Here is a 56,229-nt window from a genome sequence, read left to right as displayed (position 1 = left end):
AGAGGTGCGGTTTGCTGAAACCACCGCTCTCGAGTCCAAGCGAGGGCGGCGACTCGACGGGTTGGACTACCGGGCACCTCTTGCGAGAACCGGCCGGGCTTGCGCCCGCCCGTCGAGCCGCCAAAAACTGGAGGCACGAATAGCAAAGCCGCAGACCCTGCGGGGGTGACTGCGGCTTGCGTCGCAGAGGTGATTCGGGAGTCCAAGCCCGATCACGCCTTTTTCTGACGTGACCGGTGCAGTATAGCCACGGGTAACGGCATGCCCCTACGCCCTAGGGCTTCAACACAATTCAATGGTCTGCCGCAACAACCCTGTTTGCTCAGCACTCGGCCCGACGAAGATTTCGACTTCGCCCGCCTCGAACAAGGGCTGCAGGTCCGGCCCGAGGTAGCGCAACTCGGCCGCCGGCAGTTCCAGGTTCACCAAGCCGGCTTCGCCCGGCATCAATCGCAGCTTCGCGTAGCCCTTGAGTTCCAGCAACGGCCGGGTGACACGGCCTAGCTTGCCGCGAACGAACAAGAAGACAGTTTCTTCAGCCTCGCGCGCGCCAACGTTGCGCAGCCTGACGCTGATCTTCAGCGCGTCCTGCTCGCGCACGCGTCGCGGCTCTACCTGAAGCTCGTCGTAGACAAACCGGCCGAAGGTCAAGCCGTGGCCGAAGGCATACAGCGGCGAATTTTCGACGTCCTGGTACCTGCTCGTGAAGTAGTCGGCGGGATTCATCGGCCGGCCGGTGGGACGCTGGCCGAAGTAGATCGGCAGCTGCCCGACGGCGCGCGGCCAGCTCATCGGAGTGCGGCCACTTGGCGTTACCTGGCCCGTGACTACGTCGCCGATCGCATGGCCGGCTTCGATGCCGAGGAACCACGCAGCCAGCAGCGCATCGGCATGTTCGGCCAGCCAGGGAACGACGAGCGGACGGCCCGAGAACAAGATTGCGACGACGGGGATGCCGAGCGCGTGTGCACGTGCCGTCACCGCTTCGGCCAGAGCCTGTTGTAGCCCGGGCAGCGCGGGCGTGGCGCGGCTCGCGGCCTCGCCACTCATGGTGGCACGCTCGCCCAGGCACAGCAGGACGGCGTCGGCGCCGTCGCACAGCGCAACAGCAGCTTCGATGCCGCTGTCGTCATCACTCTCGATGGCAACGCCGGGTGCATGGCGTATGTCGGTCTGCGGCAGCGCGGCGCGCAAGCCGGCAAGCACGCTGACGGCCGGCTCGTGTTCGCCGGCCCCCCACCACGGGCCTTTCATCTCGGTGCTTGCGTCGGCCAGCGGGCCGATGACACACAGTGCCTTCGCCGCAGCAGGCAAAGGCAGGGTGTCCCGCTCGTTCTTCAGCATGACGATGGCCTTGCGCGCGGCGTCGCGCGCCACCGCGTGCCGCTCGGCGACAACCGCCGCGAGTTCGGGTGTCGCGCCGCGGCGGTAAGGGTCGTCGAACAGGCCGAGCTGCTCCTTGAGTTGCAGCACGCGGCGCACGCTCGCGTCTATCTCTTCGATCGTCACCCGTCCCTGCGCGAGCGCGATGGGCAGGCCCTTGCGATACGCGTCGGCCATCATGTCGATGTCGACGCCGGCCTTCAGCGCCAGTACTGCGGCATCGACGAGATCGGCCGCGACGCCGTGCTTGATCAATTCCGCGATTGCGTTGTAGTCGCTGACGATGACGCCGCTCCAGCCCATCTCGCCGCGCAGCCAGTCGCGCAGCAAGGGGATGTGCGCAGTCATCGGCACGCCGTTGAGATCGGTGAAGGCGGGCATCAGCGTTGCAACGCCGGCGCGCACCGCTGCTGCGAAGCCCGGCAGATGCACCTCGTGCAAGGTGCGCTCGGAGATGTCCACGGCGGCGTACTCCCGCCCTGCGGTGACTGCGCCGTATGCGACGAAATGCTTCGCGCAGGCGGCCAGCGAATCGGCCGATGACAGGTCTGCCCCCTGGAAGCCGCGCACCTTGGCCTGCGCAATGCGTGCGTTCAGCCAAGGGTCTTCGCCGGGTCCTTCCGCGGTACGGCCCCAGCGGGGATCGCGCGATACATCGAGCATCGGCGCGAAAGTCATCGCCAGGCCGTCGGCAGCGCCTTCGCGCGCGGCCTCCCGCGCCGTGCGCTCCCAAAGGTCTTCGTCGAAGGTGCCGGCCTCCGCAAGCGGGATCGGAAAGAGCGTGCGATGGCCATGAATGATGTCCAGGCCGATCAGCAGCGGAATGCCGAGCCGCGACTTCTCGACGGCCAGTCGCTGCATCTCGTGCGTGTGGCCGGCGCCGACCATGTTCAGCAGATTGCCGACGGTGCCGTCGATGATCGACTGCGTGGAGTCTCCCGCGAGCACCGGCCCGGTGACCGTGTAGCCGGAGGCAGTCATCGTCAGTTGACCCAGCTTTTCGGCTAGCGTCATCCGGGCCATGAGAGTATCGATGCGACTCATCAGGGATTTCGAATAGAACCCAGGGGGCCTAATGATGGCATGCTGCGGGCGAAGAGCCCTCAGCCGCGTGGCGCCGCCGATGATTCGGTGAAACCAAACGTGACACCCGGGACAACAACGAAAGGAACCGTTCGTGTTGATGGATGACAGGAACCCGAGGGCACTGGCAGCCCTGCCCGATGAAGCCTTGATCGACGCCGTGCAGCGGCAGACCTTCCGCTATTTCTGGGACGGTGCGGATGCCGACAGCGGCCTGGCGCTCGACCGCCGTACGCTCGTCGGCGCAACGGGCGAGGACCTGGCCGACGACAGGGTCGCGATCGGCGGCACGGGCTTCGGCATCATGGCCATGATCGTCGCGGTGGAGCGCGGCTGGGTCACACGAGACGCAGCGCTGGAGCGCCTGGGGCGCATGCGGGACGCCCTCTTTCGCGCCAGGCGCTACCACGGCGCCTTCCCGCACTTCATGGACGCAGCGAGCGGCGAGACGATCCCGATGAGCCCCAAGGACGACGCGGGCGATCTGGTCGAGACCTCGTTCCTCTGCATGGGCCTGCTCTGTGCACGCCAGTATTTCAGCGAGAACACGGCCGCGGCACGCCGGTTGCGCAGCGACATCGACACGCTGTGGCACGAGGTCGAATGGAACTGGTTCACCCAGGGCGGACGGGACGTGTTGTATTGGCACTGGAGCCCGAACCACGGCTGGGCGATGAACCACGAAGTGCGCGGCTGGAACGAGTGCCTCATCACCTACCTGCTGGCGGCGGCCGCGCCGCGCCATGCGATCGATCCGCGGGTGTACCACCGCGGCTTTGCGGCGGGGGCCGGTTTCCTCAACGGCCGGTCGTACTACGGCATCGAGATACCGCTGGGCATGCCATACGGCGGCCCGCTGTTCTTCACGCACTACTCGTTCTGCGGCCTCGATCCGCACGGCCTGAAGGATCGCTACGCCGACTACTGGGATCTCAACTGCCGCCACCTGCAGATCAACCGTGCGCACTGCATCGCCAATCCTCATGGCCACCCGGGCTACGGTGAATCGTGCTGGGGCCTGACCGCCAGCGACGACCCCGACGGCTACCTCGCGCACGCCCCGGACATCGACAACGGCACCATTTCGCCGACGGCCGCGCTGGCCAGCCTGCCGTATGCGCCCACCGAGGTGATGCAGGTTCTGCGGCATTTCCTCACCGTGCATGGCACGCGCTTGTGGAAGGACTACGGCTTCATCGATGCGTTCTGCGAACGGCGCGGTTGGTTCGCAGAGACATATCTCGCCATCGACCAGGGCCCGATCGTCGTGATGATGGAGAACCATCGCACGGGCCTTCTGTGGAAACTGTTCATGAGCGTGCCCGAAGTGCAGGCCGGGCTGCGCGCCCTGGACTTCAGCAGCCCGCACCTCGAGTCGCCTGCACCGTGACCTTCAGCGTGGCGAGCCAGCAAGACCCGGCTTTCGAGTCATGGCTCGAAAGACAGCTGTCCCATTCGGCGAGCGCGATGCTGCCCTGCATCTCGCCGGTGTCGATCGTCAAGCATCGCCCCGGCTTCGGTCAGACCATACGGCCGGTCGCCGGCGCCATCATTGCCTCGCCCGTACTCGGCAACTACGACCCGGACCCGGACTACTTCTTTCATTGGTTCCGGGACTCTGCTGTCGTTATCGATGCACTGCGCCTGCTCTACGTCGACGGACGCATCGGCGACGAAGCCCTTCAGCATCTGCGCGATTTCACCCGCTTCAGCCTTGCCGTGAACGGGCTCGACGGTCGCGCGGTTGCCGCGGAGCAAGGCCGCAGAGCGCGCGTGGCCCCCGAACTCCTGCAGTACCTGCGCGAAGACCATGACCTCGCGAGCGTCCACGGCGATGCGGTCGTCGCCGAGACGCGGGTGAACCCCGACGGCACGCTCGATGTCCTCCGCTGGGCGCGCCCCCAGCACGACGGGCCGCCATTGCGCGCGCTGGCGCTGCTGCGCTGGGCGGACGGCGGGCACCTCGACGCGGCCCTGCTGGCGGAGGTCACGCCGCTGATTCGCTTCGACATCGACTTCACGCTGCGTCACTGGCGCGAGCCGTCATACGACATCTGGGAGGAAGAGCTCGGCCACCACTACTACACACTGCGCGTCGCAGGGGCCGCGCTGGCCGAAGGCGCGGCATGGCTGGAGGGCCTGGGCGACGCGGCGCTGGCGCAGCGCTGCCGGGAGGAGTCGCGGGCCGTGCAGCGCCTGCTCGACGACTACTGGGTAGACGAGCGAGACGAACGCGACTCGACGCGCGGCTACTACCGTTCACGCGTGCTGACGGACGGCCGGCCCAGTGCGAAGGCGCTGGACATCGCGGTGATCCTGTCGGCAATCCATAGCCTCGGCACCGAGGCTGCGCATGGACCGGCCGATCCGCGCATGCAGGCCACGCTGGAGCGACTCGATGCGCTGTTCGATGCGGCCTATCCGATCAACCACGGCCGTGCCACAGGCCGTGGCGCGGCGATGGGGCGGTACGCCGGCGACGTGTACTACTCGGGCGGTGCGTACTTTTTCTCGACACTCGGCGCCGCCGAGTTCTGTTTCCGCGCCGCGGCGATGGGCGGCGATGCACGCCATTGGAACCAATGGATGGGGCGCGGCGACGCCTACCTCGCCACCGTACGCGCGTACACGCCGGCCGGTGGTGAACTGTCGGAACAGTTCGACCAGCGCAGCGGCGCGCAGACCTCGGCGAAGCAACTGGCATGGAGCCACGCCGCGTTCATTTCGTGCGTCTCGGCGCGCCGCATCGCGGCCGCCGCTTGTCAGGTGCCGCGGTAGCGATGAGCGCGAGGCCTGAGAACCGTGTCGAGCCGGCTGCAAGAGCCGGTGTCTTCCGTCAGGTCCGCGAGTTGCTCGGCGCCTTGCGAGTGTCCCCGGTCGCGAAAACGCTTGTCGTGCTGATGGGTGCGATCGTCGTGGTCGTCGCGCTCACGGCGTATGGGCAGATCGAGCTCAATAGCTGGAACAAGCCGTTCTACGATGCAATTTCGCGTCGCGACCTGAGCGAATTCGTCGTGCAGGTAGGCGTCTTCGCCATCATTGCGGGCGTGCTGCTGGTCTTGAACGTCGCGCAGAGGTGGCTGGGCGAAACCTTGCAGCTGAAGCTGCGCGAGGCCGTGGTCAATGACCTCGTGGGGCTGTGGCTGCAGCCGCGCCGGGCGTTCTGGCTCCAGGCCAGCGGCCCGATGGGGGCCCACCCGGATCAGCGCATGCACGACGACACGCTGAAGCTGTGCGATCTGTCGGTCACCCTCGGCGTGGGTCTGTTGCAGGCAGCGATGCTGTTCGGCAGCTTTGCGAGCGTGCTGTGGGTCATCTCCAAGGACTTCAGCCTCTTCTTCAACGGCGAGGACCACGTGTTGCCGGGCTTCATGTTGTGGGCGGCAATTGCCTATGCGATCGCCGGCTCGCTGCTCACCTACTGGGTCGGCAACGGCCTGATCTCGCGCAACGCCGAGCGCTACGCGCGTGAAGGCGAATTGCGCTTCTCGCTGACGCGCATCAACGAGCATCTGGACGGCATCTCCCTGGCTGGTGGCGAGGCCGACGAGAAGCGTCGCGTCGCCATGCATTTCGGCGACGTCTTGCGCGCCACGTCGCGCGTGGTGCTCGGGCTGACCAACCTGACCTGGGTCACCGCGGGCTTCGGCTGGGTCACCATCATCGCGCCGACGCTGGTGGCCGCCCCCCTCTACTTCTCGGGGAAGGTTTCGTTCGGTGGCCTGATGATGGCTGCCGCGGCCTTCACCCAGGCACAGTCGTCGCTGCGCTGGTTCGTCGACAACTTCAGCATCATTGCCGACTGGCGCGCCACGCTGCTGCGTGTCACCGACCTGCGCCGGATGCTGGCCTCCGATCTGGAGACACAGGCAGGTGGCAGCCGCATCGCCTACGAAGAGAGCGAAGCCGGGACGCTCGCGATCGAAGCGCTCGAGGTTCGCTCCTGGAGCGGCCACGATCAGCTGGACGACCCCAGTCTCGTCGTGCACCGCGGCCAGTGCGTCCTGATCCTCGGCACACCGGGCACGGAGAAGACCTTGCTGTTCCGGGCGCTCGCGGGCCTCTGGCCCTGGGGCTGCGGCACCGTGCGCCGGCCCGTCGGCGAGACGATCCACTACATGCCGCGCGGCACGCCCTACATTCCCCGCGGCACGCTGGCCGAAGTGCTGTCGTATGCGATGGAGCCATCGACCTACCCGAGAGAAGCCATGGTGGCCGCGCTGGCGAGTGTGGGCCTCCAGCGCCTGGAACAGTTGCTGAACAAGACGGGTCGCTGGGAGAGCGAGCTCAGCATGGACGAGCAGTTGCGGCTGGGCTTCGCCCGCGTCGTGCTGCAGGCGCCGCCCTGGCTGGTGATGGACGAAGCCTTCAGCGCGTTCGACGACGACACGCTCGAACTCATCATCGACGCGCTGGGCAAGCTCACGCACACGGGCATTGTTCATATAGGCTCGGCCGGAGGAGCGCACGATCGGCTGTTCACGCGGGTGGTGCATCTGGTCAAGGCGCCGAACGCCGTGCCCGAGGAGCAGCGACCATGAGACACCCCGGGTCAACCGTCAGTCGTGCGCGTCGCGCCCTCATGCGGCTGATTCTTGCGCTGCCCGCGTGGCCGACCTGGGCCTGGGCGGCCGATTTCGGCTTCCGGCCACCGCGCGATCCTGACGATGCCACCGCGGCGGACCTGATGCGGGATCTGGCCGAGCGCATCTTGCCGGTGTACCAGGAGGCGGACACCGATGTCTTCCTGGCCAACCTGACCGCCCTGCAGATCGTCAGCGGCGCCTACCGTGCAGCCTACGACAGCAGCGGCTCGCTGCGCAGCCGCCGCCAGGGCAAGCCGTTCGACGACCTGGTCCAGCGGGCGATCCTCGACGGTATCTATGCGCGTGCGCGCATGCTCGAAGCGGACGGGCGCCTCGGCTTCGCCGAAGCCTACGCGCGCTCGTTCCAGGAACTGGTGTCGCCGCTCGACAACGCGCAAGCCCAGGCCATCATGGCGCGGCTCGAAATCCCGCCGGCGGTGTACAGAGAGCCGCTGCGCCAGGCTTTCGATCTCTGGCGCGCGAAGGGCAGCCTCCCGCAGGCCGATGCGCTGGCGCTCGTGCGAACCTGGCTTTCGTACCAGTCGCGTCGCAGCTTCAATGCGCTGCTGCCCGAATTGTTCGCGGCGGAAAACCGCAACCGCTACGTGGCGGAGGCTGACGTCAGGATTCCCGTGCGCGGGGGTGTCATTCATGCGAACCTGGTTCGGCCCGGCCGCGCGACTGGAACTCTGCCGACGCTGCTGCGCTTCACGCTCGATCCCGCCGAGGACGACGCACAGCACAGCGCCGCCAAAGGCTACGTCGGCGTCACGGCGTACGTGCGCGGACGCACCCCTGACGGCAAGGGCGCCGTGTGGCCGTTCGTTCGCGACGGCGAAGACGCCGCCGCCGTCATCGACTGGATTGCCCGGCAGGCGTGGAGCGACGGCCGCGTCGCCATGCTCGGCGACGGCTACTCCGGCTACGCCGCCTGGGCCGCCGCCCGCAGGAGACCAACGGCACTCAAAGCCATCGCCACGATCGCGCCGATGGCGCCGGGCATCGACTTCCCGATGGCCGGACAGATCTTCCGCAACGCCATGGTCCGCTGGGCGCAGGAGCACGCGACTGCCGAGCCCCTGCGAGCCGGCGTCGACGCCGACGCGGACCCGGACACGATGTGGCAGGCACTCGACGCACGCTGGCACCGTGGCAATCGCCCCTACTGGGACATAGACCGCGTCTTGCTGGGCAAGCGCAACAGGTTGATCCGAACCTGGCTGACGCACCCGAGTCACGATCGCTACTGGCAGAAGTTCTTGCCGTCGGCGGAGCAGTTTGCGCGAATCGACATTCCGGTGCTCAGCTTTGCCGGCTACTACGGTGCCGATGCCGGCGCGCTCTACTACCACCACGAGCATCGTCGCAACCGGCCGCAGGCCGACACGACGCTGCTGCTCGGCCCCTACGACGCGGCCTCGATCCGGCGCGGCACGGCGCCGACGCTGCGCGGCTACACGCTCGACCCCGTCGCACGCATCGACCTGCCCGATCTGCGCTACCAATGGCTCGACCACATCCTGAAGGGCGCGAACAAGCCTTCCCTGCTGATGGATCGCGTCAACTACCAGGTGATGGGCGCGGACCAGTGGCGCCATGCGCCAACGCTGGACGCGCCGCAGCGCGCCCCGCTGCGCCTTCACCTCGATACCCGCGAGCGCGACGACCCGCACCGCCTGTTGCCGTCGCCATCCGAAGGCGGTGGCAACGTGCGGCTCTCGGTCGATCTCGCCGATCGACGCGACGTGCGCATCCCGTGGCCGGACGCGCTGCGCGTGAAGCAACTGCCGGCGCGCAACAGCATCAGCTTTGTCAGTGATCCGCTCCCGGAGGGCACCGAGCTCATCGGCAGCTTGCGCGGCGTGTTCGACATCACGCCCTCGCGGCAGGACGTGGACTTCAACATCTCGCTGTACGAGCAGACGGCAAGCGGCGAATACCAGCTGCTGTTCGATCCCTACGACTTTCGCGCCAGCTACGCAGGCCATCGCATGCGTCGCCGGCTTCTGCGGGCCGGCGAGCGTCAGCTGCTTGCGTTCACCGCCGAACGCGTGACGGCCTGCAAGCTCGCGGCGGGCAGCCGCATCGTGCTGCTGATCGGCCTCAACAGGCGCCCCGACCGGCAGATCAACTACGGCAGCGGCAAGGACGTGAATTCGGAAACCATTGCCGACGCGAAATGGCCCATTCGAGTGCGCTGGCACGCGCGCAGCTACGTCGAGATCCAGACCGGCAAGTCTTGATCGCTCATCGTGTCGTCGGACCCTTGTCGTCCACGGCGCCGATGACGACGCCTTCGCAAGGCGCCAGCACCAGGGGCCCCTTGATGAACTCGGCGCGCGCAGGATCGGTCGATGCGAGCACGATCGGTTGGTGCGGCATCAACGCCGGCGAAATCGGCGCCGGGGTGGTGCCGAAGTTCAAGAGCACTACCAGCCGCTGCCCTTCGTCGTTGCGCGCATAGGCGAGCACCTCGCCCCCGGTTTCAAGCGCTTCATAGTTGCCCCGGTTCAGCGCGGGCTGCGCGCGGCGCAACGCGATGAGGCGCCGGTAGAGCGCCAGCATCGACCCAGCGTCGTGCGATTGCGCCTCCACATTGTTCGTGGGCCAGTCGGCTGCCAGGCGCAGCCACGGCGTGCCGGTCGTGAAGCCCGCATGCTCTGCGGCGCTCCACTGCATGGGTGTTCGCTCCGGGTCGCGCCCCAGGCCCATGCCGGGCTTGTTCTTCTCGAACGGGTCCTGCACTTCATCGGCGGGAATGGGGACGTCCGTCATGCCGATCTCGTCGCCGTAGTAGAGCGTCGGCGTGCCGCGCAGCGTGAGCAGCAGCATGGCCGCGAGCCGCGCCATCTGTGGCCCGACGCGGCTCGCAATGCGAGGTCTGTCGTGGTTGCCCAGCACCCAGTTCGGCTGGGCGCCGGCGGGCAAGGCGGCTTCGTAGTCGCGCACGAAGCGGTCGACGCGCGCCGCCCGCCACTCGGTTGAGATCAGCTGGAAGTTGAAGGGCAGCTGCACGCCTTCGAGCACACCTTCGGCGTTGAGTCCGTAGTAGGCGACCAGGCGCGGGAGCGGCAGGTAGAGCTCGCCGATCAGCACGCGCGACGAGCGTGCGTCGCTGAACGCGTCGACCACGCGGCGCATCTCGGCCACGATCGGCTGTACCTCCGGCAGGTCGGTGTTGTAGAGCATCAGCCAGCGAAAAAATGGGTCCTGGCCCGGGGCGAAGTCCGGGTTCGGCGGGTTGTCGCGGAACTGCGCGTCCTTGATGATTTGAGAGAGCACGTCGACACGGAATCCGTCGACGCCGCGCCGAAGCCAGAAGCGCAGCACCTCGTACATCGCGGCTCGCACTTCGGGGTTGCGCCAGTTGAGGTCGGGCTGCTCCTTCAGGAACGAATGGCAGTAGTACTGGCCGGTGGTCGCATCGAAGGCCCAGGCCGGGCCGCCGAAATTGCTGATCCAGTTGTTGGGCGGCCCGCCGCCCGGCGCCGGGTCGCGCCAGATGTACCAGTCGCGTCGCGGATCGCTGCGTGCGCTGCGGCTCTGCACGAACCACGGATGACGGTCCGACGTGTGGTTGGGCACGAAGTCCAGGATGAGCTTGAGCTCTCTCGCGTGGGCCTCCTGCACCAGCGCATCGAAGCCGTCCAGCGTGCCGAAGCGCGGATCGACGTCGCAAAAATCGGAGATGTCGTACCCGAAGTCGGCCATCGGCGACGGATAGATCGGCGAGATCCAGATGGCATCGACGCCGAGCGAGACCAGATGATCCAGCCGGGCGCGGATTCCGCCCAGGTCGCCGATGCCATCGCCGTTGCTGTCCTGGAACGAACGCGGGTAGACCTGATAGACGATTCCGCACTTCCACCAGTCGTCGGCTGACATCTTGATCCCCTCATGCTCGGTTTCGGGTGAGTCCATTTTCCCCAGAAAGAAAACAGCTGACCTAGCCGTTCAGTACGAGAGACCCCTGCGGATACTGCGCGCACATGAAATCGACGAACGCCCGAACCTTCGGTGCAGGGAGTCGCCTCGACGTATGCAGGACCCAGAGCGCGACCTCCACGCCTGAAACCATGCCCCACTGAACCAGTTCTCCGCGCGTCAGCTGGTTCCATGCGATCGACTGCGGCATCAGGGCGACGCCAGCGCCGGCGATCGCAGCGTCGCGAATCATCAGGAACGAGGAAAGTCTGAGCCTCGGAATCGGCTCCAGGACAAGGCGTCCGTCGTCGAGCGTCCAGTTCGTGGGTTGAAAGCTTGTCGAGACGATGCCTGGGACCGGGCTGACCTTGCCTGGCGCAGGCACGGGCACGGAGGGCGCCGCCACGACCACCAGCCGGTCTTTGGCAAAACACCGGCCGACGAGGCTGCTGTCCGGGCTTGGATTGATCCGGATCGCGGCGTCGAACTGCTCCTCGACGAGGTCCACCAGGCGATCGTCCGCCACCACCTCGCAGCTGACCTCGGGGTAGGCCGTGCAGAACTCGGCGGAGATGCGGCCCATCGCCAACTGCGAGAACAGCACCGGCGAAGCGATGCGCAGGCGTCCGCGGGGCACCGACAAGCCCTCGCGCGCGGAAGTCATGGCGTCGGCCACCTCGTGCATCGGCCCTTCGGTGCGGTCCATCAGCATCTGCCCGGCTTCTGTGAGCTTGAGCCCGCGGGCGCTGCGCTCGATGAGCCGCACGCCGAGTTGCTCTTCCAGATCGGCGATACGCCGGGACAAGGTCGCCTTCGATCTACCGCTCGCGCGGCTTGCTTTTCCGAGGCCACCGTTCATTGCGACGAGCGCGAAGTCGCTCAGTGCATTCAGATCCATGGTGTTCCGTAATTGAAACAAGGTGTCTTCATTTTCTGGCCTTCGTTTTAACAATGCAACGGCCTATCTTCTCCTTACCGCAACTTCAACAGGAGAAAACTGAAATGACCACCACCATCACTCAACGTGCCGTGCTTATCCGGGCCTATGGCGGTGCTGCCGCCGCCGAGGTCGCCGAGACCGCGAGGCCCACGGCCGGACAGGGCCAGGTCCTGGTGCGCGTCCGGGCGGCCGGCGTGAACGGCATCGACTGGAAGATTCGTGAAGGCTTCGTTCGGGACGCATTCCCGCTTCAACTGCCCGCCGTGCTGGGTATCGAGCTTGCGGGTGTCGTCGAAGCGCTTGGCTCCGGCGCCTCGCGTTTTCGCGTGGGCGATCGCGTCATGGGCCCGCTGGGCGGCCTGGGTGCCTATGCCGAGTTCGTGGCAGTCGACGAGGCGAAGCTCGTGCGCACGCCGCAAGGCCTGGACGACGTTCATGCGGCCGCCGTCCCCGTCGCGGCCGTGGCCGCCTGGCAAAGCCTGCACCACGCAGGTCCGATCGCCGCAGGCCAGCGAATCCTCATCCATGGTGCAGCCGGAGGGCTGGGCGGCTATGCCGTGCAGTACGCCAAGCAGGCAGGCGCCGAAGTCTTCGCGACGGCGTCTACCGCCCACGTCGAGTACGTGCGCAGCCTGGGCGCAGACCACGTCATCGACTACCGCACCGAACGCTTCGAGTCGGTCGCGCGCGACATCGACCTTGTGCTCGACTACGTCGGCGGCGAAGTGCTCGATCGCTCGTGGCAGGTGCTGACAAAGGACGGCGCGATCGTCGGCACGTCCTCGCCCGACATCCTGGCACGCACGCCCCCCGGCCGCCGCGGACTGTGGTTCATGAGCAAGCCTGACGCGGCGCTCCTGGAACGGCTGGCGGCAGAGATCGCCGGAGGCACGCTGATTTCGAAGCTCGACGAAGTCGTGGGCTTCGGCGACATCCCCATGGCCATCGAACGCAATCGCACCGACCCGCGCATCGGCAAGGTCGTTGCGGACTTCTCGCGCTGATCGATCTTTTCATCCCCCCACCAACCTCCCAGGAGATTTCCATGAGCATTCTCGTCACCGGTGCCACCGGCACCATCGGTTCCCTCGTCGTCCAAGGCCTGGCCAGTGCCGGCGCCGAAGTCAGTGCCTTCGTTCGCACACCCGGAAAGCAGAGCTTTCCGACCGGCGTCAAGGAGGTCGTCGGCGACCTGACCGACGTGCCCTCATTGCGCGCGGCACTGTCGTCGGTGCGCACGCTGTTCCTGCTGAACGCCGTCACGCCCGACGAAGTGACCCAGGCCCTCGTCGCGCTGAACCTGGCGCGCGAAGCTGGCATCGAGCGCATCGTCTACCTCTCGGTCATCCATGCGGACAAGTTCACCGATGTGCCGCACTTCACCGGCAAGCACACGGTCGAGCGAATGATCGAGAGCCTCGACATTCCGGCAACCATCCTTCGGCCGGCCTACTTCATGCAGAACGAGCGCATGGTCCAGCAGGTGATCCAGGGCTACGGCGTCTACCCGATGCCGATCGGCTCCACGGGCGTCGCGATGATCGATGCACGAGACATCGCGGACGCCGCCGTCGCCGAACTGCTGCGCCGCGATCGCGCGACCGCGCCGTCACCACGCGTGACGCTGGAGCTGGTCGGGCCCGAGCTGTTGACCGGAGAGTCGGTGGCCAAAATCTGGAGTGCTGCGCTCGGTCGTGAAGTGGCTTACGGCGGAGACGACGTGGCGACCTTCGAAGCGCAGATGGCCACATCGGGGCCGTCCTGGCTTGCCTACGACATGCGCCTGATGATGGCCGGGATCCAGAAGTTCGGCATGCATGGCGCGGACGGCGCCGCGGATCGCCTGCAGGCCATCCTCGGGCGTCCTCTGCGCAAGTACACCGACTTCGTCAAGGAGGCTGTTGCCGCGTCGTAGGCTGCGTGCTTCGCGTATGTCGGCTGGGACTGCATCACACGCTGCGCTCTGGGGATCTGATGTCCGTTCTGTGCGCAGCGGTTGCTGGCATTCGGCGGCAAAGCGCGGGTGAGTACTATCGGCCATAAGCGGCCAATCGCGAATGGCTGCTTCGGCGATGCTCTATCCTCATTAAAAAGGTGTGGGATCGTTAACTCGGAGGAGCAAGCGATTGACGCGCGCAGCCTTCGCTGCTTAACATCAATGCACCTTCCACCGTCGACGTGCCATGAAACGCCGTGAGTTCGTTCTTGTTGGCACTGCGCTCGCCTCACTCGGCGTGTCAGCGTGCACCCATTCGATCGGAGGCTTCGCCGCAAAAACGTCGCGAGAAGATGGCTGGAACATCGCCGCGGGCGACGACGACAAGCTCGTTGACACCACCGCACTCAGCAAGATGGCCGATCGGCTTGCGGCTTCGGGCTCGAACATTCACTCGGTTCTTGTCGTGCATCGCGGCAGGCTCGTTTTCGAGCGCTACCTCCAAGGCAGCGATCAGGTGCCGACCAGCTTTTTCGGCAGCCGTGTGGAGAACGTCGTCTTCAACGCCGGCATGCGCCATGCAATGAAGTCAGCGACGAAGAGCGTCGCGTCGCTCGCCGTCGGCATCGCGATCGACCGGGGGCTGATCCATGGCGTCGACGAGCCGATCCTTGGCTTCTTCCCCGAACTCGCAGACCTGCGAACGCCAGAATCGGATCGCCTGTTGCTGCGGCACGCGCTCGGCATGACGCTCGGCCTCGAATGGATCGAGTCAACGCCCGCGACCGGCGATCTCGCGAACGACGAAACGCGCATGTATTTTTCGGGAGATCCGTGTCGCTACGTGCTCACGCGCCGAACTGTGGCGGCGGCTGGGCAGCAGTTCTTCTACAGTACCGGCGCGCTGGCGCTTATATCGGCGATCCTGCATCGGGCCACCGGCAGACCGCTCGACGAGTTCGCGCGAACGAGCCTGCTGGAGCCCCTGGGCATCTCCGGCGAAGAATGGAGCCGAATGGGCAGAGACAGCGACGCCGGCGGAGGCCTTCGCATGCGTCCACGGGATATGGCGAAGATCGGACAGCTCGTGCTGGCGGGCGGTCGCTGGGATGGACGCCAGATCGTGTCGAAGGGCTGGATCGAAGCTTCCACCGCGTCGCTCATCAAGGCAACGGACGACCAGGACTACGGCTACCTTTGGTGGAGCGGCCATGCCAGAGCGCACCGACGAATAGTCCGCTGGATTGGTGCGCTCGGTCGAGGCGGGCAATCGATCCGAATCGTGCCCGAGCTCGATCTCGTCGTTGCCGTGACGGCAGGCTACTACCAGGACTACAGCCCGCAGGCATTCAAGTTGCAGTACGGCGTGTTCAACGATGTGCTGCAGGCTATCTCACCGTCCCTGTGACTCGGATACCGTGACTGGCGTCCATGCTGTCAGCGCTTAATTGAACCGCGAAACACCGGGCGATCTTCGCGAAACGCCTATTACGGTGACTGGCCGCTTGGCGATGGCCCACGTTGCACTCGCTACATCCGCTTGGGCGACATAGGCCGCGGCACGTGGCTCGCCGGATACCTGACTTTCGTGGCGTCGAGAAGTGGACTTCAGGTTTCGACCCAAGATCGTCTGACGGTATGTCCAACCGGTCGCCGGAAACCCGACTAAGCTGACCACAGTCGCGGCCATTCTTGGTCGAGCCATTTGGTCGGCAGCACTGCAGCGCGACCGGTCGACCTGAACTCGCGAATTCGCGCAACTGATCTGGAGCAGGCGCTCCGCAGGGGCACGGCCGCTCTATATGGCTAGCCGTAGTGCTGGCTGCTCAGTCACGATCTGTGCGATGAAGTCCATCACGGCACGCACAGATGCGCTACGCCGTAGATCCCGATGCACAAGCAGCCAGATGTCGCGGAAGAAGGGCTTGCCGTCCGGCTCCAGCCGCTGTAGACCCGGATCGACATCGCCGAGAAAGCGCGGCAATCCGGCCACGCCAGCGCCGGCCCGCGCAACCGCCAAGTGACTGGAAATGTCGTTCAGTGTGCAGGCTACCCGGCGGCCGTCGGCCAGTCCCAGCAGCCACTGCTGCTGCGGCATCTCGTCGAACTGCGCGTCAAAGGCGACGAACTCCCATTCGGCCGGGCGCTGAAGATGGACATAGTCATTGCTGGCATACAGCCCGAAGTGCATCCGGCCGATCCGCCGCACGACATAGCTGGCGTCCTTGGGCCGCACGAGACGCAGCGCCACATCGGCTTCGCGCCGGATCAACGACACCTGCTGGCCCTGGGCCGAGACCGCAAGCTGGAGCCCCGGATGACGACGCCTGAACTCGGCCATGTGGCTTGCTAGCAGCTGCGTGACCAGGACAGGGGGCGCACTGAGTGAGACCTTGCCATCGAGCGGCGCACGCGCTGCATGCAGCAGCCGCTCGATGGCATAGGCCCCATCTTCCATGGCTTGCACCTGTTCGAACACCCGATGACCCAGCGGCGTCAACCGGCAGGAACGGGGCAGGCGGTCAACCAAGGCGGCTTGCAGCTCGTACTCCAACGAGGCCAATCTGCGGCTGACCGTGGCATGGTCCACCTGCAGGGCGCGGGCAGCGCCGGAGAGTGTGCCAATGCGCGCGATCGCCAGGAAGTGGCGCAAACTTTCCCAGTCCATCATCAGTGCGTTTTCTCCAGGATATGTGCGATTTTAGGGAATTTACGCAAAGCTCCATCAAGCCCAGCATCGAGGCCTTCCAGCTCTCTCGAATGCCTGCCATGTTTTCCATATCCCGTGCGCGTTCACGCGGTACGCTGGCGGCCGCTGCCATCGGCTTTGTGGTCGTCCTACTCGATGTCAGTGTTGTCAACGTGGCGCTGGACGCACTGCGCCAGAGCTTCGACACCGACATTGCCGGGCTGCAATGGGTGGTCAATGCCTACACCCTGGTCTTCGCCGCCTTGCTGCTGTCGGCCGGCGCCTTGGGCGACCGCTTGGGCGCCAAGCGCGTCTTCATGCTGGGCTTCGCGCTCTTTACCCTGGCCTCGGCGGGCTGCGGCCTGGCCCCCAGCCTGGCGGCGTTGATCCTCGCGCGCATCGCGCAGGGGCTTGGCGCGGCGATGCTGGTGCCCAATTCCTTGTCCATGCTGCAGCAGGCCTTTCCAGACCCCGCGCAGCGCAGCCGGGCTGTGGGCTGGTGGGGCGCAGCAGGCGGCATCGCCCTTGCGGCAGGGCCGGTGTTGGGCGGGGTGCTGGTGAGCCATGCCGGCTGGCGCAGCATTTTTTTGGTCAATCTTCCTATCGGCTTGCTCGGCCTGTATCTGAGCTGGTGCCATGCCGAGTCCGGCCAACGCAGCTCAGCAAGCCCCAAACGCGGGCTCGATCTTCCCGGCCAGGCGACCGCCTGCCTTGCCCTGGCGGCCCTGACCTATGCCCTGAGCGCGGCGGGCAGCCTGGGCTGGGAACACCCCTGGGTCTATGGCGGCCTGCTGCTATCCTTGGCATCGGCGGCCAGCTTCATCGCCATCGAGTCCCGCAGCGCCGCACCGATGCTGCCGCTGACGCTGTTCCGGCTGCAACGCTTCACGCTGGCCTCGGTGTGCGGTGCCATCATCAACTTCGCGTACTACGGCCTGATCTTTGTTTTCAGCCTGTTCTTCCAGATCGAACAGCATCTCTCGCCGTTGCAGACCGGCTTGGCCTTTCTGCCCATGACGGCGGTGCTGATGGCGGTGAGCATCTTCGTCGGTCGGCTGAATGGCCGAATGGGTGCAAGGGGGCTGCTTCTCTTCGGCATGTCCTGGGCAGCTCTCGGTTACGCCTTGCTATGGCCCGTCAGCATCGAGGGTGCCTATGGCTGGCTGATCGCGCCCATGCTGATTGCCTCCAGTGGCATCGCGACGATGGTCCCGACCTTGACCAATCTGACCTTGTCATCGGTCGCTCCGGCGCAGACCGGTATTGCCTCGGGTGTGCTCAATGCCGCACGCCAGGTGGGCGGCATGCTCGGTGTGGCTGTCTGCGGCTTTTTGGTCCGGGGCACCGAGCCTGCCGTCTTCATGCAAGGTATGCACCGTGCAATTGCCATGGCAGCAGCCTTGCTGCTGGCTGGTTTCGTACTGTGCTGGTTCGGCATATCAAGCCAAGACAGTGCAATCGATGGAAAACGACAGCCCAATCTGTGAGCACCAGCGTTCACAAGCAAGACCTTCGCAGGGCTATCTCCCAATCGATACGGCGGCAAAGCAGCCATCGAAGAGCGTCCGGTTCTGGCCGCACGGGAAGTCTGCGCAAAGGGCCCAGCGACGTTCTCGAAAGCGGACGCTTAGGATTCCGCCGGGTACGCCTGTTTGACGGGAGCCGACCCTTGAGCCTTACATTCAAGTAGGCCTCGCTGGCAATCCTGCTGCTGCGTTTCGCCGGGAGAGCATGGCGGGCGCATCTCGCATCGAAGGTCGAGCTCGCTCCTGGCTCAACCTATGCCACAAGACATGCAAGGTTTGATCGTTTGACAGTCGCTTGCCAAGCCTCATCTGCCATGAAATATTCACGCCACCTTCCTGTTCTTTTCGCCGCGGTCGCATGCACCCACATTGGCGCTCAAACAACGGGCGCCGCATCGCATGGATCCATTGCTGAATCCAATGCCACCGTGTTCAAAGCTTGCGCCGTCGCCCCGACAGCGAATGGAGCGTGCCCGCTCGATGCGGTCTTTGGGCTCTTCAAGCTCGCGCCCAACAACGACGTGCTGGACTTCAAGGTTTCGAACACCGTGCCACGGGCGATCAACCAAAACTACGGTTGGATCCTGAAACTCAACCGGAAATCTGGCAAGGTCCGCGTTCTCGAACGCGTGACATTGCCGGAAACCCCGAAGACGTGGGGCAGCGGTGGCCAGCCTTACGGTACGTCGGCGGATCGCAAGACCATTTCGCTGGACGTGACCCTGACCATCTACGACGGCACCATTTCGAAGTCTTGGGACGTGGCCGATGGCGATCCTGCCGGCCACTACCTGATCAGCGCCTACGTCGAAGACTCCGCTCCGGTGAAGTTCGAGTTTGATGTCATCGATCCAAAATGACCAACTGCCGTAGACCTGTGGGTTGAACTCGTTGCGGCTGCCTGCCTCAGCTTCGAACGTCGGCCGCGGGGGAACGCTTCTGGCCGAATTCCGCCGCACAGCAGTGGCGCCGAGAGGCCCAAGACGGTCAACAACCCGGTCCATCTCCGTTCGCTACCCGGCGCGGCACGGCAGGCGGGATTCAGTTGATGATCTCTCCCATGCCAACGCGTACGCGCTCCCTGAGCTGCCGGATGTACTCCGGATCGAAGGGTTCCCAGGTCTCCAGTTCGCCGACGATCCGAAGCGGCTCCCGGCTGCGGTACGAGCGTGTGGGATTGCCCGGAAACTTCTTGTCGGTGACGTTGGGGTCGTCCTCGTAGGCGCCCGTGGGCTCGACGATGTAGACGCGGCCACGGCCGTCGCCCCTAGCCATTTCGGCAGCCAGCCCGGCGCCCTTGGGCCAGGCGGTGAAGTAGATGTGGTTCATGACGACGCGGCCGTCGTAGTTTGACCGAAAGCCGGCCGTGAGCAGATCGCCCACCTGAAGGTCCGCCCGCGTACCGTGGAAGTAGGGGCCGGCGTCCAAGATAGCCATGCAGCTCGCTCCTCTGCAGAAAGGAAAAGCCGCGGAGTCTACTCGTGTCGATCGTCACGGAAGCCGTCTCGCGTGAAGTCCGATCCAGGCCTGGGTATGCCCCTACACCCCACGGCCTCATCCTCGATGCTGGAACAATGCCTCCACCATGGACGGCCTCGATCTCATCAAAACATTCCGTGAAGTCGCGTTCCGGCGCAGCTTCTCCCGCGCGGCGATTTCGCTGGGCATGTCGAAAGCCACGGTGAGCCGCTATGTGGCAGAGCTCGAAACCCGCAGCGGCGTGCGCCTGCTGAACCGCTCCACCCGCTCCCTGAGCCTGACCGATGCCGGCCAGGTGCTGCTCGACCGCAGCACGCAACTGGTGACGATGGCCGAGAACACCCTGAACGACCTGCAGGCCCACGGCTCGCATCCGCGCGGTCGGCTACGCATGAGCGCGCCGCACGGGCTTATCGCCGGCTGGCTCTCGGACGTGATCGCCGGGTTCATCAAGCTCTATCCCGATGTGTACGTGAGCCTGGTGTTCACCAACGACAACCTCGACCTGATCGAGGAAGGCATCGACATCCACCTGACGGGCGGGCGCATCGACGACATGAACCTGATCGTGCGCCGGCTGGTGCAGTTCGACATGGTGGTCTGCGCCACGCCGGCCTACTGGGCCCAGCGCGGCATGCCGCAGACGCCCGAAGACCTGGGCCGGCACGATGTGCTGAGCTTCTCGGCGAAGCCGACCACCCACTTGCCCTTCGAGACCGGCGGCAAGCCGTACGACGTGCCGGTGCACAGCCGCATGGAAGCCAACGACGCCGTGGCGCTGATCGAGCTGGCTCTGCGTGGCGTGGGCGTGGCCTATGTGCCCGAGCCGCTGGCGCAGTCGCACCTGGAGCGCGGGGCGCTGGTGCCGGTGCTGCGCGAGCACATGCCGCGCGAGCACTGGCTGTATGCCGCGTATTCGCAGCGCCGCCACAACAGCGCCGCGATGCGCGCGATGCTCGACTTCCTGGAGCAATCGATGGGCGCGCTGGCCGAAGGCCCGGCGCTGCCGCCACAGCAGCCCGTGCACATGGCACCGACTACATGCGCCCTTTCCAGGGCACCAGACGTCGCTCGAGCCACCGCATCAGCAGGTCGAACAGATAAGCAACCACCCCGATGACGATGATGCCCATGATGACGATGTCGGTGCGCAGGAAGTTCGACGCGTTCAGCACCATCTGACCCAGCCCCATGTTGGCCGCCACCATCTCGGCGGCCACCAGCGTTGTCCAGCCGAAGCCGATGGCGATGCGCATGCCCACAAGGATGTCGGGCAGTGCCGACGGCAATATCACGTGACGGATCACCTGCATGTAGCTCGCGCCCATCGAGTACGCGGCGTTGATCTGCTCTTGTGATGCACTGCGCATGCCCGAGCGCGCAGCCAGCGCCAGCGGCGCGAAGCAACTCAAAAAGATCAGCAGCACCTTCGGCAGCTCGTCAATGCCAAACCAGATGATGATGAGTGGCAGGTATGCCAGCGGAGGCAGCGGCCGGTAGAACTCCAGCGGCGGATCGAAGATGCCGCGCCAGAAGCGGCTCATGCCCATCGCGATGCCCACAGGAATGGCGGTGACGCAGGCCAGGAAGAAGGCCGAGAACACGCGGAACATGCTGGCCAGGAAGTGCTGCCACAGCGGCTTGTCGTTGGCCTGGCCGGTGAGGTATTCGTAGAACTGCTGGAACACCGCCTGCGGCGTGGGCAGGAACAGAGGCTTGACCCAGCCCATGTTGGTGACGATGAACCACAGCGCCACCAACGCCACAACGGTGACGATGCTGATGGTCACGCTCGAGCCTTCGCCCGGCACCTTGAAGGCGCTGGTCTTGAGCTTGGCGCCTGCTGCGGGTGCAGGCAGTACTGGCGGGGTGGCGGGCTTGGAAGGCGGTGGCGTCATGGCGACGGGGGATGCGATCGACACCTCAGACATGGGCAACCTCGCGATGATGAATGATCGACAGCACTTCTTCACGCATGCGGATGAATTCGGGCTCCGACTTCACCTTGCGCGAGTCGCCGTGCGACAGGTACTGGCGAGAGAAAGGCACGTCGTCGTAGACGTGCGATATGCGCCCGGGGCTCGGGCTCATCACGATCAGCCGGGTGGCGAGGAACAGCGCCTCTTCCACCGAGTGGGTGATGAAGAACACCATCTTGTTCGACTTGGACCAGGCTTGCAGAAGAATCTCTTGCACCTGTTCGCGCGTGAAAGCATCGAGCGCGCCCATGGGTTCGTCCATGAGCAGCACGGCCGGGTCGCTCGCGAGTGCGCGCGCAATGCCAACGCGCTGCTGCATGCCGCCCGACAGTTCGTACACCGCACGATCGGCGTATTTCTGCAGGCCGACGAGGCCCAGCTTTTCTTCAGCGATGCGGTCGCGCTCGGCCTTGCCCACGCCGGCCAGTCGCAGGCCCAGCGCCACGTTGTCGCGCACGTTGAGCCAGGGCATCAGCGCGTGCTTCTGGAACACCACGCCGCGATCAGCGCCGGGGCCGACTACCGGCTTTCCGTCCAGCAGGATCTCGCCGGTCGATGGCGGCAGGAAGCCGGCGATGCTGTTGAGCAGCGTGGTCTTGCCGCAGCCCGAGGCACCTAGCGCTACGACGAAGTCGCCGTCATGCATCGTCAGGTTGACGGGGGCCAGCGCCTGCAGCGTGCCGCCCTTTACCGCGTAGTTGACCGTCAGGTCTCGGATGTCTAGCGTGGGCATTTCAGATCTCCGCTTTCCGTTCGTTGCTACTTGCCCATTGCCTTCTCGACATAAGTAGTGGTCACGAACGCGCCGTAGTCAGGCTTCACCTCCTGCACCCGCCCCTGCTCTTTCAGGAAAGCCGCCGTGTTAGCCATCGCCTTGGCAGCACCACCGCCCAGCCACGTCGGCGAAACCTGCTCTGCCATGGTCGGGAAGGTGTACAGCGCCATGGCCGCACCAACGTCCTTCGGATCGGCCTTGGTCCACTTGGCCATGGCCTTGGTCTGCGGCGAGTCGGGCGTCCAGCTCTTGCCCGTTGCCTTGTATTCCTCGTTCGCGCGGTTGAGTGCCTTCACAAAGGCGATCATGAAGGGCTCGTTGGCGGCCGCCCACTTGGCGTTGACCACGATGCCCTCGAAGGTGGGAGCGCCGCGCTTGCCGATGCTGCCCGAGGTGGCGATGGTCTTGCCGCTGGCCTTGATCTTCGAGAGCACCGGGTCCCAGATGAAAGTGGCGTCGATGTCGCCGCGCTCCCATGCGGCCGCGATCTCCGGCGGGCGCATGTTCATCACGTTCACGCTCTTGGGGTCGACGCCGTCCATCTTCATGCCGGCCATGAGCTGGTAGTGCGCGGTCGACACGAAGGGCGTGGCCACTTTCTTGCCGGCCAGGTCCTTCATGCTGTTGATGCCCGATGCATTGCGCGCGATGAGCGCTTCCGCATTCGCGATGTCGGCGGAGATCCAGAACAGCTTGATGTCCTGCCCCTGGCTGGCCGCGGCCGTCAGCGGGCTTGAGCCGGTTTCACCCATCTGCACGTCGCCTGAAGCCATCGCGCGGATCACGTCGCCGCCGCCCGCGAACATGCGCCAGTTGATCTTGTAGCCCGTGGCCTTCTCGACCTCACCGGACTCCATGACGAGGCGCAGTGGAACCAGCATGTCCTGGTGGGCGAAGGTGAGTTCCTTGGCCTGCTGTGCGGAAGCGGTGCCGCACAAGGCTGCCAGCGTGGTGGCCAGCACGGCGAGTTGCAGGGGGAGACGGCGGGACATGGTCATCGGGTTTCTCCAGTAGGTGAATCTCGCAGCGACTTTGCACGCATCGCCTCCAGCCAGGAAGTACCAGCACCGGGGCGGGCATGGAGCCAGCCGATGGGTGAATACCCTTGTTCTGGTGCACATGGCACTCAGACGGGGCGTTGTCTCCCCCCGAACTCTCCAGCCGGTCAGTGGGTCCGGCCGCCCGCCGGCCGCTTCTCACCGCGCGCCAAAGCCAGTTCTTCCACCGCTATTCCCAGGGCCCGGATCCCCGCCGGAATCTGCGAAGCCGCAATCGAAGACAGGCGCAGCCGGAAGAAGGGACACGGGTAAGGCGGCTTGGCAAAGAACACATCGCCCGCCTCGATCAGCACCCCATGGTTGCGCGCCATCAGCGACAGCTCCGTGGCATCTACCCACGTCGGCGCCTGCACCCAGATCGAAGCCCCGCCAGAAGGCAGTCGGAACTCGAAATCGGGCAGATGGTCCCGCAGCGCCTGGGCAGCCAGCGCAAGCCGCTCCTGCATCGCGTGGTTCACCCGCCGCGCATGCGACTCGTGGTGCCCCAGCGAGAGAAACAGCGCATACGCATGCTGCAGGAAGGCACTCGGGTGCCGCACCATCGCATGCCGGATCACGCGCAGCTCCTTGATGAGCGCACGCGGCGCCACGATAAAGCCCAGCCGCAAGGCAGGCGACAGGCTCTTCGACACCGACCCCACGTAGATCACCCGCCCCGTCTTGTCCAGGCTCTTGAGCGCGGGCATGGGCGTGCCTTCGTACAGGTTCTCCGCTTCGTAGTCGTCCTCGATGATCACGAAGTCCTGCAGCTCGGCCTTGCGCAGCAGCCACTGGCGCCGTTCGAGGCTCAGCGTTGCGGTCGTGGGGCTCTGGTGCGAGGGCGTAACGAACAGGTAGTCCGCCGCCGGTAGCGCATCGACCACCAGCCCGTCTTCGTCGACATCCACCTCCACCCACTTGGGCTGCCGCAGCGAGAAGCTGTTGCGTGCATGCGGATGCCCCGGCTCCTCCAGCCCCACGCGCGTCTGCTCGTCGAACAGCGCCTCGGCCAGCAGGTAGTAGGCATGCTGCGCGCCCATGGTCACGAGGATTTCTTCCTTGAGCGCGAACACGCCGCGCTTGGGCAAGAGGCGCGTGCGGATCTGCTCGATCAGGTCGGGCACGTCGTCGGTTTCGAAGTCGGGCGTCCAGTGCGGCAGCTGCGAGCGCGCCAGGCTGCGCGCGCAGCACTCGCGGAAGTCTTCAGTGGGAAAGAGCTGCGGGTCGTAGTTGCCGTAGACAAAAGGGTACGGATAGTCGCGCCACCGGTCGGGTTTCGACAGCGTGGGCTTGTCGACCAGCGAACGCAGCACGCGACCCGACCAGTCGGGCGGCTGGCTCGCCTGCCCGCTGCGCCCGACCAGCGGCTCCGCATGAACGGCTGAAAGCGGACGGGCATCGTGCGCCACGAACACCCCGCTGCGCGGACGCGCTTCCAGAAAGCCTTCGTCAATGAGCTGCAGGTACGCCGAGGTAACGGTATTGCGGCTCAGCCCCAGCAGCGCCGCAAGCTCGCGCGACGAGGGCAACGGCGCACCGGGCGCCAGGTGCTCTTCAAGAATGGCCTGCACCACGGCGGCGCGCAAACGAGCCTGCAGCGGCAGCGCCGGTTGATCGGGCAGCGCGAAGAGCTGCGCCCACTGGGTGGCTCGCGGATTCGGGGGCATGGTGCGCCGCAGTTTAGGGCAGCGCACACGGTTCGTGGTGCTCTGGCTCGGTCGAATCCTCCCAACTGGCCCTATCGCGCCGGCAGGCGGCTGCCTACTCTTGCCGCATCAATTTCCGGAGTTCCCGCGTGACCGCAATGCCTTCCACTTCCGTGACCACCGACACCCTTGCCGCCTTCAGCGACGCCTGGAACCGCCACGACATCGACGCCCTCATGAGCTTCATGACGGCCGACTGCATCTTCCAGACCGCCGCCGGCCCCGACGCCTGCGGCACCCGCCACGTTGGCACCGAGGCGGTGCGCAAGGCCTTTGCCGCAGCATGGCAGGCCGTGCCCGACGCGCAATGGATCAACGGCCAGCACTTCGTGCACGGAGACTTCGGCACCTCGCAATGGACCTTCACCGGCACCGCCGCCGACGGCAGCCGCATCGAGACCGACGGCATCGACGTCTTCACCTTCAAGGGCGGAAAGATCCACCTGAAGAACGTGTTCCGCAAGGCACGCCCGAACCTGCCCGCCGCGAAGTAGGCAAGCACGCCTCGGCCCACTTCTTTCCGGCCCTCTTCTCTCCTCTTCTCCTGGAGCCCTTCATGACCATGACAGGCACCGTGCAGTTCGCCTCCGCCACGGCCACCGCCAGCGCGGCCATCGACGCCGCCGCGTTCGAGCAGCAGCCGCCGCAGGCCCCCTTCCGCCCCTACGACCCGCAATACGACCCGCTGCGCGCACCCGACCCCGGCGCCGGCCGCGCCTACGCACCCACCTGGTGGGTGGCCAGCGCCGGCGAGCCGCCGGAAGACGACGGCCCGCTGCTGCGCGACATCGATGTAGACGTGGCCATCATCGGCTCGGGCGCCACCGGCATGTCGACCGCGCTCTACCTCGCGCAGGAGCACGGCATCCGCGCCACCGTGCTCGAAGCCAACCAGGCCGCATGGGGTTGCTCCAGTCGCAGCGGCGGCCAGGGCCAGAACGCGAGCGGCCGGCTCAAGCGTTCGCAGTGGATCGAACGCTGGGGCCTCGACACCGCCAAGCGGCTCGACGCCGAGATCCGCAGCGGCTTCGAGAACTTTCGCCACCTCACCACGCAGATCGACTGCGACGCCTACGACGGCGGCCACCTCTACCTCGCACACCGCCCCGAAAAGCTCGCCGGCCTCGACGCCGAGGCACGGCTCATGCGCGAGAAGTTCGGCTACGCCACCCGCATGATGAGCGCCGAGGAAGTGCGCCACGACTACTGCGACGAGCGCGAGACCGTCGGCGCGATGTACGAGGCCGAGGGCGTGGGCATCCACCCGCTGAAGTTCACCTTCGGCCTGATGCGGCGCGCCCGCGCGCTGGGCGTGACGGTGCACACATCCAGCCCCGTGCAAGGCTGGCAGACCATCGACGGCGTGCACCACCTGCAGACGCCCGCCGGCGTGGTGCGCGCGCGCCGCGTGGCGGTGTGCACCGGCGGCTACACGGGGCAGGCGCTCAACCCGCTGCTGAAGAACCGGATCATGCCGATCCTGTCGAACTCGGTGGTCACGCGCCCGCTCACCGATGCCGAGTTGCAAGCCACCAACTTCAAGTCGCAGACCTTCCTGACCGACACGCGCACGCTGCGCTTCTACTACCGGCTGCTCAAGGGCAACCGGCTGCAGATCGGCAGCCGCAGCGCCGTGAGCGGCGCCGACGCCGAAGGCCCGGTGCACCTGAAGCTGCTCACCGACGCCATCGCGCGCAAGTTCCCGCCGCTGGCGGGCATCCGCATCGACTACTCGTGGTGGGGCTGGGTCGACATGAGCCACGACATGATGCCGCGCATCACGCAGCCCGATGCCGGCAAGAAGATCTGGTACGCGGTGGGCTACGGCGGCAACGGCGTGTCGTTCTCGACCTGGGCGGGCAAGCGGCTGGCCGAGCGCGTGGCGGGCAAGGACTCGGGCAAGGACGTGTTCGAGCTGCCCATCTACCGCTCGCCGCTGCCCTTTCCCAACGTGCTGGGGGTGGTCGAGTCGCGCGCGTTCGCGCCGTTCCGGCGCATCGGCCAGCGCATGCTCTACAAGTGGTACTGGCTGCGCGACGAGAAGTAGGCGCACCGCCTGCGCGCATTCACCGAAGTGGCGCACGCCCTGCTGCACAACGGGGCAAACCCGCCCCTTCTGGCCCTGTGAGTCGTGCCGCGTTGGCTCTTCGCCGGTGTGTACCAAGCGCCTATCTTCGACACAAGGTCTTCGCGTTGGCGTTGGCCGAATCCGATTGCCTGTGTCGAACTCTCCGAGGTCTTGTCATGCAGCTCCCGCTTTCTCTTTTCACGCGCCGTACCACACTGCTTTCCGCCGCGCTCCTGGCCGCGAGCACCCTGCTTCCGCTGCCCGCCTCCGCGGCCGACGAGCCCAAGCGCGGCGGCACGCTGGTCATCGGCAGCACGCAGACGCCCCGGCACCTGAACGGCGCGGTGCAGTCGGGCATTGCCACCGCCCTGCCCTCGACGCAGATCTTCGCGAGCCCGCTGCGCTTCGACGACAAGTGGAATCCGCAGCCCTACCTGGCCGAGTCGTGGAAGCTGGCCGACGACGGTAAGTCGCTCACGCTCAAGCTGCGCAAAGATGCCGTGTTCCATGACGGCAAGCCCGTCACCTCGGCCGACGTGGCCTTCTCCATCATGGCCATCAAGGCCAACCATCCGTTCACCACCATGCTCGGCCCGGTCGAGAAGGTGGAAACGCCCGATGCGTACACGGCCATCATCCGCATGAGCGTGCCGCACCCGGCCATCGTGCTGGCAATGTCGCCGGCGCTGTGCCCCATTCTTCCCAAGCACATCTACGGCGACGGGCAAGACCTGAAGAACCACCCGCGCAACACCACCGACGTGATCGGCTCGGGCCCCTTCCGCGTGACCGAGTTCAAGCCCGCGCAGCGCATCGTGCTGGAGCGCTTCGACAAGTTCTTCCTGCCCGGCAAGCCTTACCTCGACAAGATCATCGTCAACGTCACGCCCGACATGGCGAGCCTGGTGCTCGGGCTGGAGCGCGGCGACATCCAGATGCTGCCCTTCGCCACGCTGCCCACCGACCTGAAGCGCTTCGCGAACGACCCCAGGGTGTCGCTCACGCCCAAGGGCTACGACGGCATCGGCCCGCTCAACTGGCTGGCCTTCAACACTGCGAAGAAGCCGCTGTCGGACGTGCAGGTGCGCAAGGCCATCGCCACGTCCATCGACAAGAACTTCATCACCAAGGCGCTGATGGGCGGCTTTGCCACCGTGTCCGACGGCCCGCTGGTGGCCAGCAGCCCCTTTGCCGTGCCCGACCTCGTGCGCTACCCGCTCGACCTGAAGAAGGCCGGCGAAATGCTCGACGCCGCGGGCTACAAGGCAGGCGCAGGCGGCGAGCGCTTCAAGCTCACCATCGACTACCTGCCCGGCGGCGACGACCAGCAGAAGAACGTGGCCGAGTACATCCGCGGCCAGCTCAAGAAAGTGGGCATCACGGTGGAGGTGCGCGCCTCGGCCGACTTCCCGGCCTGGGCCAAGCGCCTGGCCTCGCACGACTTCGACATGTCGATGGACGCGGTGTTCAACTGGGGCGACCCGATCATCGGCGTGCACCGCACCTACCTGTCGACCAACATCAAGCCCATTGTGTGGACCAACACGCAGTCGTACGCCAACCCGAAGGTCGACGAACTGCTCAACACCGCAGGCGGCCTGATCGACCCGACGCAGCGCAAGGCCTACTACGCAACCTTCCAGAAGATCGTGACCGACGAGCTGCCCATCGAGTTCATCAACCAGGTGCCGTACCACACCATCACCAGCAAGAAGGTGGGCAACGTGCCGACCACCATCTGGGGGCCGCTGTCGCCGCTCGACGAGGTGTACATCAAGTAAGGCGGGCACGACATGGGCACGCTTCGCTACACCGCCTCGCGACTGCTCCAGGCCCTGGGCCTGGTGTTCGCGGTGGTGGTGCTCAATTTCGTGCTGGTGCACGCGGCGCCGGGCGACCCGGTGGAAACCATTGCCGGCGCCAGCGGCGGCATGTCGCCCGAACTGATGGCGCAGCTGCGCACGCAGTACGGGCTCGACAAGTCGCTGCCGGTGCAACTGGGCGTGTACCTGGGCAAGGTGGCGCAGGGCGACCTGGGCTATTCGTACTTCTTCAACCTGCCGGTGACGAGCATGATCGCCGAGCGCGTGCCGGCCACGTTGCTGCTGGTGCTCAGCTCGGTGCTGCTGGCCTTCTTCGTGGGCACTGCGCTGGGCGTGCTGTCTTCGCGCAGGCCGAACGGGTTGCTGTCGCAGTTCATCACCGTGCTGTCGCTGGTGGGCTTCGCGGCGCCGGTGTTCTGGCTGGGGATCATGCTGGTGATCCTGCTGGCATCGGTGTTTCCGATTCTTCCTGTCGCGGGCATGCGCTCCATCGACTCGACGGGCACCGGCGGCTTCGCGGACATGCTCGACGTGGCACAGCACCTGGTGCTGCCCACGCTCACGCTGAGCCTGGTGTATCTCGCGCAGTACAGCCGGCTTGCGCGCTCGTCGATGCTCGACGTGCTGGGCTCCGACTTCATCCGCACCGCACGCGCAAAAGGGCTGGCCGACCGCGTGGTGCTCTACAAGCATGCGCTGCGCAACGCGCTGCTGCCGGTGGTCACGGTACTGGGGCTGCAGTTCGGCAACGTGCTGGCCGGCGCCATTCTGGTGGAGACGGTGTTCAACTGGCCGGGCCTCGGCCGGCTGGCCTTCGAGTCTGTGCTGCGGCGCGACTATCCGACGATTCTCGGCGTGCTGCTGTTCTCTTCCATCGTGGTGGTGGTGATGAACCAGCTCACCGACCTGTGCTACCGCTTCATCGATCCACGGATCAAGGCCTCATGAGCAAGGTGATCACGATGCCTACCGCTGCTGCTGCCGCATCTTCCAAGGCCCAGGCAAAACCCGCCGTGCGCGTCGAACACCCGGGTGTCGAAGCGATGCGCATGTTCCTGCGCAACCCCGCGGCCATCGCCGGCATGGCGATGCTGCTGGTCGTGCTGCTCGTGGCCATTGCCGGGCCATGGGTCTACCCGGCCGATCCGTTCGAGATCAAGGCCGCGCCGCTCACGCCGCCCTTCAGCGAAGACGCCTGGCTCGGCAGCGACTATCTCGGCCGCGACGTGCTCACCGCGCTGATCTACGGCGGGCGCGCCACGCTGCTGGTGGGCGCGGTGGCCGCGTTGCTCTCGGTGCTGATCGGCATTACGCTCGGCGCCTTCGCGGGCTACTACGGCGGCAAAGTCGATGCCGCGCTGATGAAGCTGACCGAGTTCTTCCAGGTGCTGCCCGCGCTGCTGTTCGCGATGGTGGTGGTAACGCTGTTCTCGCCCACGCTGGTAACGGTGACGCTGGCCATCGGCATCGTGAGCTGGACCGGCACCGCGCGGCTCACGCGCGCCGAGTTCATGAAATTTCGCGGGCTGGAGTTCGTGCGGGCCGAGCGTGCCATCGGCGCACGCGACGCTCGCATCATCTGGAAGGTGATCTTGCCCAACGCGCTGCCGCCTCTGGTGGTGTCGGCCACGCTGGCCATCGGCGCTGCGATTCTGTTCGAGGCGGGCCTGTCCTTCCTCGGGCTGGGTGATCCGAACCAGATGAGCTGGGGGCTGATGATCGGCTCCAGCCGGCAGTACGTGCTCTCGTGCTGGTGGGCCGTGGCCTTTCCCGGTGCGGCGATCTTTATCACCGTGCTGGCCGTGAGCCTGATCGGCGACGGCCTGAACGATGCCCTCAACCCGAAACTGAGGGAACGCTGATGACGAACGACGACGCATTGCTGCGCGTGCAGAACCTGCATGTCGAGTTCAAAACCCGCCGAGGCCAGGCGCTGGTGCTCAACGGGGTCGACTTCGAGATCCGCGCCGGCGAAACACTGTGCGTGGTCGGCGAGTCGGGCTGCGGAAAGAGCATGACGGCACTGGCGCTGCTGCGGCTCATACCCTCGCCGCCGGGCCGCATCCGCGACGGCCGGGTGCTGTTCCAGGGTGAAGACCTGGTGCAGGCCACCGATGCACGCATGCGCGAGGTGCGCGGCAACCGCATCTCGATGATCTTCCAGGAGCCGATGACTTCGCTGAATCCGGTGTTCACCGTGGGCGACCAGATCGGCGAATCGCTGCAGCTGCATGCCGGCATGAACGCACGCGCAGCGAGGCAGCGCGCCATCGAGATGCTGCAGCAGGTGGGCATTCCTGCGCCCGAGCGGCGCGTGGACGAGTACCCGCACCAGCTCTCCGGCGGCATGCGCCAGCGCGTGATGATCGCGATGGCGCTGGCCTGTCGCCCCGACATCCTCATTGCCGACGAACCCACCACTGCGCTCGACGTGACAGTGCAGGCGCAGATCTTCGACCTGCTGCGCGAGTTGCAGCGCGAGAAGGGCACGGCCATCATGCTCATCACGCACGACATGGGCGCGGTCGCCGAGATGGCCGACCGCGTGATGGTGATGTACGCAGGCCGCGTCATCGAACAGGGCACAACCGAGCAGGTGCTGTCGGAGCCCGGCCACCCCTACACGCGCGGGCTGATCGATTGCCTGCCCGAGCTCGGCAGCAGCGCAGCGTACGACGACGATGCGCGTGAAGACCTGGCCGAGATCGCAGGCGTGGTGCCTTCGATCTGGGAGCTGGGCACGGGCTGCGCCTTTCGAGAACGCTGCCCGCGCGCGATGGCACGCTGCGCCTCCGAAGTGCCGCCGATGTTCGCGCTGCACGGCAATGTGGCCGCTGGCGTGCCGCACGGCGCGGCCTGCTGGCTGCATGCCGAAGCTCTCGACCAACGCGAAAGAGAGGCCGCATGACATTCATCGGCAAGACCGACACGCTGCTTTCGGTCGATGACCTGAAGGTGCACTTTCCGCGCGGCAAGGCCGGCTGGGGCCGCACGCCCGAGGTGGTGAAGGCGGTGGATGGCGTCTCTTTCGAGGTGCGCCGCGGCAGCACGCTCGCGGTGGTCGGCGAATCGGGCTCGGGCAAGACCACGACCGCGCTCGCAGTGATGCGGCTGTCGCCCGTTACCTCGGGCCGCATGCGGCTTGGCGACACCGACCTGGGCGCGCTGCAGGGCGAAGCATTGCGGCAGGCGCGCACGCGCATGCAGATCATTTTTCAGGACCCGTTCTCCTCGCTCAATCCGCGCGAGAGGGCTGGCGCAGCGGTGCGCGCGCCGCTCGACCTGATGCGGGTGGGCACGCCGGAAGAACGCACGCGCCGCGTGGCAGAGCTGTTCGAGGCGGTGGGCCTGCGGCCTGAGCAGCAGCATCTGTTTCCGCACCAGTTCTCGGGCGGGCAGCGCCAACGCATCAACATCGCGCGGGCGCTGGCCACCAACCCGGAGCTGGTGGTGTGCGACGAACCTGTGTCGGCACTCGACATCGCCATTCGCGCGCAAATACTGAACCTGCTCGCACGACTGCAACGCGAGCTGGGCCTGACCTATCTCTTCATCTCGCACGACATGGCGGTGGTGGAGCACATCTGCGACGACATCGCGGTGATGTACCTCGGCCAGATCGTCGAGCGCGCGCCGCGGCGCAGTTTCTTTGCGCGGCCGCTGCACCCGTACAGCGTGGCGCTGATGTCGGCCGTGCCCACGGTGAGCGGCGGGCGGCGGCGCGCGGCAAACCGCATCAAGCTCAGCGGCGATCCGCCGAGCCCCATCAACCCGCCGCAGGGCTGCCGCTTTGCCGGCCGCTGCCCCGTGGCGGAGCCGGCCTGCGCGGTCGAACTGCCGCCGCTGCGCGAAGTCGCGCCCGATCATTGGGTACGCTGCAGGCGCGTCGATGTCGTCGACGGCTTGCCGCGCCCTCCTCTTTCGATTCCCATATCGCCATGAGCACCAGCAACACCACCGTCTACCCCGCCCGCAAGATCATCACCATGAACCCGATGCAGCCGCACGCCACTCACGTGGCGGTGCGCGACGGCCGTGTGCTGGCCGTCGGCGCGCTGGCGGACATTCAGGGCTGGGGCCCCTTCACGCTCGACGAGCGCTTTGCCGGCAAGGTGCTGATGCCCGGCCTCGTCGAAGGCCACTGCCACCTGAAGGAAGGCAGCATGTGGGACTGGACGTACCTCGGCTGGTTCGACCGCCGTGACCCCGAAGGCAAGGTGTGGAGTGGCCTGCGCTCGATGGGCGAAGTGGTATCGCGCCTGAGCGAAGTGGCCGCGAAGATGACGGCCGACGGCGTACCCGACACCGAGCCGCTCATTGCCTGGGGGTTCGATCCCATCTACTTCGGCGGCGAGCGCATGACGGTGCAACACGTCGACCGCGCGAGCGGCACGCGGCCCATCGTCATCGGCCACGCCAACGGGCACCTGATGAACGTCAACAGCGCGATGTTGAACATCGCCGAGATCACGCGCGACAACGAGGTCGAAGGCGTGGTCAAGTTCGCGGACGGAGCCAGCGAAGGCGAGCCCACCGGCGAGCTGCAGGAGCCGGCTGCCATGTTCCTGGTGCTGCGCAAGATCGGCAACGCCGGCCTGCTCGCGCCGATGACCGAAGCGGGCGTGCGCTCCTTCGCGCGGCTGGCCTGCCTGCAGGGCGTGACCACCGCGACCGACCTCGTCAACAAGCTCACGCCCGAAGACTGCGGCGTGCTGGAGACGGTGACGCAGGACGACGGCTTCGGCGTGCGCATATTGCCCGCGTTCCAGGCCTTCCACGGCACGCATGGCGCCGCGCAGGGCGCGGAGCACGTGAAGGCGCTGGTGCCGCGCAACACCGACCGCCTGCGCTACGGTCTCGTGAAGATGATGCTCGACGGATCGATCCAGGGCTTCTCGGCGCGGCTGCGCTGGCCGGGGCATTTCAACGGCGCACCCAACGGCATCTGGGTGACCGCTCCCGCACAGTACGAGGCCGACTTCGAGACCTATCACCGGGCCGGCCTCACCATCCACACTCACACCAACGGCGACGAGGCCAGCGAGGTGGCCATCGACGCCATCGGCCGCGTGCTCGCGCGCGCCCCGCGCCCCGACCACCGCCACACGCTGCAGCATGGCCAGATGATCGACGCGCCGCTGTTCCGCCGCATGGCATCGCTGGGCCTGTGCGCCAACCTCTTCGCCAACCACATCTGGTACTGGGGTGACCAGCACTACGAAATGACCATGGGCCCCGACCGCGCGAACCGGCTCGACGCCTGCGGCAGCGCGCTGGCGGCGGGCGTGCCGCTGGCCATCCACTCCGATGCGCCCGTCACGCCGCTCGGTCCGCTCTTCACCGCATGGTGCGCCGTGAACCGCATCACGCCCAAGGGCCGGCTGCTGGGCGAGGCCGAGCGCATCAGCGTGCCGCAGGCACTGCGCGCCATCACGCTCGGTGCGGCGTGGACGCTGAAGCTCGACGGCGAGATCGGCAGCATCGAATGCGGCAAGCGCGCCGACTTCTGCGTGCTGGAAGACGATCCGCTGGAGATGGATCCGATGGCGCTGAAGGACGCGCGCGTGTGGGGCACGGTGCTGTCGGGCCGCGTGTTCGAGGCGCAAAGGGCTTGAAGGCCACATGACGCCGAAGAAGAAGCGCCTGCCGCTCACCGTCATCGGCGGCTTCCTGGGCGCGGGCAAGACCACGCTGCTCAACCGCTGGCTGCGCGAGGCGAACGGCCTGCGCATGGCGGTGCTGGTGAACGACTTCGGCGCCCTCAACATCGACGCCGGACTCATCGCAGCCACGCACGGCGACACCACCGCGCTGACCAACGGCTGCGTGTGCTGCCAGATCGGCGACGACCTGGGGCGGGCGCTGGTGGACGTGATCGAGGCGAAGACGCCCTTCGACGCGGTGGTGATCGAGGCTAGCGGCGTGTCGGACCCGTGGCGCATCGCGCAGATCGGCATGGCCGCGCCGGAGCTGAGCCTCGAAGGCGTGATCGTGCTGGTGGATGCGAGTGCGGTGGCGCAGCAGTCGGCAGACCCGCTGCTGGCCGACACGCTGGTGCGGCAGCTGAAGTCGGCCGACCTCGTGGTGGTGAACAAGGCCGACCTTGCGTCCGCCGAGGCGCTCGCTGCGGCCAGAGCGTGGGTCGGTGCGACGGCGCCGGGCACGCCATGCATCGAGACGACTGAATCTGCGGTGCCGCTGGCGCTGCTGTCGGGGCTGTCGCACGTGGATGTGGCTCCGCATGTCTGCGGTCATGACTGTCACGATCACCACGGCCATGACAACCCCGATCACGGATCGTTGTTTCAGACGTGGAGCGCGCAGCCCCAAGCCGCGATTCCCGCCGCCACGCTGCGCGCCTGGCTGCGCGAGGTGCCGCCGGGTGTCTTGCGGCTCAAGGGCTTGCTGCGCACTGGCGACGGTGAATGGTCGGAGGTGCAGTTCGCCGGCCGCCATGGCAGCTTGCGCAAGGCCGCGCCGCCCGCCGATGACACGCGCCCCGGCGTTGTCGCCATCGGCCTGCGCGGGCAGTTGCCTGAAGAAGCGCTGAAGGAGTTCTTCGCGCCCTGAGCCGGGTCATGTTGCAATCGCATGTCTTTCAACGTGCAGACCACCGACGCCATGACCTCCTCCCTCCTGATTCGCCCGCCGACGCCGCAAGACTACGCGGCATGGAAGCCGCTCTGGGACGGCTACAACGCTTTCTACGGACGCGAGGGTGCGACCGCGCTCGCCGATGAAATCACGCAGGCCACCTGGCAGCGCTTCTTCGATGCCTACGAGCCGGTGCACGCGCTGGTCGCCGAGCGAGATGGCCAACTGGTCGGGCTCACGCACTACCTCTTTCACCGCAGCACGACGCGCCTGGAGCCGACCTGCTATCTGCAGGATCTGTTCACGCTGCCGTCGGAGCGTGGGCGTGGCGTTGGCCGCCAGCTCATCCAGGGTGTGTACGAGCGCGCAAAGGATGCAGGCGTGCATCGCGTGTACTGGCAGACGCACGCGACCAACACAGCCGGCCGCACGCTCTACGACAAGGTCGCGACGCACGATGGGTTCATCGTGTACGGCACGCTGGTCTGAGCCCGTGGGGCCTTCGGTACCCGACTCAGTACTTGATGGTGACGCCGGCCTTCACGCCGTTGTTGTTCTTGCCGTCCGACGACAACCCGCCCGAGAGCGACAGATTGCCGCCGGTGCTTCCGCCCAGCGAGTAAGTAGGCCGTGGCATGGAGGTGTCGGTACCGATGTAGGTGCCGCTGCCATCGGGCCGCAGCACGCCGACCGTGCCCCCCTTGACGGTGGCCGATGTCTCGGTCGGGTTGACGTTGGGCGCGACGTAGACGGAGCCCTTCTCGTCGCTGTCGACGGGCACCTTGACGGGCTCGGCCTGCGTGGAAGCGCCGAGCGCGCTCAGCCCCAGGGTCGTTGCAAGGATCAATTGACGCATCGCGGCCATGTTTGGGCAGATGACGGGCAATCCGCGTAGGACTAAAGGAGATTCGGGGTGCGAACCACGGCCGAGAAGGTGTCGCCCCCGGCGAGGGCAGGCGAAGCGACACGAAGTGCGCGAAGCCTTGGGGGCATTTCATTGCAGTATTGAGAACTTGTGTACTCAAGGGTCAAGCTGGTGGAAAGTGCATCGATCACGCTCTACGATTGCCTGTCCGCAATCCAGACAGGAGATCGCCCCATGCCCCCCACCGAAGTCGTCATGCCCGAGCAGCTGCAGAGCGCGCTCGAAGCCCAGAGCCGCACGCCGATCGCACGCATCGGCGAAGCGCTGACATCGCTGGGCATGATCACCGACGAGCAGCTTCGCGCGGGGCTGGCGCAGCAAAAGCTGGAGCCCACCGTGCCGTTGGGCGAGACGCTGGTGCGCATGGGCGTAGTGAGCCGCGGCCAGCTGCAGACCGCGCTGGTGCGCAAGATGGGCTACCCTCTCGTCAACCTGCATCTGTTTCCCGCTGCTGCCGAGGCGTTGCGCAAGCTCCCGTATGCAGTGTCGCGCCGCCTGCAGGTGATGCCGCTGATGCTGCACGAAGGGCGCCTCGTCGTAGCGATCGACGACCCGACCAGCCGGCATTCGGCACTCGACGAAGTGGAGTTCATCGCCCAGATGAAGGTCACGCCGGTCGTGGGGCAATGCCTCGACCTCGACGGCGTGCTGCGAGCGGTGTACGAAAAGATCGGCGAGCACACGGCCTCCGCTCCCGGCGTCTTCTCGTCCAGCCTCGATCCCAGCCAGCCGCTCGATTTCGACATGGCCGGCACCAGCGAACTGCTGCAGACGCTGGAGAAAGAAGGCCCCGCCGCGCCCATTTCCGACGCGCCTATCGAGCAGTCTGACAACTCCCTTGTGCGCATGATCAACAGCATGATCCTCGAGGCGCATCGCGAGGGCGCGTCGGACATCCACATCGAAAGCTACCCCGGCCAGGAAAAAACCCGCATCCGCTTTCGCCGCGACGGCCTGCTCTACACCTACCTGGAGCTTCCGCCGAGCTACCGTAACGCCATCGTCGCTCGCGTGAAGATCATGTGCGACCTGGACATCAGCGAAAAGCGCAACCCGCAGGACGGCAAGATCAACTTCGCGAAGTACTCGCCGCAGCACCGCATCGAACTGCGCGTGGCAACCATTCCCACCAACAACGGGCTCGAAGACGTGGTGATGCGCATCCTGGCATCGGCCAAGCCTATTCCCATGAGCGAGCTGGGCCTGTCGCCGAACAACCTCGCGCAGCTGACCAAGGCCGTCGAGCGTCCCTACGGCATGGTGCTGTGCGTGGGCCCCACGGGCTCGGGCAAGACGACGACGCTGCACTCGGCGCTGATGCACATCAACACGCCGGAGCGAAAGATCTGGACGGCGGAAGACCCCGTCGAAATCACGCAGGCCGGGCTGCGGCAGGTGCAGATCAATCCGCGCATCGACTGGACCTTTGCCAAGGCGCTGCGAGCCTTCGTGCGCGCCGACCCGGACGTGATCATGGTCGGCGAAATCCGCGATGAGGAAACCGCGAAGACCGCCATCGAGGCCTCACTGACCGGCCACCTCGTGCTGTCGACCCTGCACACCAACAGCGCGCCTGAAACCGTGACCCGACTGCTCGACATGGGCATGGACCCCTTCAACTTTGCAGACTCTCTGCTGGCCGTGCTCGCGCAACGGCTGGTACGCCGCCTGTGCAAGCAATGCACCAGCAGCAAGCCCGCAAGCCCCGAGACCGTCGACGAACTGCTCGACGACTACATGCACGCCTTCGGCGCGCACCAGCACGATGCGGCCCAGCGCCAGGCGGTGCGAAGCGACTGGGTGCAGCGATACGGCCGCGACGGGCACCTGCACACCTACACCAGCACCGGCTGCAAGCATTGCGGCGACACCGGCTTCAAGGGGCGCGTGGGTATCCACGAGCTGATGACCATGTCGAAGACGCTGCGCCGCCTCGTGCAGACCGGCGCACGCGCGGAAGAGCTCCAGCAGGCTGCCCTGCAGGAAGGCATGCGCACGCTGCGGCAGGACGGCATCGAGAAGGTGCTGGCCGGGCAGACCACCATCGAGGAAGTGCGCGCCACCAGCAACGTGTAAGAGCGGTAAGGGCGAGCCCGCGAACGCAGAGCCGCTACAGCTGGCTCTGCGGAATGAACGGCGCGATCAACCGCAGCTTGAAGCGCTGCCACGCCGAGGTTTCGGGCGGCACGTCGTAGGCCGTTTCCTTGCCGTCCTCGTCTTCTTCGACCCACTCAACGTTCCGGCCGGTGGCGTCGAGCCGCAAGCGGTAGGAGCTGCCCGCATCCGCGAAGCTCAGCAGCTGTCGCGCCATCTCGGGGCTGTCGATGATCACGCCCAGTTCGGTGTTGAGCCGGGCTGAGCGGGGGTCGAGGTTCATCGAGCCGAGGAACACCTGCTTCTGGTCGACGATGCCGTTCTTCATGTGCAACGCGCCCGTGCGGTGGCCGAAGATGCCGTACTTGCCGCGCTTCACGCTCAGCGTGGGGCTCAGTTCGTAGATGGTCACGCCGGACTTGAGCAGTTCGTGGATGTGCGGCCAGTAGCCCACGTACACCCATGGCTCGTCGGTGGACGCAAGCGAGTTGGTGACCAGCGACACGCTGATACCCTCGGCCTGCGCCCGCGCCAGGTTGGCCACGGCCGCATCGGACGGAACGAAATACGGCGACACCATCTTGATGCTGGAGCGCGAAGTCTCGAACCAGCGGATGACGCCTTCGGTCACCGTGCCCTTGATGGAGTTCTCGCGCTCGTTCAGGCCCTCGGTCTTGGTGAGCGGATCGAACAGCACGCGCGCATTGGCCCACAGCAGCGGGCTCAACTGGTGCTCGGCCAGCTCGAAAGGCAGGTTCAGCATGGGCACCATGTCGAGCGGCACGACGGAAGGCTCGTTTGCGCTGGCGTTGAGGATCTTGCCGTCCAGCGGGATTCGGAACGCCTCGGGCGGCTTTGCCGTGGCGGTGAGCGCTTCGAAGTTCTGCTGCAGTTGCGCGGGTGTGAGCCTGCCGCGGGCGATCTGGCCCACGGGGTAGACGACCTCGCTGTTCCAGTAGTGGTCGAACTCGTTCGACAGTTCGCGCACCACCGGGCCGGCCGCGAAGACGTCCATGTCGACGAAGTTGCTGCCGGCGGCATTCATCACGTATTCGTCTGCCATGTTGCGACCGCCCGCCACTGCCGCGGCGTTGTCGGCCACGAACAGCTTGTTGTGCATGCGCCGGTTGATGCGGTCGAAGTCCAGGCCCGAGCTGATGAAGCGCGTCACGTCGCTGCCGCGCCCGCCCGGAAACGGGTTGAACAGGCGCACCTGCACGTTCGGATAGCTGGCGAGCGCCAGCAGCAGATCGTCTTCGCCAGTGGTGTAGAGGTCGTCGACCAGCAGCCGAACGCGCACTCCGCGCAGCGCGGCGTCGCGTAGCTCGCGCATCAGGGCGCGGCCCGTGTTGTCCGCGGCCAGCAGGTAGTACTGCACGTCGAGGCTGCGCGTGGCGAGCTTCGCCATTGCGATGCGGGTGGCGAAAGATGTGGGGCCGTAGGGCAGGAGCTGGAAGCCCGAGCGGGTATCTGGGGGCAGCACCTTCTGCGTGATCGCGCTCAACGGCGTGGCCGAGAAATCTGCGATGGCACTGACAGGCTGTTCAGGCACCCGGGGCGGCAGGCTGGAGCACGCGCTCATCAGCATCGAGAGGGCAAGCGCCAGTGCGGCAGGCAGCGCACGCCAGCATGCAGTGATCATTTTTTCTACTCCCGGCTCGGTTGGCACATCACATCCCGTGCGAATGATCCGGCTGGGAGTATGACGCGCTCAACCTGACGCCGAGCCTTGCCGGAGCCGGATCTACCAGTTCTCGGGTATGGCTCTTCTGCAAACAAAAAGACACACTCGCCCGCGTTTTGTCTTATTCGTTTTTGCAAGGGAAGAACCATGCTCACTCGACTCCAGCTCTCGCGCCGGTACTTGCCGGCCGTGGCCCTGCTCACCATGGGAAGCGCTCACGCAGCGGGCTACGTGGCCGGTGACGCCGGCAACCCCGGCCCCAACCAGCCGGGCTGGACGAGCAGCAGCGGCGGTGGCGCAGCCACGGTCTCCGGAGATGGCGCCACCGCGATCGGAGCGGGCGGCGACGGCAGCAACGGAACCGCCGGCGGAACCGGCGGCACAGGTGGAGCAGGCGCCAGCGCAAACGCGAACGGCGCGACGGCCATTGGCGGCGGCGGCACCGCCGGGCAGGGGTTCGCGGGCGGCACGGGCGGCAACGGCGGCAGCGGTGCACAAGCTTCTGCCAGCGGCGCCATCGCCGTCGGGTCGGGAGGCCAGGGCACGGACGGCTGCTGCGGCTTCAGCGGCCAGGCGGGCGGCGGCGGCGCGCAGGCATCGGGCGTCTCGGCGGTCGCCATCGGCAGTGCCTCGGGCGCCAGCCAGGGCGCCGTGGCATCGGGCAACGGCAGCACCGCCATTGGCGGCGCCTACAACGGGTCATCCGGTGCGTCGGCGCTGGCCACCGGCAGCGTGGCCGTCGGCACGGGCAGCCAGGTTGCCAGTGGCGCGACCAATAGCGCAGCCATCGGCGCCAACTCGGTCGCCACCGCGGCAAACACCGTTTCATTCGGCTCGGCGGGCCAGACGCGCACCCTCGTCAACGTCAACGCCGGCGCGGTGAACGCCACGAGCACCGATGCCGTCAATGGCAGCCAGCTCTACACCGTGCAGCAGACCGCCTCGACTGCGCAGTCCCTCGCGCAGAACTCGGCGCAGTACGGCGCGGGCGGCACATCGCTGCAACTCAACGCCAACGGCGGCGCCGGCACCACCATCAGCAACGTGAGCGCGGGTCAGGCGACCACCGATGCAGCCAACGTCGGCCAGGTGCAGCAGGCACAACAGACCGCCATCACCACGGCCAACAACTTCACCGTGCAGCAGGTGACGGCGCTGCAGACGCTGATGAACCAGGCCCTGGCCAGCGGCGTCTGCGCTGTGGGCGCTGGCGGTGCCGTGGCCTGCGGCCCCGGCGCCAGTTCCAGCGGCGCGGGCAGCACATCGATGGGCACCAACGCACAGGCCAACGGCGAGAACACCGTGGCCATCGGCAACGGGGCGCAAGCCAGCAATGCGGGCTCGGTCGCCATCGGTGCCGGCGCCAGGGCGCTGGCCGACCCAACCACCGCAGTAGGCAACAACGCCATCGCCACCGGCAACAACGCCGTGGCGCTGGGCGCCAACACATTGGCCTCGGGCAGCAACGCGGTCGCACTGGGCCAGGGCTCCGTGGCGGAGCGCGACAACACCGTGTCGGTGGGCAACGCCGCCACCGGTCAGTTGCGCGGCATCACGAATGTCGCGCCGGGGGTGCTGGGCACTGACGCAGTCAACGTCAATCAGCTGCAGCAGGCGGTGAGCAACGCGACCAGCCAGGCCAATGCATTTGCTGCGCAGGGCGTGGCCGCGGCGTTGGCCATGCCGTCGATGCCAACGCTGCCGGTGGGCAAGAAATGGATGGGCGCTGCGGTTGGCAACTATGCGGGTGCATCGGCTGTCGGCTTCGCGTTTGGGTATCAGGTCAATGACAACCTGAATCTGGGGGTGGGGGTTTCGACTGCTACGAGCAGTGGGAGCAATAACAGGGTTGCGGCTCGGGTGCAGGCGGGGTATGCGTGGTGAGAGGTGTGGAAAGAAGGACCCACAACAATCCGGCTGCGTGAGCCATATCCCTTTCGAATTCACAAAGTGGGCTACGAAGAGCTCGCCATCAATCGCAGATTCTGCACGGCCGCGCCTGCGGCACCTTTGCCCAGATTGTCGAGAACCGCGCTCAAGACGATCTGACCTGTGCGTTCATTGAATGCAACGGCCAGACTCATGTCGTTCGAGCCGTTGTGGACTTGCGGGTCCAGTTCGGTCATCGGCACAGCAGACGACATCGGCAGCACGCGCACATGCGCCGCATCGCGGTATCGTTCCGCAAGGCATTCGTGGATGCGCACGCCCGAAGCATCAGAGGGAAGCATCCGCGCGTGCAATCCGATGGTCAGCACGATGCCCTGCCGGTAGCTGCCATAGGCCGGCACGAAGATGGGCCGCTGCGCCAAGCCGCCATAGGCCTCGATTTCCGCGACGTGCTTGTGCTCGAGTGCAAGGCCATAGACCTTCAGCGAATGCGCCCCTGCGCCGCCAGCTGCGGCCTCGTGCGCTTCCGCCCCCGCCCTGCCCTGACCAGAATAGCCTGAGACGGCATGGATGACCAGCGGATAGTCGGTGGGCAACAGGCCCGCATCCGTCAACGGTCGCAGCAGGGCGACCGCGGCGGTGGGATAGCAGCCCGGATTCGTGACCCGCGGTGCCGAGGCGATACGTTCGCCTTGCTGCGCATCGAGCTCCGGCAGGCCGTAGACCCAACCCGGGCTGGTGCGGTGGGCCGAGCTGGCGTCGATGACACGCACGGCAGGGTTCTCGATCATCGCCACCGCGTCGCGCGCCGCGGCATCGGGCAGGCAAAGGATCGCGATGTCGCACTCGTTGAGAGCGGCCCGGCGGGCAGCCGCATCCTTGCGCAGGCTTGTCGGCAATGTGCGGATGCGAAATTCCCCGCCCCGCAGGCGGTTCTGCAGGTCAAGGCCGGTGGTGCCCTGGTCGCCGTCGATGAAGATATTGAGGTCCATGGAGCGCAATCGTAGGGATACGACCTCAATGGCTCCAGCTAAATATATGGAACCCCAGATTAAGAAAAGTTAAATTAGCCATATGCGGGAACTGAGCCTTGACCATCTGCGCACCCTGGTCGCCATCGCCGACCTCGGGTCCCTGGCCAATGCTGCGCGCGCCCTTCACCTGGCGGCACCCACCGTCACCGTCCAGATCGCGGAACTGGAGTCGCGCCTAGGTGGCCAGTTGCTCGTTCGCGGGCGGGGGCCCGCGCAAGCGACCGCCTTGGGAGAGCGCTTCATCGCGCGTGCCCGCAGGCTGCTGGCAGACGCGGACGACGCAGTGGAGGACGTTCGACGTCAGCTCGCCGGCCAAACGGGCCGCGTGCGGGTGGGAGCCTCGACAGGCGCCATTGCGCACCTGCTGCCGCCCGCGCTCGAACGTCTTGCCCGGAACCATCCCGGCATCGACGTGAACGTGCAGGTGCTGACCTCCAACGACAGCATGGCCCGGCTCGCCGCAGGCAGCCTCGACCTGGCGGTCGTGGCGCTGCCGCAGGCGCCTGTGCGCGGTGTTCATGTCACTCCGCTGCGGCGCGAGTCTGTCGTCGCCTTTCTGCCGGTGGACTGGAAAGCACCCAAGCGGCTTACCCCGCAGTGGCTGGCCCAGCGACCGCTGATCATGAACGACTCTTCCACACGTCTCTACCGGCTGACCGCGGAATGGTTCTCTGCGGCTGGCGTCCATTGCCGGCCGCGCATCGAGCTCAACTACAACGATGCGATCAGGACACTGGTCGCCGCCGGCTACGGAGCGGCCTTGCTGCCGGAGGAATCGCACGAGCCCGCGCGCGATCCTCGCATCGCCGTTCGCCCGCTCAGCCCGGCTCTATGGCGGCAGCTCGGTCTAGCGGTCAGCGACCGGGGTGCCAGCGGACCGACACGTTTCGTCCTGGAGGCGTTGCTGCCAGAGAAGGATTCGGCTGCTTGAGTCGGCACCGGGCCCTGGCCCGCGGTTGCTCAGACTCCTTCGATGATCCGTAGATCCCGTTCGGCGCCGTCGCCCAACGCGGCAAGCGCGGCTTGGTAGTCAGGGCTGTCATGTGCGGATGTAGCTTGCTCGAGGCTGTCGAACTCGATCAACACGGTGCGTTCGGACAGACCGAACTCGTAGACCTTGGCGGGCAGGCCACGCGCCAGAAAGCGCCCACCGCCAGCAGTGATCGCCGGGCCGGCCAGTTTTGCGTAGGCCGCAAGTTTGTCGGCGTCCTTGATGGCACGGTACGCACTGACCCAATAGGCTTTTGCCATGGTGACTTCTCTCTTGTTGCTGAATGAACAATATAGCTTCCGCTGTCCATGACCTTGCCGAGGCACGGCCGAGAAGGCCGTGCTAGGTCGGCTCGATCACCGCTGTCGTTGCATCCACCGACACCGTCGGTCGTGCGTAGCGCCACGCGATCAGCGCGCCGATGCCCAGGAACACCGCGGCAATGAAAAATGGCGCGCCTGGCAAATGCACCGGTGCGTCCGCCCCGATGAAATAACCGAAGCTGCCGGCGAACGTCGCTGGTCCGACGATACCTGCCACTGACACCAGGCTCGTCAACGCGCCCTGAACGCGACCCTGCTCACTAGCGTCGACCTGCCTGGTGAGCAGCGTCTGTGCCGCCGGTCCGGCGACCGTCAACAACGTGCCGAAAGGCAGCGCAGCCACAAGGACCCAGCCGACATCGGCGAAGCCGTAGATGACGAAGCCGAGCACGCCGCAACCCAGTCCGAACAACAGGGTGCGGTGCTCGCCGAAGCGCTTCACGCCCGGCCCGATCAACAGCACGTTGACCAGCACACTGAGCACGCCTACCAGTCCGAGCACCCAACCCACCGCGTCTTCCTTCCAGCGGTATTGGTAGTCGGCGAACAGCACGAACACGCTGGGATAGACATACTGCGCGAGGTTGACAAGGAAGATCACCACCGCCAGCCCGAACACCTGCGGGTAGCGCTTCAGCAGCACCAGCGATCCGATCGGATTGGCGTGCGACCAGTCAAACTTCCGGCTGCGCCGTTCCGAGGGCAGCGACTCCGGCAACACGAACCATCCGTAGCAGAAGTTGAGCATGGTCAGGCCGGCCGCGAACCAGAACGGCAAGCGTGAATCGATGTGGCTCAGTTGCCCGCCGAGCACCGGCCCGAGCACCAGGCCCACACCGAACGCCGCGCCCACTATGCCGTAGCTCTTGGCGCGCTCCTCCGGCGACGTCACATCGGCGATGTAGGCATTGGCTGCAGTAAGGCTGGCCGAGAACACACCGGACACCACCCGGCCGATGAACAGCCACAGCAAGCTGTTGGCCAGGGCCATGAACACAAAGTCCACGGCCAGCCCCAGGCACGACAGCAAGATCACAGGTCGCCGCCCAAAGCGATCGGACAAGGCGCCCTGAATCGGCGAGCAGATGAACTGAATAGCCGCAAACGCCGTGCCGAACACTGCGATCCAGTACGCCGCTGTTGCAGTACTGCCGCCAGCGAGGCGCTCCACCAGATGCGGCAGACCGGGAAGAATCAACCCGAACGCCAGGAAGTCGATCAGCACGGTCACGAATATGAAAGCGAGCGCGGCGCGGCGGGCGCGGGGCGCTTGAAGGGTCGAGCTCATCGCGAGTTCAACCGCTGCGGCTCAGGTACTTGCTCATCCGGGGGCGCGCCTCGCGGATGCCGCCAAGCCGGCCGAGCAGGCCATCGAATAAGCCGACCATCAGTGCAATGCACTTTCTCAAACGATCGCGCTCGAAGATCAGCATGGGCAGGATCTGCTTCAGCGTGTAGACGTTGATGAACAGAATCGCGGGAAAGGCGCGCACATGCGCCAGCGAGAGGTCGAGGGCATTGCGCGCAATGTAATAGCGGCGCACGGCCGAATAGTTGATGACGTAGATCTTCCAGCCGAACAGCGACTTCGCCTGGAGATCGCCGATCTGATGCTGAAGCACGACGTGCGGATTCAGATAGATCGGTACGTCGCAGTGCAGTGCGCGCATGCAGTAGTCGGTGTCGACGTGGTCGATCACGTAGCGCTCGTCGAAGCGACCTATCCTGGCCCAGGCCGCGCGCGAAATCAAAGAACCAGAAGAGATCAGGAAGGCGCAGCGAACCAGCGGTTCGGTGAAAGGCTTTCGCAGGTCGAACTGATAGACACGCTTGCCCTCGAGGCCGAATTGCGGGATCAGCGCGTCCAGGTTCGTGTCGTGGACGAGCGGGCCGATCAGGAAGGCAGCGCCCTCTTCGCTCTCGCCGGCATCGCCTGTGCCGCGATCGTGTTTCCTGTCTCGTGCTGCCACTGCGGCCTGGCACATGGCGTTGAAGTAGCCGGGCGGCAGTTCTGAATCCTGGTCGAGCAGAAAGAAGAGTTCAACGCCCCGCGCTTCGAGTTCGACAATGCCGCAGTTGAAGGCACCCGCGATGCCGCCACGGTTGCCGTTGTGCAGCACGGGGATCTCCGCGTCGATGAGCGCGCGATGCCAGTCGCCCACTTCTGGCGTGTTGTCGACCACACAAAGGCACGGGCACGACTGCGCGAGTGAATGGAGGTTCGTCAGTTGCCCGTCGGTGGGGAAATAGGTGACGACAACGGCACCGAACGAAAAGGACATCGCGATCTATCCAGAGTGACAGGCGTTCGGAGTGTGGGCCCGAACCGATGACAATTTCAAGCGTTGTTACGGGCGCGGATCGATATGCTGCCCCTGCGGTTGGTTTTGCGCAAAAGCGATGCGCGATCGAGCTCACCGAAGTACTAATCTGGCGCGGTGAATAGCGAGGTGAGGCTGCAAGAGTTCTTGCCTGCGTTCATAACAAAGTATGAATTTGGCTTGCCTGAGCATCCTGTCGCTCTAGCGAAGTCACGTCTATTTGAAGAATGGTGGTGCGGACATTAGACGGACACCGATCGGATAGATACGAAGAAAGTTAGTGAAGCAATCGACATCGATACCGGCTTGTAGCCGGTAGTTGCGATGCGCACCCTGGCAGACGCCAATCGAGACATTGCCGTCGGCACAGCCTATGCCGCTTTCATGCTCAGCGTGACACGAAACAGCGCGTCGTCCTGAAACTCGTAGTGCCGTGTGTTGGACCCAAAATCGCCTTTGATCCACCATTTCTCCCCAGGGCTTTCTCTGAAAGAAATTCCCTCCCGCATGAAGCCCTGCTTCGCCTCATCGAAGCTCTCATACAAGGGGATGCCCACTTCGTCACGCGCGATAGGCCTGAAACCCTCGCTGGCCGCGATATAGAGAAACACAACGTCCAGCTTCTGGTCTTGGTCGAAGCGGAACTGAAAACCGGACGCTTGTGCTGCAGCCCAATAAACATCCTCAAGATTCTCGTGTGTCCGGTCGAAGTCGTAGACGACTTGCATGTCCTGCACTTCCAACACCTCGACAACCTCGTCATCCTTCAGCTGCCGCCCCAGCAGCGATTCGAAATCCATAGAAGCTCCCTTGCTCGTTCAGTGGAAAAGAAGCCCGACGCCGCGACTTCGTTGTACTCAAGCCGCCATTGTGGGCTGAAGAAAAGTTATTCCCGCAAATCGAGACTTCCTAGCGCATTTGCTTTTCCGCACCGCGCCGCTCTTCTCTAAAACTACGCCGCAGTCGGGTTCATGGCGGCAAAGGTAGCGTCGTAGCGGCCATCCCGCTCGGCCCAACGCCGTGCCCTGTCGCGCTCGACCAGCACTTCGCCCCGGAGGTGGTCCTGCGACTCCAGCAGCTGCATGACCTCCGCCACGTACGCGGCAAGCGGCATGGCGCGCGGGTCGGATGCCTGGCTGTCGCCCGTGAGTTCCGTCTGCACATAGGGCGGCGCCAGTTCAAGCACTTCGACCGGAACATTGCGCAGCTGATGGCGCAGCGATTGAAGCCAGGAGTGCACGAACGCCTTGCTGGCGCAATAGGTCGGAAAATCGGCCCGGGGCACGAAGGCAAGGTTGGAGCTGGTCGCCATGATTGCCGCGTCTGGCTGCCTTTTCAGCAGCGGCAGGAGCGCCGCCGTCACCCGCAGCACGCCCATGATGTTCGTCTCCACGATAGCCTGGGCAGCAGAAACATCCCAGCCGTCTGCGGCCATGTTCTCCGCCCGCGAGATGCCGGCGTTGGCGACGAGCACATTGAGTTCGGAAAAGCGCGCACGAACGTCTTCGGCGAGACGAGGCAACGAGGCCGGGTCATCGAGATCGAGCGGCATCCCGACCATGCCCGGCCGGCCCGCCGTTATTTCATCGAGCAGGGCCTGCCGTCGCCCCGAGACGATGACGCGATTGCCGCGGTCGTAAAAAGCTTCGGCGAGCGCACGGCCGATGCCGCTGGTTCCGCCGGTGATGAGGATCGTGTTGCCGGTCATTTTCATGATTCGCTACTCCTTGTTGTGTTGAGGTCGTATGCAGGTGACGTGACAGCGCATTCGCCTCGTCCTTGAAAGGATCGGCGATGCGGCTTGTGAAAGGAAAAGATGGACGAGTCCAGCGCCAGTCGACCGAGGATCAGTGCGACAAGCGTGGCAACGGGGTCAGGATGAGGGAAGTGATGTCATGCCAAAGGCTCCTTTACTGCGTCGAGACACTCCCTGCTGGGATCCTCTCGACAAAGGACGCGTTGGATGACGGTAACGCCTACGACAGTGCCGTGGAGGCGACTGCGGGGGCGACTATAAGCGTGGCGCTGCGCTGTCGTCAATGCTTCATCAGTGCCGGCCTTTGACCGCCACTCCGGTAGTTACACCCCGCCGATCACAAAGAACAATTTCGCCATCGTAAATTCGCCGGAGACTGGCCACTTGAAGGCGGAGAGCCGTCGCGTAATACGCTCGTCCTGCATGCCGTTGACCGTGAACGCCACCTGCTCCACCTTCCCCTTGACGATCAGGACAACCAGCTTCGCCCATTGCAGTTCCTTTGTCGGGGAGGTGTTCCGCAACTCCGCCGCGATCAACTGCTCGATCTGCTTCTGGGTGGCCTCATTGATCGACACACCCCGCTGCCCCCACTCGGACAAGAAAATCCGGCGCCGAGTGCCATTGATCTCCCATGCATCCTTTCTGACATGGGAGTCGGAATGATCGAAGAGCTCCGCGTAGATCGGGTGCAACGTCGTAAGACAGAAGTTCTGCAGCGAGTCTTTGAACGCGTCCTCGGCGCTGCTCCCTATGCCTGCGACGAAATCATCGAGCCGACGTCCATCCTTGAACGTGATGGAAACCCGGGATTCGACCGAGTACAACTTGCTGGAGGAAAACTCCTTTGCCTCATGGATCTCACCGTCGAGAAGTACCCCTTGCGCGGGGAAGAAAAGCCCATTCGGCTTCTTCTCGAATTTCGTGAAGTTGTGGGCCTTGAGCCAGAGTTCGAAATAGGAGTTGACGTACTCGCGCCCCTGTCCTGCGTGTGCCACGCTGCTCAATAACACGATGAGGGTTGCGAGAAGACGGATCACAGGGTGCATTGAATTACCCTTTCCCCTGAAGTTTTGACTAGCAAATTCTGGCCAGGTCGCAACGCCCTTCTCCAGAGGTGGCACCACAAGCTCAAAGCGGCCTCCTCAACCCGGAATATTCGGCTCGACCAACTGGGCCAGTGCCACAAGCGACTCCTGCCAGCCCAGGTAGCACATCTCGACAGGAATCACGTCGGGGATGCCCTCCTGCGCAACGGACATTTCAGTGCCGCACGACACTGGAGTCAGCGTCACGGTGGTCTTCATGGTGCCAGGCAGATTGGGGTCGTCGAAAGTGGCGTCGTATGCAATGCGCTGGCCGGGGACGAGCTCCAGATACTTCCCGCCGAACGAGTGGCTGTGGCCCGTACCAAAGGCGGTGAACGACATGCGCCAGGCGCCCCCGACCACGGGCTCCATGCTGTGGACTTTTCCGGTGAATCCGAATGGTGGCAGCCAGCGCTCGAAAGCACCGGGCTCCACGAAGGCACGGTAGAGCCGGTCCGGCGGAGTGCGCAGCACGCGGTGCAGACGGACAGTGTTGGTAGCCATGATTGTGTTCTCCTGAAGTGAAGAGGATGAGCCTTGTTTCGAGGCTCACGGAAAGGAACGGCCCTGGTCGGCAGGCGTCTTTGCAATGAACGCCTGCTTGTCGTTGCGGTTGAATCCGGCCGACTCGTAGAACTGGAAGGTCGCTTCATCCTTCCTGCCGGTCATCAGCATGACCTTGTAGCAGCCTTGCGACCACGCAAAGGACAAGGCCTCTGCAAGCACCGCCTTGCCATGTCCCTGCTTGCGATGGTCGGCGTGGGTCACGACGTTCTCGATCACGCCATAGGGCCTGCAGCCGCGGGTGAGATTCGGGACGACGGTGAGGGCGCAGCTTGCGATGAGCTTGCCGCCCACATAACCGCCGAAGTATTTGTAGCGAGGGTTGCCCAGCAGTTCCTGCCAGACGGCCTCGACAGTTGCGGCGTCGGGCAAGGGGTCATCGGCGTCGTGAAGATACTTGTACAAGGCCAGAAGGTCCTTGAGTTCTGAAGCACCAATTTGATGAACTTCCATGCATCCTTCCTTTGTCGAGGCCTTTGGAATCTGCGCCTCTATCTCCTTGATCACGGCCTCTTTCTCCCGGTTGTAGACCTGGGGGTTGGCCGGGTCTACCGCATGGGCGCGATCCTTCGCTTCTTCGTACCTTCTGCGCAGATCCGGGCGGCGGCTGAGTATGTCGATGAAGGCCAGCGAATCCTTGTGAACAGGATCGCCGCGATGGCAGATGTGGATGTTGACGTTGAAGCGCCGCCCTTCATGTAAGACGGAGGCGCAGACATACGGCTTCTCATCCCTGTCGACCCAGACCGGCCGACGGTGGAAGCCGATGCGCTCGAACGCCCTCTGCTCTTCCCGAAGGTCATCGCGGGAGGTGATCGCCGTGATGTCGATCATCGGCTTGCCACGCAGTCCGACCACCGCCGTGCTCCCGATGTGCACGAGTTCCACGCTGGCCAAATGCATGCACACGTACTCCTTCACCCCGGCGAAGACTCGGGCGTATGCAAGGTCATACGGGACGATATTCCGGTGCTCAAGGCCTTCGTCGAATGCGTCGATCTTCATGGCTCGTTCCGATGATTACCGCGAGGACTCAGCCTTCGGCAAAGAACTGGCTGGGCGTCTGGTCGAATTGCTTGCGGAACATTGTGGCAAAGGCACTGGGGCTTTCGTAACCCAGCGCAAGGGCAACGTCGATGACTTTCTCGCCGGCCGCCAGCAGCTCCAGCGCTCGCAGCAGCCGAGCTTGCTGCCGCCATTGACCGAAGGTCATGCCGGTCTCGTTCACGAACAGGCGCTGGATGGTCTTCACGTTCACCGCAAGGCGCCGCGCCCAATCAGCCATGGTGGAGGAGTCGTCCAGTCGTTGCTGCAGCAGTTCGCAGATCTGCAGCAGCCGCGGGTCGGACGGCATGTGCAGGTGCAGCGGCAGCACCGGCAAGGCACGCAGCTCATCCAGAATCAAGCGCATGACGCGACCGTCGCGGGTGCCGGGCACGTAAGGCTGCTGCACCTCCATGGCGGCTCGGATGAGTTCGCGCAGCAGGGGCGATATGCCCACGGCCCGGGTCTCGCCCAGCAGTTTGGGGGCAGCATCGGTCGCCACCTGCAGGCTGCGCATGTGCACTTCTCCGATGCAGCGGATCTCGTGGGTCATGCCGGCCAGCATCCAGATGGCGCGAGTGGGTGGCACCACCCAGCGGCCCGCCCGGGCCTGCACCACCATTACGCCGCGCACGGCATAGATCAACTGGTGCTTGGTGTGCGCATGCGGTTCGATGTACCAGCCGCTTGGGTAGTCCGTGGCCCGGCCGGTGACGGGCGTCGGCGCGTCGTCGATCTCCTTGAGCACCTGAGGCAGGGCCTTGGGCTTGCGAGATGAGTCCATGTCCTTTTCGCGAGGGTTTCTGGTGGATTGGCGCGAGACAGGCGCAGCGGTGCTTTCGATAATTCTCCCATGACAACCTCCGCAGCAGCATCCTTGGACGCCAGCGCCACGCCGACCGGCGCGGCCAGCGATCCGGCCTCTCTTTCTCAAAAATCCAAGCCGGCCTTCGGCATCCTCGCCGGCATCAGCAGCTCGCACATGATCAACGACATGATGCAGTCGCTGATCCTGGCGATGTATCCCATCCTGAAGGGCGAGTTCTCGTTGAGCTTTACCCAGATCGGGCTGATCACGCTGACCTATCAGCTGACCGCATCGCTGCTGCAGCCGCTGGTGGGCCTGTTCACCGACCGCCGGCCGCAACCGTATTCGCTGCCCTTCGGAATGATGTCCACGCTGATTGGCCTGATGCTGCTGGCCTTCGCGCCCAGCTTCGGCTTCGTGCTGCTGGCCGCGGCATTCGTGGGCATCGGCTCGTCCATCTTCCATCCGGAGTCGTCGCGCATCGCGCGGCTGGCCTCGGGAGGGCAGCACGGCTTCGCGCAATCGGTGTTCCAGGTGGGCGGCAATACGGGCACGGCCATCGGGCCGCTGCTGGCTGCTGCCGTCATCGTGCCCTTCGGCCAGCGCAGCGTGGCCTGGTTCGGGCTGGCGGCATTGCTGGGCATCGTCCTGCTGCTGCAGGTGAGCCGCTGGTATGCCGCGCACCATGTCGCCACGGCCGGCCGCAAGAAGCCGGCCGCCGCGGCGCCGTATCCGCCCAAGGTGGTGATGGGCGCCATCGCGGTGCTGCTGGTGCTGATCTTCTCCAAGTACTTCTACGTGGCGGGCATCAGCAGCTTCTATACGTTCTACCTGATGGAGCGCTTCGGCCTGACGGTGCAGAACGCGCAACTGCACCTGTTCTTCTTCCTCTTCGCCTCGGCGCTGGGCACGCTGCTTGGTGGACCCGTTGGCGATCGCATCGGCCGCAAACCGGTGATCTGGGTATCCATTCTTGGCGTGGCGCCGTTCGCGCTCCTGCTGCCGCACGCCGATCTTTTCTGGACTACGGCGCTGACCGTCGTGATCGGACTCGTGCTGTCCTCGGCCTTCTCTGCAATCCTGGTCTATGCGCAGGAACTGATGCCGGGCAAGGTGGGCATGGTGTCGGGGCTGTTCTTCGGCTTCGCGTTCGGAATGGGCGGGTTGGGCGCCGCAGTGCTGGGCATCTTCGCGGACCACACCAGCATCGCCTTCGTCTACCAGACCATCGCCTACCTGCCCCTGCTGGGCGTGGTGGCGGCTCTGCTGCCCAAGGGCACCCGGCGGGACTGATCGATGGAAGAAGGGGGACCGGCTTGCGCTGCTAATCGATGAACCTTGCAACGATGTCCTCGAATGACGGCAGGTCCATCGGTGTGTGGCCGCCCGGATAGCCCTTCACGCTCAGCTGCAGGCCCTTGTAGTTGCGACTGGCGATCTGGTCGTACATCGCGGTGATCACCGTTCCTCCGACGTTGCCGATGCCATATCCGAGCAGCAAGGTCACGGGGATGTCCCGCCCGCTGCTGCTCGCGTACATCTGGCTTTCGAGCGGATCGATCTGGTCGTGTGCGCCGTTGAAGGGCGCCTCGGAAGAGAAGAAATACTGGAAGGTGAATTGGCTCGCACCTTCCATGAAGAAGGCGCATGCGACAAAGATGCCGCCGTTCGACAAGCCCGAGAGCATGCGCTTGGCCGGGTTGGCACGGTAGTTCGACTCGACGTACGGCACCAGCTGGCCGGTGAGGAAGTCGTGGTACGCCTTGGCACCCGGCATCAGATAGTCGGTGTTGCGGCGCGCGGTGCCGCCGATGCCAACGACGATCGCCTTCTTGCCCGCCGCCTCGAGGATGTCCGTGAAGTTCTTGAAGCGCGTCACGCTGTTGTTGTAGACAGCGTCGCCATCGGTGATGTAGATCGCGGGATAGGACGACGTTGCGCTGTCGTATCCGGCCGGCAGATAGAACTGGATGGGATAGGTCGCGCCCGTGGCATCCGACTTCATCGAGATGCTGACCACCCGGCCGCTCGAGGTGTTCGCGGGCGGCGGTGTGGTGACTGCAGGAGCTACGGGCAATACCGCTGCGCCGCCCCCTCCGCCTCCTCCGCCGCAGCCTGAAAGCTCCAGCAGCAGGGCACAACCTGCCGTGAACATGAGCCTGCGAAGAATCCCTCTTGTCTCCATGTCGCGTTCCTTGATGATGGTTTTAGTGGAAGCCAGACTGTCAACCGCGGTCGCCGACGGATCTTAGTGGCAGCGTCGATCTGCTCAACGGAACGACCTGTACCTCTGTACCTATTCGGCGATCCACTTCCCCGTGACTTCATCGAGAACAGGCACTGGCTCGGAAAGCGGGCTGGCGGCGGCCGCATCAACCGCCGGTTCATGAACCACCGCCCATCCAAAGCTCGCTGACAGCGCACCCGTGTCACCATCCTGCGAGACGCCGAACATACCCGCCACAAATCGCAGCTCTTTCTTCGAGCCGTTCAGCAGATCGATGCAGCGCACGGGCGCGCTAGCCAGCGCCTGCGGCACCGCATGGATGCCAGGGCCTTCTGATGGCACGTCGTAACGCAGCCATCCCGTGCGCGCATTCGCAGCGTCGAAGTGCGCCTTCCAGTTGCCCAGGTACTTGTTTGGCCCAAGCGCCTTGGTTCTCCAATCGACGATCAGGTAGGGGAACAAGGTAACGATCCAGCCGGTCAGCTCAGAGGGACCCGAACCGCTCTGGTAGCGAAAGAAAGAGCGCCAGAAATCGATGTCGACCTCGCCCGCTGCAGCGCGCTGAATCTTGTCCAGAACACCGCAGAGCGTTTCACCCCACTCCTCGAGCCCGTAGGTCGCGAGCTCCTTCACACGCGGGATCATCGAAGCCCAGTCTTCCGGTGTGCCGAGCAGCGTGATCTCAGGAATGCCGCAACCGCAGCGCACCTCATAGTCGAAGTACCCCTCGAAAGTTTCCATCAGGCACACGTCGAACGCGGCTGCCTCGGTAGGTGTGGTGGTCGAGAAGCGGGCACTGACAACGCCCTTCAGTTCGCCCACATGTTCACCGATCTGAGCGGAGAAAGCATCGAAGACTTCGGGCCATGGGTTCGGCTGGCCGAGAACGAAGTCTGCTCTTTCAACAACGAGTGTTTTCTTGCCTTCATGCGCGACGAATCGTGACCGGAGCGCTTCAACGTTCTGCCCCACATGCGTCGCAAAACCCTGGGCAATGCAGAACCAGATGTCGTCTGCTCGGATGACCAGGGGATGGTGATCGTAGAAAGCGTCGTGCGCTGCCTTCACCAAGGCATGCTGTGTATCGCATGAGACGAGACGAGAGGCCGCGCAGTACAGGTCTTCGACAGGCTTGGCGAGCAGGCTGCGGATGCTTTCCTGCGCATCGAGCGTCTCGCATGGCCCGCCACGGGCCACATCGGAAACCGCGAATTTCTTCATGTCTTGATCCCTTGTTTCATCTAGTTTTTTTACCAATGCGCAGATGCGTACGAACCGCTCGGACGCGCATTCGACAAATTCAAAGCCTATCCCACACCTGGCCCAACCCAACCAGATGGACGATGCCGAACACGAGGCAGATCGCCGAACTCCACACCCAGAAGGCCGTCAACCGCTGCCGGTCGAAGACGAACAGCGCCAATGCGACGAGTCCGCGCAGCAGGTACACCGCGGTGATCACGGGCAACACGAACGCCAGCAGCGGCAGTGGTTGCAGCACTCCGGCCCCCGAGAGTGCATACGCCGCCCACACCCCCAGCACGCACGCGATCAGCAACGTGACGATGGGTGGATACAGGTGCCCGGCCGCCGCACCTGCGGCCATGCGCTCGCCCGCGCCAAAGAAGCGATACCACGCGGGCCCACCAAAGATCACGCAGATATGCAGCAGTGCGGCGATGGCGCTGAGTGCGGCGCCGACGATCAAGGGAATGTTGTAGGGCATGACGTCTTTCAAAGACGATTGACGGGCTGCAGCGCGCGCACCATGTCACGCGTCGGACCGAAGGCACCGTAGCGCACGGCAAGGCCGCTCAGGGTCTCGACGCGCTCGACCCACTCCTGCGGCGTGGCGATGGCGCCGGGCTCGTACAGTGGCTGCACGCCTTGTAGCTGTTGCGTCAGGGTGTGCTGGTGATCGAGGTTTGGCGTCTCGCTGCAAGGCAGCGAGT

49 protein-coding genes (1 of these 49 only partly in view) are annotated in these 56,229 nt (G+C 65.3%); 24 read left to right on the top strand and 25 right to left on the bottom strand.

Annotated features, from left to right (window positions below; genetic code table 11):
• Positions 1–282: 282 nt before the first annotated feature.
• Positions 283–2,427, bottom strand: coding sequence for a glycoside hydrolase family 3 N-terminal domain-containing protein (locus ACZYSP_RS23225; RefSeq protein ID WP_489016827.1), 2,145 nt, complete (start codon positions 2,425–2,427; stop codon positions 283–285).
• A 139-nt stretch (positions 2,428–2,566) separates the two neighbouring features.
• On the opposite strand from ACZYSP_RS23225, the gene ACZYSP_RS23220 reads away from it, so the two are divergent.
• The 4 genes from ACZYSP_RS23220 to ACZYSP_RS23205 are packed head-to-tail and all read left to right on the top strand — an operon-like array spanning position 2,567 to position 9,295.
• A complete protein-coding gene (locus ACZYSP_RS23220; RefSeq protein WP_489016825.1) occupies positions 2,567–3,856 on the top strand; it encodes a glucoamylase family protein in 1,290 nt (429 codons plus the stop codon).
• The gene (locus ACZYSP_RS23215; RefSeq protein ID WP_489016823.1) at positions 3,853–5,244 is read left to right on the top strand and encodes a glycoside hydrolase family 15 protein; all 1,392 of its coding nucleotides are present in this window, start codon (positions 3,853–3,855) and stop codon (positions 5,242–5,244) included. The genes ACZYSP_RS23220 and ACZYSP_RS23215 overlap by 4 nt, the downstream gene beginning before the upstream one ends.
• 2 nt (positions 5,245–5,246) lie before the next feature.
• Positions 5,247–7,007, top strand: coding sequence for an ABC transporter ATP-binding protein/permease (locus ACZYSP_RS23210; RefSeq protein WP_489016821.1), 1,761 nt, complete (start codon positions 5,247–5,249; stop codon positions 7,005–7,007).
• On the top strand, positions 7,004–9,295 hold the full coding sequence (locus ACZYSP_RS23205) for a CocE/NonD family hydrolase (RefSeq protein ID WP_489016819.1): 2,292 nt from the start codon (positions 7,004–7,006) through the stop codon (positions 9,293–9,295). Before ACZYSP_RS23210 ends, ACZYSP_RS23205 begins: the two co-directional genes overlap by 4 nt.
• 4 nt (positions 9,296–9,299) lie before the next feature.
• Here ACZYSP_RS23205 and ACZYSP_RS23200 read toward each other — a convergent pair whose 3' ends face one another.
• On the bottom strand, positions 9,300–10,937 hold the full coding sequence (locus ACZYSP_RS23200) for an alpha-amylase family glycosyl hydrolase (protein ID WP_489016817.1): 1,638 nt from the start codon (positions 10,935–10,937) through the stop codon (positions 9,300–9,302).
• Between the two features lie 61 nt (positions 10,938–10,998).
• Positions 10,999–11,874, bottom strand: a complete 876-nt coding sequence (locus tag ACZYSP_RS23195; protein WP_097198568.1) for a LysR family transcriptional regulator — start codon at positions 11,872–11,874, stop codon at positions 10,999–11,001.
• A gap of 104 nt (positions 11,875–11,978) precedes the next feature.
• On the opposite strand from ACZYSP_RS23195, the gene ACZYSP_RS23190 reads away from it, so the two are divergent.
• The 3 genes from ACZYSP_RS23190 (at position 11,979) to ACZYSP_RS23180 (ending at position 15,260) form a co-directional block, all read left to right on the top strand.
• A complete protein-coding gene (locus ACZYSP_RS23190; RefSeq protein WP_489016815.1) occupies positions 11,979–12,920 on the top strand; it encodes an NADP-dependent oxidoreductase in 942 nt (313 codons plus the stop codon).
• A 41-nt stretch (positions 12,921–12,961) separates the two neighbouring features.
• The gene (locus tag ACZYSP_RS23185) at positions 12,962–13,831 is read left to right on the top strand and encodes an SDR family oxidoreductase (protein WP_489016813.1); all 870 of its coding nucleotides are present in this window, start codon (positions 12,962–12,964) and stop codon (positions 13,829–13,831) included.
• A 268-nt stretch (positions 13,832–14,099) separates the two neighbouring features.
• Positions 14,100–15,260, top strand: coding sequence for a serine hydrolase domain-containing protein (locus tag ACZYSP_RS23180; RefSeq protein ID WP_489016811.1), 1,161 nt, complete (start codon positions 14,100–14,102; stop codon positions 15,258–15,260).
• Between the two features lie 390 nt (positions 15,261–15,650).
• On the opposite strand, the gene ACZYSP_RS23175 is transcribed toward ACZYSP_RS23180, so the two are convergent.
• Positions 15,651–16,523 carry a LysR family transcriptional regulator gene (locus ACZYSP_RS23175; RefSeq protein ID WP_093179654.1) on the bottom strand — a complete coding sequence of 291 codons (873 nt, stop codon included), beginning with the start codon at positions 16,521–16,523 and terminating at the stop codon, positions 15,651–15,653.
• A gap of 98 nt (positions 16,524–16,621) precedes the next feature.
• On the opposite strand from ACZYSP_RS23175, the gene ACZYSP_RS23170 reads away from it, so the two are divergent.
• Both ACZYSP_RS23170 and ACZYSP_RS23165 read left to right on the top strand, forming a co-directional pair.
• The gene (locus ACZYSP_RS23170; RefSeq protein WP_489016808.1) at positions 16,622–18,028 is read left to right on the top strand and encodes an MFS transporter; all 1,407 of its coding nucleotides are present in this window, start codon (positions 16,622–16,624) and stop codon (positions 18,026–18,028) included.
• Between the two features lie 353 nt (positions 18,029–18,381).
• The gene (locus ACZYSP_RS23165; RefSeq protein WP_489016806.1) at positions 18,382–18,927 is read left to right on the top strand and encodes a hypothetical protein; all 546 of its coding nucleotides are present in this window, start codon (positions 18,382–18,384) and stop codon (positions 18,925–18,927) included.
• Between the two features lie 181 nt (positions 18,928–19,108).
• Here ACZYSP_RS23165 and arr read toward each other — a convergent pair whose 3' ends face one another.
• Positions 19,109–19,504, bottom strand: a complete 396-nt coding sequence (arr, locus tag ACZYSP_RS23160; RefSeq protein WP_093058453.1) for an NAD(+)--rifampin ADP-ribosyltransferase — start codon at positions 19,502–19,504, stop codon at positions 19,109–19,111.
• A gap of 148 nt (positions 19,505–19,652) precedes the next feature.
• On the opposite strand from arr, the gene ACZYSP_RS23155 reads away from it, so the two are divergent.
• Positions 19,653–20,666 carry a LysR family transcriptional regulator gene (locus tag ACZYSP_RS23155; RefSeq protein ID WP_093080739.1) on the top strand — a complete coding sequence of 338 codons (1,014 nt, stop codon included), beginning with the start codon at positions 19,653–19,655 and terminating at the stop codon, positions 20,664–20,666.
• Here the strand turns inward: ACZYSP_RS23155 and ACZYSP_RS23150 are convergent.
• From ACZYSP_RS23150 to pdxR, 4 genes are all read right to left on the bottom strand, one after another.
• On the bottom strand, positions 20,584–21,477 hold the full coding sequence (locus tag ACZYSP_RS23150) for an ABC transporter permease subunit (RefSeq protein ID WP_426389632.1): 894 nt from the start codon (positions 21,475–21,477) through the stop codon (positions 20,584–20,586). The genes ACZYSP_RS23155 and ACZYSP_RS23150 overlap by 83 nt on opposite strands.
• Positions 21,470–22,258, bottom strand: coding sequence for a taurine ABC transporter ATP-binding protein (locus ACZYSP_RS23145; protein WP_489016803.1), 789 nt, complete (start codon positions 22,256–22,258; stop codon positions 21,470–21,472). The genes ACZYSP_RS23150 and ACZYSP_RS23145 overlap by 8 nt, the downstream gene beginning before the upstream one ends.
• Before the next feature lie 26 nt (positions 22,259–22,284).
• Positions 22,285–23,298, bottom strand: coding sequence for a taurine ABC transporter substrate-binding protein (gene tauA, locus ACZYSP_RS23140; RefSeq protein WP_093058457.1), 1,014 nt, complete (start codon positions 23,296–23,298; stop codon positions 22,285–22,287).
• Positions 23,299–23,465: 167 nt separating this feature from the next.
• A complete protein-coding gene (gene pdxR / locus ACZYSP_RS23135) occupies positions 23,466–25,004 on the bottom strand; it encodes a MocR-like pyridoxine biosynthesis transcription factor PdxR (RefSeq protein ID WP_093080746.1) in 1,539 nt (512 codons plus the stop codon).
• 137 nt (positions 25,005–25,141) lie between these two features.
• On the opposite strand from pdxR, the gene ACZYSP_RS23130 reads away from it, so the two are divergent.
• The 10 genes from ACZYSP_RS23130 to ACZYSP_RS23085 all read left to right on the top strand — a co-directional run bounded on the left by ACZYSP_RS23130 (position 25,142) and on the right by ACZYSP_RS23085 (position 36,017).
• On the top strand, positions 25,142–25,537 hold the full coding sequence (locus tag ACZYSP_RS23130; protein WP_093058459.1) for a nuclear transport factor 2 family protein: 396 nt from the start codon (positions 25,142–25,144) through the stop codon (positions 25,535–25,537).
• 62 nt (positions 25,538–25,599) lie between these two features.
• Entirely contained in the window at positions 25,600–27,090 is a 1,491-nt protein-coding gene (locus ACZYSP_RS23125) for an NAD(P)/FAD-dependent oxidoreductase (RefSeq protein WP_097198561.1), read from the top strand.
• Positions 27,091–27,287: 197 nt separating this feature from the next.
• Entirely contained in the window at positions 27,288–28,892 is a 1,605-nt protein-coding gene (locus ACZYSP_RS23120; RefSeq protein WP_093179643.1) for an ABC transporter substrate-binding protein, read from the top strand.
• A 12-nt stretch (positions 28,893–28,904) separates the two neighbouring features.
• The gene (locus ACZYSP_RS23115) at positions 28,905–29,882 is read left to right on the top strand and encodes an ABC transporter permease (protein WP_307617707.1); all 978 of its coding nucleotides are present in this window, start codon (positions 28,905–28,907) and stop codon (positions 29,880–29,882) included.
• Positions 29,879–30,796 carry an ABC transporter permease gene (locus ACZYSP_RS23110; RefSeq protein WP_177142483.1) on the top strand — a complete coding sequence of 306 codons (918 nt, stop codon included), beginning with the start codon at positions 29,879–29,881 and terminating at the stop codon, positions 30,794–30,796. The genes ACZYSP_RS23115 and ACZYSP_RS23110 overlap by 4 nt, the downstream gene beginning before the upstream one ends.
• Positions 30,796–31,842 carry an ABC transporter ATP-binding protein gene (locus ACZYSP_RS23105; RefSeq protein ID WP_489016798.1) on the top strand — a complete coding sequence of 349 codons (1,047 nt, stop codon included), beginning with the start codon at positions 30,796–30,798 and terminating at the stop codon, positions 31,840–31,842. Before ACZYSP_RS23110 ends, ACZYSP_RS23105 begins: the two co-directional genes overlap by 1 nt.
• Positions 31,839–32,876, top strand: coding sequence for an ABC transporter ATP-binding protein (locus tag ACZYSP_RS23100; protein WP_093080756.1), 1,038 nt, complete (start codon positions 31,839–31,841; stop codon positions 32,874–32,876). Before ACZYSP_RS23105 ends, ACZYSP_RS23100 begins: the two co-directional genes overlap by 4 nt.
• A complete protein-coding gene (locus ACZYSP_RS23095; RefSeq protein ID WP_489016795.1) occupies positions 32,873–34,549 on the top strand; it encodes an amidohydrolase in 1,677 nt (558 codons plus the stop codon). The genes ACZYSP_RS23100 and ACZYSP_RS23095 overlap by 4 nt, the downstream gene beginning before the upstream one ends.
• 7 nt (positions 34,550–34,556) lie before the next feature.
• Entirely contained in the window at positions 34,557–35,504 is a 948-nt protein-coding gene (locus ACZYSP_RS23090; protein WP_489016793.1) for a CobW family GTP-binding protein, read from the top strand.
• A gap of 51 nt (positions 35,505–35,555) precedes the next feature.
• Positions 35,556–36,017 carry a GNAT family N-acetyltransferase gene (locus ACZYSP_RS23085; RefSeq protein ID WP_489016792.1) on the top strand — a complete coding sequence of 154 codons (462 nt, stop codon included), beginning with the start codon at positions 35,556–35,558 and terminating at the stop codon, positions 36,015–36,017.
• 25 nt (positions 36,018–36,042) lie between these two features.
• On the opposite strand, the gene ACZYSP_RS23080 is transcribed toward ACZYSP_RS23085, so the two are convergent.
• Positions 36,043–36,384: a hypothetical protein gene (locus ACZYSP_RS23080; protein ID WP_093058531.1), complete on the bottom strand. Its 342-nt coding sequence runs from the start codon at positions 36,382–36,384 to the stop codon at positions 36,043–36,045.
• Between the two features lie 243 nt (positions 36,385–36,627).
• Here ACZYSP_RS23080 and ACZYSP_RS23075 point away from each other — a divergent pair, with 243 nt between their 5' ends.
• Positions 36,628–38,529 (top strand): GspE/PulE family protein, encoded by a 1,902-nt coding sequence (locus ACZYSP_RS23075; RefSeq protein ID WP_489016790.1) that lies wholly within the window; start codon positions 36,628–36,630, stop codon positions 38,527–38,529.
• A 34-nt stretch (positions 38,530–38,563) separates the two neighbouring features.
• Here the strand turns inward: ACZYSP_RS23075 and ACZYSP_RS23070 are convergent, their stop codons facing one another.
• On the bottom strand, positions 38,564–40,189 hold the full coding sequence (locus ACZYSP_RS23070) for a phospholipase D family protein (protein ID WP_489016788.1): 1,626 nt from the start codon (positions 40,187–40,189) through the stop codon (positions 38,564–38,566).
• Positions 40,190–40,378: 189 nt separating this feature from the next.
• On the opposite strand from ACZYSP_RS23070, the gene ACZYSP_RS23065 reads away from it, so the two are divergent.
• On the top strand, positions 40,379–42,115 hold the full coding sequence (locus ACZYSP_RS23065; protein WP_489016786.1) for a YadA family autotransporter adhesin: 1,737 nt from the start codon (positions 40,379–40,381) through the stop codon (positions 42,113–42,115).
• A 71-nt stretch (positions 42,116–42,186) separates the two neighbouring features.
• Here the strand turns inward: ACZYSP_RS23065 and argC are convergent, their stop codons facing one another.
• Positions 42,187–43,113, bottom strand: coding sequence for an N-acetyl-gamma-glutamyl-phosphate reductase (gene argC / locus ACZYSP_RS23060; RefSeq protein WP_489016784.1), 927 nt, complete (start codon positions 43,111–43,113; stop codon positions 42,187–42,189).
• An 82-nt stretch (positions 43,114–43,195) separates the two neighbouring features.
• Between argC and ACZYSP_RS23055 the strand changes: the two genes are divergently transcribed.
• Complete coding sequence (locus ACZYSP_RS23055) at positions 43,196–44,086, top strand: LysR family transcriptional regulator (RefSeq protein WP_489016782.1); 891 nt, start codon at positions 43,196–43,198, stop codon at positions 44,084–44,086.
• A gap of 29 nt (positions 44,087–44,115) precedes the next feature.
• Here the strand turns inward: ACZYSP_RS23055 and ACZYSP_RS23050 are convergent, their stop codons facing one another.
• The 9 genes from ACZYSP_RS23050 to ACZYSP_RS23010 form a co-directional block, all read right to left on the bottom strand.
• Entirely contained in the window at positions 44,116–44,406 is a 291-nt protein-coding gene (locus ACZYSP_RS23050; RefSeq protein WP_093058471.1) for a DUF1330 domain-containing protein, read from the bottom strand.
• Between the two features lie 82 nt (positions 44,407–44,488).
• Complete coding sequence (locus tag ACZYSP_RS23045) at positions 44,489–45,757, bottom strand: TCR/Tet family MFS transporter (RefSeq protein WP_489016779.1); 1,269 nt, start codon at positions 45,755–45,757, stop codon at positions 44,489–44,491.
• A gap of 7 nt (positions 45,758–45,764) precedes the next feature.
• Positions 45,765–46,751 (bottom strand): glycosyltransferase family 2 protein, encoded by a 987-nt coding sequence (locus ACZYSP_RS23040; protein WP_489016777.1) that lies wholly within the window; start codon positions 46,749–46,751, stop codon positions 45,765–45,767.
• Between the two features lie 410 nt (positions 46,752–47,161).
• Entirely contained in the window at positions 47,162–47,590 is a 429-nt protein-coding gene (locus ACZYSP_RS23035) for a hypothetical protein (RefSeq protein ID WP_426389650.1), read from the bottom strand.
• Positions 47,591–47,742: 152 nt separating this feature from the next.
• Entirely contained in the window at positions 47,743–48,504 is a 762-nt protein-coding gene (locus tag ACZYSP_RS23030) for an SDR family oxidoreductase (RefSeq protein WP_489016775.1), read from the bottom strand.
• A gap of 365 nt (positions 48,505–48,869) precedes the next feature.
• Entirely contained in the window at positions 48,870–49,595 is a 726-nt protein-coding gene (locus ACZYSP_RS23025; protein ID WP_093058480.1) for a DUF6348 family protein, read from the bottom strand.
• Between the two features lie 96 nt (positions 49,596–49,691).
• Positions 49,692–50,138, bottom strand: a complete 447-nt coding sequence (locus tag ACZYSP_RS23020; protein WP_489016772.1) for an SRPBCC family protein — start codon at positions 50,136–50,138, stop codon at positions 49,692–49,694.
• 45 nt (positions 50,139–50,183) lie between these two features.
• Positions 50,184–51,203, bottom strand: coding sequence for a GNAT family N-acetyltransferase (locus ACZYSP_RS23015; RefSeq protein ID WP_489016770.1), 1,020 nt, complete (start codon positions 51,201–51,203; stop codon positions 50,184–50,186).
• Positions 51,204–51,231: 28 nt separating this feature from the next.
• Positions 51,232–52,026, bottom strand: coding sequence for an AraC family transcriptional regulator (locus ACZYSP_RS23010; protein ID WP_093058483.1), 795 nt, complete (start codon positions 52,024–52,026; stop codon positions 51,232–51,234).
• 69 nt (positions 52,027–52,095) lie between these two features.
• On the opposite strand from ACZYSP_RS23010, the gene ACZYSP_RS23005 reads away from it, so the two are divergent.
• The gene (locus ACZYSP_RS23005) at positions 52,096–53,343 is read left to right on the top strand and encodes an MFS transporter (RefSeq protein WP_093080793.1); all 1,248 of its coding nucleotides are present in this window, start codon (positions 52,096–52,098) and stop codon (positions 53,341–53,343) included.
• A gap of 31 nt (positions 53,344–53,374) precedes the next feature.
• Here ACZYSP_RS23005 and ACZYSP_RS23000 read toward each other — a convergent pair whose 3' ends face one another.
• The 4 genes from ACZYSP_RS23000 to ACZYSP_RS22985 form a co-directional block, all read right to left on the bottom strand.
• On the bottom strand, positions 53,375–54,235 hold the full coding sequence (locus ACZYSP_RS23000; protein ID WP_489016767.1) for an alpha/beta hydrolase: 861 nt from the start codon (positions 54,233–54,235) through the stop codon (positions 53,375–53,377).
• Between the two features lie 111 nt (positions 54,236–54,346).
• Positions 54,347–55,498, bottom strand: a complete 1,152-nt coding sequence (locus ACZYSP_RS22995; RefSeq protein WP_489016765.1) for a DUF4419 domain-containing protein — start codon at positions 55,496–55,498, stop codon at positions 54,347–54,349.
• Positions 55,499–55,577: 79 nt separating this feature from the next.
• Positions 55,578–56,003 (bottom strand): hypothetical protein, encoded by a 426-nt coding sequence (locus ACZYSP_RS22990; protein WP_489016763.1) that lies wholly within the window; start codon positions 56,001–56,003, stop codon positions 55,578–55,580.
• 8 nt (positions 56,004–56,011) lie between these two features.
• Positions 56,012–56,229, bottom strand: partial view of an adenylosuccinate synthetase gene (locus ACZYSP_RS22985; RefSeq protein WP_489016761.1) — the end only. The gene runs 1,123 nt beyond the window's last position; 218 of the gene's 1,341 nt are visible here — the last part of the coding sequence; its start codon lies off the right edge, out of view; it ends in the stop codon at positions 56,012–56,014.

It is taken from the genome of Variovorax sp. F042 (assembly GCF_057814215.1).
This window is presented reverse-complemented; position numbering and strand designations above follow the sequence as displayed.

Bases quoted from the DNA above. Each gene is read 5' to 3' on its own strand.
- ACZYSP_RS23225 (WP_489016827.1), bottom strand. From the start codon at position 2,427: ATGAGTCGCATCGATACTCTCATGGCCCGGATGACGCTAGCCGAAAAG.
- ACZYSP_RS23220 (WP_489016825.1), top strand. From the start codon at position 2,567: ATGGATGACAGGAACCCGAGGGCACTGGCAGCCCTGCCCGATGAAGCC.
- ACZYSP_RS23210 (WP_489016821.1), top strand. From the start codon at position 5,247: ATGAGCGCGAGGCCTGAGAACCGTGTCGAGCCGGCTGCAAGAGCCGGT.
- ACZYSP_RS23205 (WP_489016819.1), top strand. From the start codon at position 7,004: ATGAGACACCCCGGGTCAACCGTCAGTCGTGCGCGTCGCGCCCTCATG.
- ACZYSP_RS23200 (WP_489016817.1), bottom strand. From the start codon at position 10,937: ATGTCAGCCGACGACTGGTGGAAGTGCGGAATCGTCTATCAGGTCTAC.
- ACZYSP_RS23195 (WP_097198568.1), bottom strand. From the start codon at position 11,874: ATGGATCTGAATGCACTGAGCGACTTCGCGCTCGTCGCAATGAACGGT.
- ACZYSP_RS23190 (WP_489016815.1), top strand. From the start codon at position 11,979: ATGACCACCACCATCACTCAACGTGCCGTGCTTATCCGGGCCTATGGC.
- ACZYSP_RS23185 (WP_489016813.1), top strand. From the start codon at position 12,962: ATGAGCATTCTCGTCACCGGTGCCACCGGCACCATCGGTTCCCTCGTC.
- ACZYSP_RS23180 (WP_489016811.1), top strand. From the start codon at position 14,100: ATGAAACGCCGTGAGTTCGTTCTTGTTGGCACTGCGCTCGCCTCACTC.
- ACZYSP_RS23175 (WP_093179654.1), bottom strand. From the start codon at position 16,523: ATGATGGACTGGGAAAGTTTGCGCCACTTCCTGGCGATCGCGCGCATT.
- ACZYSP_RS23170 (WP_489016808.1), top strand. From the start codon at position 16,622: ATGTTTTCCATATCCCGTGCGCGTTCACGCGGTACGCTGGCGGCCGCT.
- ACZYSP_RS23165 (WP_489016806.1), top strand. From the start codon at position 18,382: ATGAAATATTCACGCCACCTTCCTGTTCTTTTCGCCGCGGTCGCATGC.
- arr (WP_093058453.1), bottom strand. From the start codon at position 19,504: ATGGCTATCTTGGACGCCGGCCCCTACTTCCACGGTACGCGGGCGGAC.
- ACZYSP_RS23155 (WP_093080739.1), top strand. From the start codon at position 19,653: ATGGACGGCCTCGATCTCATCAAAACATTCCGTGAAGTCGCGTTCCGG.
- ACZYSP_RS23150 (WP_426389632.1), bottom strand. From the start codon at position 21,477: ATGTCTGAGGTGTCGATCGCATCCCCCGTCGCCATGACGCCACCGCCT.
- ACZYSP_RS23145 (WP_489016803.1), bottom strand. From the start codon at position 22,258: ATGCCCACGCTAGACATCCGAGACCTGACGGTCAACTACGCGGTAAAG.
- tauA (WP_093058457.1), bottom strand. From the start codon at position 23,298: ATGACCATGTCCCGCCGTCTCCCCCTGCAACTCGCCGTGCTGGCCACC.
- pdxR (WP_093080746.1), bottom strand. From the start codon at position 25,004: ATGCCCCCGAATCCGCGAGCCACCCAGTGGGCGCAGCTCTTCGCGCTG.
- ACZYSP_RS23130 (WP_093058459.1), top strand. From the start codon at position 25,142: ATGCCTTCCACTTCCGTGACCACCGACACCCTTGCCGCCTTCAGCGAC.
- ACZYSP_RS23125 (WP_097198561.1), top strand. From the start codon at position 25,600: ATGACCATGACAGGCACCGTGCAGTTCGCCTCCGCCACGGCCACCGCC.
- ACZYSP_RS23120 (WP_093179643.1), top strand. From the start codon at position 27,288: ATGCAGCTCCCGCTTTCTCTTTTCACGCGCCGTACCACACTGCTTTCC.
- ACZYSP_RS23115 (WP_307617707.1), top strand. From the start codon at position 28,905: ATGGGCACGCTTCGCTACACCGCCTCGCGACTGCTCCAGGCCCTGGGC.
- ACZYSP_RS23110 (WP_177142483.1), top strand. From the start codon at position 29,879: ATGAGCAAGGTGATCACGATGCCTACCGCTGCTGCTGCCGCATCTTCC.
- ACZYSP_RS23105 (WP_489016798.1), top strand. From the start codon at position 30,796: ATGACGAACGACGACGCATTGCTGCGCGTGCAGAACCTGCATGTCGAG.
- ACZYSP_RS23100 (WP_093080756.1), top strand. From the start codon at position 31,839: ATGACATTCATCGGCAAGACCGACACGCTGCTTTCGGTCGATGACCTG.
- ACZYSP_RS23095 (WP_489016795.1), top strand. From the start codon at position 32,873: ATGAGCACCAGCAACACCACCGTCTACCCCGCCCGCAAGATCATCACC.
- ACZYSP_RS23090 (WP_489016793.1), top strand. From the start codon at position 34,557: ATGACGCCGAAGAAGAAGCGCCTGCCGCTCACCGTCATCGGCGGCTTC.
- ACZYSP_RS23085 (WP_489016792.1), top strand. From the start codon at position 35,556: ATGACCTCCTCCCTCCTGATTCGCCCGCCGACGCCGCAAGACTACGCG.
- ACZYSP_RS23080 (WP_093058531.1), bottom strand. From the start codon at position 36,384: ATGCGTCAATTGATCCTTGCAACGACCCTGGGGCTGAGCGCGCTCGGC.
- ACZYSP_RS23075 (WP_489016790.1), top strand. From the start codon at position 36,628: ATGCCCCCCACCGAAGTCGTCATGCCCGAGCAGCTGCAGAGCGCGCTC.
- ACZYSP_RS23070 (WP_489016788.1), bottom strand. From the start codon at position 40,189: ATGATCACTGCATGCTGGCGTGCGCTGCCTGCCGCACTGGCGCTTGCC.
- ACZYSP_RS23065 (WP_489016786.1), top strand. From the start codon at position 40,379: ATGCTCACTCGACTCCAGCTCTCGCGCCGGTACTTGCCGGCCGTGGCC.
- argC (WP_489016784.1), bottom strand. From the start codon at position 43,113: ATGGACCTCAATATCTTCATCGACGGCGACCAGGGCACCACCGGCCTT.
- ACZYSP_RS23055 (WP_489016782.1), top strand. From the start codon at position 43,196: ATGCGGGAACTGAGCCTTGACCATCTGCGCACCCTGGTCGCCATCGCC.
- ACZYSP_RS23050 (WP_093058471.1), bottom strand. From the start codon at position 44,406: ATGGCAAAAGCCTATTGGGTCAGTGCGTACCGTGCCATCAAGGACGCC.
- ACZYSP_RS23045 (WP_489016779.1), bottom strand. From the start codon at position 45,757: ATGAGCTCGACCCTTCAAGCGCCCCGCGCCCGCCGCGCCGCGCTCGCT.
- ACZYSP_RS23040 (WP_489016777.1), bottom strand. From the start codon at position 46,751: ATGTCCTTTTCGTTCGGTGCCGTTGTCGTCACCTATTTCCCCACCGAC.
- ACZYSP_RS23035 (WP_426389650.1), bottom strand. From the start codon at position 47,590: ATGGATTTCGAATCGCTGCTGGGGCGGCAGCTGAAGGATGACGAGGTT.
- ACZYSP_RS23030 (WP_489016775.1), bottom strand. From the start codon at position 48,504: ATGAAAATGACCGGCAACACGATCCTCATCACCGGCGGAACCAGCGGC.
- ACZYSP_RS23025 (WP_093058480.1), bottom strand. From the start codon at position 49,595: ATGCACCCTGTGATCCGTCTTCTCGCAACCCTCATCGTGTTATTGAGC.
- ACZYSP_RS23020 (WP_489016772.1), bottom strand. From the start codon at position 50,138: ATGGCTACCAACACTGTCCGTCTGCACCGCGTGCTGCGCACTCCGCCG.
- ACZYSP_RS23015 (WP_489016770.1), bottom strand. From the start codon at position 51,203: ATGAAGATCGACGCATTCGACGAAGGCCTTGAGCACCGGAATATCGTC.
- ACZYSP_RS23010 (WP_093058483.1), bottom strand. From the start codon at position 52,026: ATGGACTCATCTCGCAAGCCCAAGGCCCTGCCTCAGGTGCTCAAGGAG.
- ACZYSP_RS23005 (WP_093080793.1), top strand. From the start codon at position 52,096: ATGACAACCTCCGCAGCAGCATCCTTGGACGCCAGCGCCACGCCGACC.
- ACZYSP_RS23000 (WP_489016767.1), bottom strand. From the start codon at position 54,235: ATGGAGACAAGAGGGATTCTTCGCAGGCTCATGTTCACGGCAGGTTGT.
- ACZYSP_RS22995 (WP_489016765.1), bottom strand. From the start codon at position 55,498: ATGAAGAAATTCGCGGTTTCCGATGTGGCCCGTGGCGGGCCATGCGAG.
- ACZYSP_RS22990 (WP_489016763.1), bottom strand. From the start codon at position 56,003: ATGCCCTACAACATTCCCTTGATCGTCGGCGCCGCACTCAGCGCCATC.